Below are 55,508 nucleotides of genomic sequence, written 5' to 3' on the forward strand. Positions count from 1 at the left end.
AACTATGGCGGTGACTATGCGCTGTTCCAGGCCCAACGCGAGGCCCAACACACTGCCGCCCAAGCGGCCCTGGAACACGCCCGCGACGAACGCAGCCGCGAGCGCAAGCGTCAGCAACGGGAGCACGACACCATCCAGCGCCGCGCCGCCGCCTCGCGTAAAAACGCCGACACCGCCAATATCTCGCGCCCGGAGCGGGCCGGGATGAAAGGCGCGGCCAAGGACATCATGGGCCATGTGCGCCACGCTCATCAGGCCCGCCAAAGCGACCTCGACGCCCAGGTACGTCAGGCCTACAGCCAGGTCATCGAACGCCCCAGCACTCTGTTCACCCTGCCTGGTAGCGCCGTGCCAGCAGCGCGGCAGGTCTTCACCCTGGTGGACGCCCAATTGCCCTGGCTGGCGCCCAACGAGCCCGGCAGCCGCCTCACCTGCACGGTCCACGGCCCGGTGCGCATCGCCGTCAACGGCCCCAATGGCTGTGGCAAATCCACCTTGTTGAAGATGCTGGCCGGTGTCCTGGCGCCCATTGGCGGCCGCTGCACCACCCACGTGCCTCACGCCTATCTCGACCAAGCGCTGACCCTGCTGGACGACCAACGTTCGGTCCTCGAGCAGCTCGGCCCCCAGACCACGCTTGACGAAGGCGAGTTGCGCACGCGCCTGGCGCTGTTGCAACTCGACGCCGCCCGCGTGGTGCAACCCTGCGCGCACCTGAGCGGCGGTGAACGCCTCAAGGCAGCGCTGGCGCTAGCCCTTTGGCGGCGCACGCCGGCGCAATTACTGCTGCTGGACGAACCGACCAATCACCTGGACCTGGAGTCGCTGGAGGCCATCGAGCAAGCTTTGGCAACCTGCCCGGCGGCGATGGTGGTGGTGTCCCACGATGAGGATTTCATCGCCGCCCTCGCGCCCACCCACCACTTGACATGGCAAACCAGTGGCTGGCATTTGCGTGCGGCCGATCACGGGGGCTGACGCCGATCATTGCAGCTTCGCGGCCCGCTTCTATAGTGAGGGGGGCCAGAAGTAGAGAGGTGTCGCCATGGAAGACATTTTCATCGTCAAGCGCTGCAACAAGTTCCGCATCCGCGGCCGTCGCGCGGGCGAAGCGGATCAAAACGCGGTGCCGCAGGACTGGTACCGGGTGCTCGATACCCGCACCCAGGGCTTCATCGGCGACGGCTATGACGAACTGGCCGATGCAAAGAAGGAATGCTTGCGCTTGAACCTCGCCAGCCAGCACGTCGTGCCCCGCTAGGCGTGGTGAACGCTGGCCTTTTGCCCGTCTATACTCAACGCAGCTGAAGGAACAGCCCCATCGACGCAGGCCCGCAAATCCGGGCCTTGCGCCCAATCCGCCGCGCGACACATTGGATGGAGGTGCTGCACATGTCCGAGAAAGAGTCCATCACCACGGTATTGACCCTGCTGGAGCAACGTCAGTTGCGCCTGGCGGCCGCTTGCAAGGAAATCGCCGACTGGGTTGACCGCCAGGGCGGCCATCCCACTGCACTGCGCGTGCGCGACCGGCTGCGCGAAATCGAGCGCGAAACACCGCAGGTGACCCGCGCGCTCACGTCCCTCAAGCCTCAGGAACCGCGCCTGCCCCGCTTTCGGTGAAACCTAGAGGCAAGTGGCCAGGGCCGCCAGCCGGCGCTTGGCCGGCCAATCATCGGTGCCCGCGTAGTAATTGACGCGGGTGGCGCCCGCTTCGCCGTGCACATCGACAAAATACTTGGCGGCCACCGTATACACCGTGTAGCCCCCGGCCTGGCCGGGCTCGAGGAAACCGCTGGCGTCCACGCCGAACACCGCTTCGTCCTGCCAGGCAAATTGCACGCATTGCGCAACCACCTGTGCCTCTTTGCTCGATGCCAGGGTTTTGTAAGGCTTTTTGCTACGGGCCTCGTTCATCGCCGGCGCCGCGCACCCAGCCAACATCACCAGGGCCAACGCTCCCATCACTAACCGCATGTGCCACCTCCCCGAAGAAAAGGGCGTGACTGTAGCACCCGCACGCCGTGCTCGCATCGTGGGCGGCGGGTTGATGGCTAACGCGAGCAGGCTTGCTGCCACAACTGGGCATAGGTGCCCGCCAACTAGCAGACCAACGGCCCTACCCGCGCCGCCCCAGGGGCTAAGGTTTTAGAGCGCGCCCGGCCGGCAGGGTTGGCCAACCTTGCCCAAGAGGATGAGGCCGGGCCCACAGCAAACCTGGAGGAGATCACCATGCGACTCAATACCCCGGAACAGAACCTGCGGCGCGACCTGCACGAAGTCGCCTCGGACTTGCGCTGGTCAGCCGTCGAACTGTCGCAGATCGCCCAGCGCCTGGACCTGGCGGGCAACAGCGCCGATGCCCAGGCCCTGGCGCGGCTGCGGCAGATCCTGCAACAGCACGAAGCGCAATTGACGGGCTACGCCTATGAGGTCAAGGCCCGCGTCATTCACCGTTCGGTGGAGGGCCTGGAGCAATAAGGCCCGCAGGCGCCAGGCCAGCCTGGCGCCTGCACGGCGCTACAGCACAAGAGTGTTCATGGGATAAAACAACGTATTCAACACTAACAACAGTAACCAGAAACCGATCTCGATAGTTTCTGTAATAGGCTGGATCTTACGCAGCGCACCATAGATATGTACCAGTGCCATTAAAGTAAACACCACAAACAACACATCAAAGGCATAACTGAAATGGGTGCCGGTCGTAGCCGAACGCAACATCGTGGCCTCCACCACCAGAATGAACGCCCCCAGGCAGCGGCCAAAGTAGATGGCCAGGTGTTTTTCCTCAGGCACCACCCAGCGCATCAGCCGCGCCCAGCGCAGCGGCGCGATAAAAATCGGCAGTGCGAAGAAGCACGTCGTGAGCACCATAAGTATCGTTATATATTCCTTACTGTAGTGCGACCAATATCCCAACATCTGCTCTCTCCTTGTTTTTATTGTGTGCGCTGGCCAGCCCCTGAATAGTTGCAGATATTCAGGGCTTTGACCCGGGGACAACTAAAAAACAGTACTAAAGAGAGCGCGACCGACAACAAAGGCTTAGTTGCCTACTTGCCAATAAACCCCTGTGGGAGCAACTGGCTTACCTCTACCATTCGTCACCGCAACTCAGTGCCGCCATCGCGAGCAGGCTCGCTCCCCCAGAGGAAAATGAAAATCCAGCCCACACCACAATTCACTTGTGGGAGCGGGCCTTGCCCGCGATGACGGCGGTACAGACAACCTCTGTGTACCGCCGTCAGCGTGAGGTTCAGTGCGGCGAGCGGAAGATCACGTCATCCGGATTGAAGTGGCCCACCACTTGCTGCACGCCGCTGCCCGGCAGTGGCAGGTCGAGGATGTGGCCCTTGATCTTGCCCATCACGTGCATTTCGCAGGGTTTGCAGTCGAACTTCAGGGTCAGCACTTCATCGCCGTGCACCAACTGCATCGGCGCCACTTTGGTGCGCACCCCGGTGACACCCTTGGCCTGTTTAGGGCACAGGTTGAAGGAGAAACGCAGGCAGTGTTTGGTAATCATCACCGGCACTTCGCCGGTTTCCTCATGGGCCTCGAACGCCGCGTCGATCAACTTGACCCCGTGGCGGTGGTAGAACTCACGGGCCTTGTGGTTGTAGACGTTGGCCAGGAACGACAGGTGCGATTCCGGGTACACCGGCGCCGGCGTGCTCTCGGCCTTGCGGCCACCGCGCGGGTGGGCCTGGACGCGTGCGGCACTCAGGGCCTCGATCGCTTCGCGGCGCAAGGCCTTGAGCTGGGAGTTGGGGATGAAGAACGCCTGTGGCGCGTCGAGGCGGATGGCGGTGGCGTGGTATTCGGTGGTGCCCAGTTGGCCCAGCAGGTCATGGAGTTGCTCCAGGGCCTGTTCCGGCTTGTTGGCCACGCCGAAGGGGCCTTGCAGGGCGGCGCTGGCGCTGATGCCCTCCTCGCTGGTGGCAATCAGTTGCAGGCTGTCCTCGCGTAAACGGGCACTCCAGGCTATACCGATGCGGCGCTCGGCGGAGGTCTTGAGCAAGGCCTGCTGCCAGTTGTGGTCCAGGTTGCGGTTAAGCGGGTGGCTGGGCCGCAAGCGGTGCAGGCCCTCGGGCATTTCGTTGGGCTCGACGCGGTAGCGATAGCGCTTCTGGCCTTCTTCCTCGAACTCGCCTTTAGGTTCGGCGATATTGGCGCGAAAACCCACGACTTCACGCTTGACCAGCACATTGAGGCCGTCGCCGTTGGACAGCGGCTCAGAGGTCACCACCTGCATATCACGCTTGCCGACCTTCTCCACCACACCCACCGGCAGCCCTGTGAACGTGGGCGAATCGAAGGCGCCAATGTCGATCTTGCGCTCGCTGACGAAGTAATCGGTGCTGCCACGGTGGAAGGTCTTTTCCGGGTCCGGCAGGAAAAAGTGTACGGTGCGGCCGCTGGACGCCCGCGCCAGGTCCGGGCGGTCTTCGAGAATGCCGTCCAGGCGTTGGCGGTAGTAGGCGGTGATGTTTTTCACATAGCCCATGTCCTTGTAGCGCCCCTCGATCTTGAACGAGCGCACGCCAGCCTCCACCAACTCGCGCAGGTTGGCGCTCTGGTTGTTGTCTTTCATCGACAACAGGTGCTTTTCAAACGCCACCACCCGGCCCTGGTCGTCCTTGAGGGTGTAGGGCAAGCGGCAGGCCTGGGAGCAGTCGCCACGGTTGGCGCTGCGGCCATTCTGTGCGTGGGAAATATTGCACTGCCCGGAAAACGCCACGCACAGCGCGCCGTGGATGAAGAACTCGATCGCCGCGTCAGTCTCTTCGGCGATGGCGCGGATCTCTTGCAAATTGAGCTCGCGGGCCAGCACCAATTGGGAGAAGCCGGCCTGATCGAGGAACTTCGCCCGCTCCAGGGTGCGGATGTCGGTCTGGGTGCTGGCATGCAGCTCGATGGGCGGGATATCCAGCTCCATCACCCCCAGGTCCTGAACGATCAACGCATCCACCCCCGCGTCGTACAACTGGTGGATCAGCTTGCGCGCTGGTTCCAATTCGTTGTCATGCAGGATGGTGTTGAGGGTGGTGAACACCCGGGCGTGGTAGCGCCGGGCGAACTCCACCAGGGCAGCGATATCGCTCACCTCGTTGCAGGCGTTGTGGCGGGCGCCAAAACTGGGGCCCCCAAGGTACACCGCGTCGGCGCCATGGAGGATGGCTTCGCGGGCGATCGCCACGTCACGGGCGGGGCTGAGCAGTTCCAGATGATGTTTGGGCAGGGACATATTTTTTTAGTCAGGCTTGTCACGGTCGAGGCGCGCATTGTAGCGGCGAAACGCCAGGGCGGCACGGTCTACCCATAGGGCAACACAATCAACCTTGGACGGCCTCGAAAAACGACGACGTCAGGCGACTGGCACGACGCTCGGCCAGGCAATAGAGGTAAGTCTCGGTGTACACCGGGTCGCCCTCGAGGCGGACCATGCGGATGCGCGGGTCGGCGATAAACTCCGCCTCCGACACCGTGCCCAGGCCCATGCCTCGCACCACCGCTTCACGCAGGGCCTCACGGCTGCCGATTTCCATAGCCACCCGCGGCACCACCCCGGCAGCGGCCAAGGCCTGCTCCATCACCGCACGGGTGGTTGAACCGCCCTCGCGTTGCAGCAGGGGCTGGCCTTCCAGTTCCTGCAACGACACCTGGCCGCGCCGGGCCAGAGGGTGTTCGTGATGGACAAACAGCACCACAGCGTGGCGCGCGTAGAGCACCGAACTCAGCGCCGGATCATCATGGCGGCCGGCCAGCACCGCGATGTCGGTGGCGTAGTTTTTGAGATCCGCCAACACCTGGGCCGAGTTACCCACCCGGATCGACACCTCGATACGCGGGTAGCGCTGGCGGTAGCCATCGACCATCTCGATCACATGGAACGGCCCCACGGCCCCCAACTTGAGCTGGCCACTGTCCAGGCGCCCCGAGTCGCGCAGCAGGTGCTGGGCCTCCAGGTCCAGCGCTTCCAGGGCCTGGGCAATGGGTAGCAACTGGCGCCCCACATCAGACAACTCGATACGCCGCCCACGACGGTGGAACAACTCCACGCCGTGCTGGTGCTCCAGGTGTTGCACCTGAGTGGTCAGCGTCGGCTGGCTCAGGCCCAGGGCACGCGCCCCGGCACTGAAACTGCCGTGACGCGCCACAGCGAGGAAGGCACGCAGCTTGGCGTTCGACATCCATAGACTCCATCAATAGTTAACCCAGCAAACCCATATTGAATTGATCCTATGACTGTCACGTGACACTCCTAGCCTGTGGTCACTGCCCACAACCTCCTGGAATGCCATGAAACCTGTCTCCCGTTTTTTGCGTGTCGCCAGCCTCGCCCTGTTGTCCCTGGGTGCGGCCAGCGTGGCGACTGCCAAGGATCAACTGACCATCGGCCTGATTCCCTCCGAGGATTCCCAGGCGATGATCGAATCCAGCAAGCAAGTGCTCAGTAGCCTGGAACAGCAACTGGGCATGCCGGTGGTGCCCTTTGTCGCCACGGACTACAACGGCATTATCGAAGCCTTACGCGCCGGCAAGCTCGACGTCGCCTACCTGGGCCCTTTCTCCTACGTGCTGGCGACCTCAGTGGCCGAGGTCGAGGCGTTCGCCGTGGCCGTGACCAAGAAAACCGGGCAAAGCGCCTACAAGAGCGTGATCCTGGCGCGCAAGGACAGTGGCATCCGTGAACTGGCCGACCTCAAGGGCCGAACCTTTGCCTTTGTGGACCCTAGCTCCGCGTCCGGGCACCTGTTTCCCAAGGCCGGGTTGGAGCAGGCCGGTTTTGTCCCTGCCGAACTGTTTTCCCGGGTGATTTTCTCTGGCTCCCATGACGCCAGCATCCTCGCCGTGGAGAACCGCAAGGTGGATGCCGCCGCCGTGGCCGACCGGATTTTCGCCAGCGCCGTGGCCAAAGGCGTGGTCAAGCAGGACGACTTCCAACAGGTGTGGAGTTCGCGGGCAATTCCCGAGTCGCCCATGGTCTGGCGCAAGGACCTGGACCCGGCCCTCAAACTCAAGGTCGCTGCTGCACTGGCAGCGATCAAGGACGTGCCGTGGGGCGACCAGGGTGTGCTCGACGGTTTCCAGCCCACCCACGATGGTGCCTATGACGTGGTTCGCGACACCGCCAAGGTGCTCGATCTCGATTTGCGGAGGATGAAATGATCCGCATCGGCCAACTGACCAAGCACTTCGGCAGCAACCCGGTGTTGCGCGGCATCGACCTGCAGGTGGATGCCGGCGAATTCGTGGTGGTGCTGGGCCAGTCCGGCGCCGGTAAGTCCACCTTGCTGCGCTGTATCAATCGCCTGGCCCGGGCCGACTCCGGCACCTTGCAGGTGGCGGGCATCGATGCGTTGGCCTGCGCCGACCCGCGCCTGCTGCGCCAACAGGTGGCAATGATCTTCCAGCACCACAACGTGGTGCCGCGCCTGAGCGTGTTGAAAAACGTACTGACCGGGCGCCTTGGCGCAGTCTCGACCCTGGCCTCGGTGCTGCATCTGTTTCGCCGCGAGGATATCGAGCTGGCCATGCAATGCCTGGCCCGGGTCGAACTGGACCACAAGGCCCACCAACGCACCGATGCGCTGTCCGGCGGGCAGATGCAGCGCGTGGGCATCGCCCGCGCCCTGGCCCAACGACCGAAGGTGATCCTCGCCGACGAACCGGTGGCCAGCCTGGACCCCAAGACGGCGCGCCTGGTGTTGCAGTACCTGCGCGATGCCAGTCGCGAACTGGGCATCACCGTGGTGTGTAACCTGCACCAGGTCGAATACGCCCGGGAGTTCGGCGACCGGATTGTCGGCCTGGCCCACGGCAGCCTGGTGTACGACGGCAGCCCCCAAGGCCTGGGCGAAGCCGATTTGCAACGCATCTATCCAGGCCAGCCTGTGCAGCCTGCGGCGCCACTGCCTGCCATGACCTACTGCGCGAACTGAGGGGCTGAATATGAAACCGCACAACTATCTCTGGACCGTCGCGCTGCCCCAGGGCGCACGTGGCTGGCTGGGCACCGGCGCACTGGTGCTCGCGGTGGTGATGATCCTGCACTGGAGTGCCCGGGGCGCGCAGCTCAGCGTCGGGGAACTGGCTTCGGGCCTGCCGCAGATCGGTGATTTTCTCGCGCGCACCGTGCCACCGGACCTGAGCATCCTGCCCAGGTTGCTGGCCCCGGCGGTGGAAACCCTGCAAATCGCGATCTGGGGCACCTTGCTCGGCGTGTTGCTGGCCATTCCGCTGTCGTTCCTGGCGGCACGCAACCTGAGCCGTAATCGCCTGGTGTTCCATGCCACGCGGCAGTTTCTCAACTTCACCCGCAGCATCAACGAGTTGATCCTGGCGCTGATTTTCGTCTCCGCCGTCGGTCTTGGGCCTTTTCCCGGCGTATTGGCCCTGGCGTTGCACGGCCTGGGTATGCTCGGCAAATTTTTTGCCGAGAGCATCGAGGAAATCGACCAGGGCCCCATCGAGGCGCTCCAGGCCACCGGCGCGCGGCCCCTGCAAGTGATCGTGTTCGGCGTCTTGCCGCAAGTCACCACGGCGTGGATCGCCGTGGTGCTCTACCGTTTCGAGGTCAACCTGCGGTCGGCCACCGTGCTGGGCATGGTCGGTGCCGGCGGGCTGGGGTTTGAGCTGGTCAGCAGCCTCAAGTTGTTCAAATACCAGGAGACCGCCACCTGCATCCTCGTCATAACCGTAATGGTGATCCTCGCCGACGCGCTCTCTAGCCGGCTGCGTAACGCCATCCAGCGCGGTGCCAGCCATTGAACCGGCGTGCGCCGTTTCGGCCGGGCCGATTCAAGACTGCCAATGATCGATGTGAGCTGTTGTCGTCGGCCCCCGGCGATGGGGCCACTTGCACCAACAACAATAAAGGACCCGCCATGACCGCTCGATTCCACAACCCGGTTGATACCCGTTTCGGCTGGGGTAGCCTGCTGGAACTGGCCGACATCACCGCCCATCAACGCGTGGCCCTGGTGACCTTCCCCGAAGCCCGGGCCCTGGGCCTGGTGCAGCGCCTTGCGCAGCTGCTGGGCGAACGCCTGGTGTACGTGATCGAGGATGTGCAACCCAACCCGGACGTGGCGCAGTTGAGCGCCACCTATGAACGGTTCTGGCAGCAGGCGGGCGACTGCGACGTGGTGGTCGCCGTGGGCGGTGGCAGCGCCATCGATACCGCCAAAGCGCTGATTGTGGGTACCGAATCCGGTCATTTCGATGAACTGCTGGCCCTGTTGGCCAGCGGCCAGCCTTTTGTGCCGGCCCGTTGCAAAACCCTGATCGCGGTGCCCACCACCGCCGGCACCGGTAGCGAAGTAACACCCTGGGCGACCATTTGGGACGCCCTGAGCCAGAAAAAATACTCGCTGCACCTAGAGTGCACCTGGCCCCGCATCGCCATCATCGACCCGCAGTTGATGCTCACGGTGCCGGCCTCGGTCACAGTCTCCACCGGGCTCGACGCACTGTCCCACGCCCTGGAGTCGATCTGGAACGTCAACGCCAACCCAATCTCCGACACTTTTGCCGTGGCGGCCATCGAGGACATCCTCCAATGCCTGCCGTTACTACGCCATGACCTAGCCAACCAGGAACTGCGTTCGCGCATGGCCCTGGCGGCGCTCAAGGCCGGGCTGGCGTTCTCCAACACCAAAACCGCCCTGGCCCATTCCATTTCCTATGAAATGACCCTGCGCCATGGCCTGCCCCATGGCATCGCCTGTTCGTTCACCCTACCGCTGGTGCTCGGCCTGGCCTGGGGCCATGACGCGACCCGGGACCGCACCCTGCAACGGGTGTTCGGCCCGGACCTGGACCAGGCCCAGCGCCAGTTGCGTGAGTTTCTCCATGAACTGGGGGTCAAGACCGAATTCGCCGACTACGGCGTGACGGCCGCCGATTCCCAAGCCATGGTCACGTTCGCCCTACAAGGCGCGCGCGGCAAAAACTTCATCGGGCGCCTGGCCCGCAGCGAAACACCCCGGGGTGCGTGAGTTTGCGCTAGTTCGACACGGGTTCAAGGAAGATCAGTTGCAGCGGCGCAGCCAGCAAGTCCTCGGCCAGGGCGGCAAAACGCTGGAAGTGGGGCATCGTAAAGTGCGCATCAAGGGCTGCCTGATCTTCGAACGCCTCACGCATATAGAAGGTGCCACGCTCATCGCGCAGCTCGAACAACACGTAGTCAAGGTTGCCCGGTTCAGCCCGTGTTGGCTCAACCAGTGCCAACAACGCCTCTCTAAGCGCCTCCTGCCGACCGGCCCTGGCCTTGAGCACGGCCAGGGATACCAGCGATTTATTGGATGAACTCATGAACACACCTCCCGCGAATCAACATTATTTGAACGATCACACGGGCATCATCCTCGTCTTCTTGCCAGGCAATAAAAACCCGCAGAATGCACCAACACTTTCAATCAAAAAATGAAAATGCTTCAGCCCATCCCAAACCGACGCTTTTAGGGCCACACAAAGATTTCGCCGCCTTGGAGCGACGTAAAGCTGGAGGAGGGAATTGCAGGGCAACGCCTGTTGCGGGAGGGAAAACCAAAAGGGCTTGCACGAGGTTTCTCATGCAAGCCCTTGATATTCATGGTGCCCGAAGCCGGAATCGAACCGGCACGCCCTTACGAGCGGGGGATTTTAAGTCCCATGCGTCTACCAGTTTCGCCATTCGGGCGGTAGCGCGAGTTGAGTAAAAAGCCCACTGGATATAACCACCAGCTCGCTCGTTTACCCATGCAGCAGGGGGAGAAATATATACATCCAGCCCCTACGAAGCAAGCTGGGCGACAGCGTTTTCAAAACAAAATCCCACTTGCCGAAGCAAATAAAAAGCTCCGTAAATCATAGATCTACGGAGCTTATTTAGAGTGGAGGCCGAGGTCGGAATCGAACCGGCGTAGGCGGATTTGCAATCCACTATAAATATGCTTAATTTCAATAGCTTAGCACCGAAAAGGTTCCGCAAGCCAGCGTTTCATGCCGAGCTCGGGGCCACGCGGGCCACGCGGGCCGGGCGGGTGGTTTGGAGTTGCGGAAGTTTTCCGCCCCCAGACCAGACATCCCGAGAATGAGCCTCTGTCATCAATTCCCTACCATCTCAACTCCCTCACATACGCCTGGCAAGCCCGCAGCGCGATCAATCCTTGGTCGCCGGCATCGGTGATGCTGATAATTCGTTGAGCATGCGCTGGGTCAAGTCGGGCGCGCGCTCCTCCATGAACCACGCCGCCGGCGCCGGGATCGGCTGACACTGCGCAGCCACTGGCTGAATCCGCGGTGTCGAGTAGGACTGACAGCCGCAGATCAGCAGTAGCAAGACGGTCACGCAGGCGAGTCTGGTTTTTCTGGGCATCGGATAATTCCCGGTAGTGGAGTTGGTCGCTGTCGGCCAGGCGCTGCTCCAGGGCCAGGCGTTTGTCCTGCTCGGCGCGGGCTTGGGTTGCTGCGGCATTGCTGAGGGTGCCCAGGATGCTTTCGTGGGCCAGTGCCTGATCCGATAGCCGCTTGCCGTAGCGCCAGTCCTGCACCTGCCAGACGCCCGCCCCGCTGCCAGCCATCAGCAGCAGGATCAGCGCCGCCCAGCCAGCAAGGCGCCAGGTGGCGGGATTCATGTCAGCACCGTCAGCGCTTTCGCGTACAGCGCCCGGCGATTCGCCGCGCCGTTCTGGCCGCCGTTGATCTTGCTGGTGATCTTGTCGAAGCTGCCAGCATCCGCCAGGGTGTTCAGCCCCGCCCGATGCCAGAACCACGCCGCCGACATGGCTGCGTGCTGGGGCTCCTCCAGCAACTCGGGGCACTTGAGCAGGCCCAGGCCCAGGGCTTCACCGCACGCCGCGTAGTTGGCCCGGCCGGTAACCTGGATCAGGCCCCGCCCGCGGAACTTGGAGCCGTCACCTTGGACGGTGTTGCCCAGATCCTTGCGGCCCTCATAGCCGGCCTGCTGCTTGGTTGGCCCCCAGATCTCGCGCACGTAGCGCAGTTGGCCAGACTCATGGCCGATCTGGGCAATGAACGCTGCCACGCGCGCGGGCGTGACAATGCCGAACTTGCCCATGGCGGTGTTGAGGACAGGTGCAAAAACGCCGGCTTTAGCGCCGGCGTTGGGGAGGATCAGCAGCAGTTGCTGCGCGGTGATGGGCATTGCTTTTCTCCAGGTGAAAAAAACCCAGCCAAGGCTGGGTTCGGTTGAATTATGACGCTAAAAATTCGACAGCTAAATTGGGTCAGGACTTGTTTGCTCTCTGACCTTATCTAAAAGCTCAGGAGGAAGGTTAAGGGCCCGGGCTCGCTCCGACCTGAGCTCAACCCATTGAACGCCACCAGATGAAACCCTAATGCAAAGCTCACAGCGCTCCCGCATCAGAAACTTCAGGTCTCCCTTGTCGTACAGCTCATTGCCAAAAAGTATCGTCATGAATCCATCGCGCACACCTGGCGTCGGCGGCTCCTTTGCCAAGTAGGCAATACGAACCTTGTTGCGGTCTATGCCCTGAGCGGAAAGAAACTCTTCAATTCTTCTGATATGAACAGCTGCATAGTTGGTTTCTCGGTGTGCCTGCGCCCACTTCCACTCTGTAGCTGAACCGCCCCAGATCGCCTGGAGCTCAGCCCGAGAATGTCTTTCGCCAGCTGCCAAGTTGAAACCACCCTGGGTTCTCCAGAGAAGATCTCCCTGTACGGCATTTATAATGCCTGCGGCACATAGCATGGCAAACACTACAGCCGGGGCAATTCTCTTTGATTCAGTAAAAAGGCACCCAATCATCACGGAGACTGGTAGCGCCATTACCGCTCCATAGTAGTGAGACGATAGAAGATAGTGCTGATTCAAAAGAGTCAGCCCTGCACCTGCCAGCAAAAAGCACGCTACGGACTCAAAAAATACAATCCGGAGCCGCCCTTTAATTTTGAGTGCCATCAGCGCCAGAGATAAAAAAACTATAGCGCCGAACATCAAAATAGCTAGAATCAAATACCCTGTATTGAACCGGGCTGGTATCGGCCATGACGCGCCACCATTCATCACCTGATCCATCCAAGGCATATACGCACTAGGAGGTCCAAGCATCTTGGTCAGGTATAAATGCCCCGGTAGAATCGCATCACCAAGAAACACACCATAGTTCCAAAACAACATCCCCGGGGAATACAAAAAACCAGCGAACTGAGGAGCGCCCGCCTTTAAGCGCGTTGAGGCGGCGACTACGTCAAATGGCCCGTACCCAGCTGCATCAACTACCATCGGTGCAATCAAAAAGCTCCAGAGCGCAAACGCGACAACTGAAGCGCCCCCTAACAAGTAGATAATAGCCCCGCGCTTGCTGCGGGCAATATGAAGTGCGAAGCAAGACACTCCAGCCGCAATGACAATACCTGACTCATCAGAGCTAAATAGAGCTAGAAGCACGATAAAGGCAAGAGCATAGAGACCAGTATCTTTCCTAGCTAGCAACTCTTCTTCCTGCTGACGCTTAACCAGAACACTCAAAAGAAAGAGCAATACAACGCCAAAGAATAGCGACAATGGCTTTCCCATATGAAACAACATGAGCACGCCCGAAAGCAAACCAGACGAACACACTATAAGCGTGGCAGCTATAAACCCTGAAACCCTAGACTCCGTGAGATTGTTTACCGCCCTATACAAAAAAATCGGAGTCGCGACAAGCAGTAACGGCCAAATAATGGACGCACTTGGATGAAGAACAGCATACTGCGACATCAACAGTCGAAGCTTGACATTTAGAGCATTCGAAAAACTTGAAAGAAAGCGAGTCCTTTCATAACCATCAAGCACTACCCAGTCAAATGACTGAAATGGGAATAGAGACCCAATCGAAGCCCCTGGAACTAAAGCCCCTGGCTCTACGAACGCATATATCTCCCAATGTGTCCAGTTCAGGGTGAAGCTGCAAAGTAGTGCTATCACTATGCAAGCTGTTGCCCCTGCCACTAGAGCCGTTGCAAGGTTGCTCGAAACAAAATTCCTTTTCATCGCCGTTCCGCCAAATAACTAGGCTGGCAAAATAACACACCGCCAATCATTTTCACGGCGCGGCGGCAGCACTTTAGCGCTTGCCACCTTCTTCGGGGCGAAACGGCCAGTCGATACCCCTTAGTCATAATTGATTCGAACGATGGTGTGGGCCGGCGCGGCGCGGCGTATCACGCACTCCAGCGGGTTGCCGGGGTTGGTGCCGAAGCGCTCGCCCTAGTAGCTGACGCCGAAGCGCCGCCCGGCCCGCTGACGGCCGCCGGCGTTGAGGGACCACATGAACTGCGCATTCCAAGTGCCGAGATGAGCCAACAGATGCTGCGCAACCGCTGGGATGAAGCTCGCGAGAAAGCCGCTATCAAAGCCGGCGCCAACGGCGACTCGGCCTTGGTCATATTGATCCGCCAGTTCCAGTTCAAGGACATTCGCCCGAAAGCCGCCAGCGAGATCGAGCTGACACACGCGAGCCGATTGCTCGGCCACAGCACCGAAGAGATGACCAAAAAGGTTTATCGACGCGTTGGCGAGATCGTAAAACCAACCAAATAACTTGAATTTATTCTTTGATACCAGCTCGCGTCTCTACGACGTAGTACAGATACGCGGATAACGCACCGATCAGAACTCCCAAATACACATGAAACGGAATTTCCGCATCTCTATATGCAGGCTCGCCCTCAAGTTGAGGTTTTACCAACTTCATCAGGTTTTCTTTTTTTTCTTGAATTTTCGAAGGATCCGGATCGAACTCATGCGCATAGCTGTTTCTAAGCTCATTCAAAAGAGTAACAGCCCCCCAAATCCAACCCATATCTTGCCCTTTTGGTTCAACCAATAGGGCCTTTGTGAGATTCAGCACCTGAGCGAACTGAAATCTTTTGAGATGCGAAGGATTAGGAACACTCGCGTCGCAAAAATCCCTAAGATTCCGCTCCACGGACAAATGGCACTTAAGGAGTGCTGACAGCTCATCAACATTACCGTTGAAATGATCCTCAAGGATTTTCGTGTTTCTTTCAAACGGCTCAGAAAATAAAAGCCCTAAAATCTTACTTTTCTCCATTCGCCCCACCCCCCTAAAACTCACGGAAAAACTCGAAGATACCGGGTGAACGTACTCTTAGTCACGCACGATAAGCAGGCTCTGATGCTAGCCCTCAGACGCTGACACCGGGTGCCGCAAAGCTAATGGAACGGAGCTAAATCCGATAGGGGTTGCGGAAGGCATCCCAAAAGTTGCGGAAGGGATCATAAATCGCAGTCATTAAAAAACCCCGTAGACCATTGATCTACGGGGTTTTTAAGAGTGGAGGCCGAGGTCGGAATCGAACCGGCGTAGGCGGATTTGCAATCCGCTGCATAACCATTTTGCTACTCGGCCTCAAACGTTCGGTGCTCAAAAACCACACCAACCGTATACAAACTGGAGCGGGATACAGAAGCCAAGCTAAGGATCCGAACTCTTATCCTGTGGCCGCCTAGAATCAAGCGCCGCAGCGATGGGCGGCATTATGGAGAAGAACATATGACTTGGCAACCCCCTGAATTCTAAAAGATTTAACTCCTTGCCCAAGGCGCTGTCACGGCTATTGCATCAGGATCTGCCGCGAGCGCGCGTGCTAACGCCTTGACCTTGCACAGGAAGCTCACGCGGCGTTAGCCGTGGCCACCCAATGCCGGGCGTGTAAGTTCGCCGATTTTTTCCAGCCGCGCCCGCACAATATTTCGGCTGATGTTGAGCAAGCGCCCGGTCTGCAACTGGTTGCCGTGGCAATAGCGGTAGGCCGTGCGAAAAATGGTTTCTTCGATGCACTCGTACAAATCCGGGATGTTTTGCTCGAAGAGTGCATTGAGCGCCGCCTCCAGGTCTGCTGGTGCGGTACTGGTGGTGTGCAGCGCAGTAGATTGTTCCTGGCGAATGCCCGAGGAGCGCATGTCCACCAGATGCAGGTCCGCCGGTTGCACCACTTGGTGGCGGCACACCAACAAGGCATGGTGAATGGCGTTTTCCAGCTCGCGGATGTTGCCGGGCCAACTGTGGGCCAGCAGTTTGCGCTCGCTTTCGGGGCTCATGGTGGCGCGGTTGTAGCCCAGGCGCTGGCAGTGTTCCTCAAGGAAAAATTCGGCCAGGGGCAGGATATCGCCGGGGCGTTCGCGCAGCGGTGGCAGGCGAATGGTAGCGACGTGCAAACGGTAGAACAGGTCTTCGCGAAAGTGCCCCGCCACCACCGCGTCCGCCAGGTTGACGTTGGTGGCCGCCACCAAGCGCACGTTGATGGGGATCGGCGTGCGCGAGCCCAGGCGCACCACTTCGCGCTCTTGCAGCACCCGTAGCAGCTTGACCTGCATGTTCAGCGGCAGGTCGCCGATTTCATCGAGGAACAGCGTGCCGCCATTGGCCGCCTCGAACCACCCGGCCTTGTTGCTTGTCGCGCCGGTGAACGCACCTTTTTCGTGGCCGAACAGTTCGCTTTCCACCAGGGTTTCGGCGAACGCGCCACAGTTCACCGCCACAAAGGGCTCGCTGCCACGGCGGCTGAGCTTATGAATGTGCCGCGCCACCAACTCCTTGCCCGTACCGGTCTCGCCAATAATCAATGTATTGGCTTCGCTGGGCGCCAGGCGCTCGATGCGGCTCAGCAACTCCTGGGACCGCGGGTCTTTGAACACCAGCACGGTGGCCCGTACCGACTTGGTCAGTTCGCGGGCATGGGGATGGGTGATGAGGGACATGGTGCATTCCTGGCAGTAAAAGCGCGGAATCCATAGTGCATGAAGATCATTAGACTAAATAATTATTAATTAGTATTTACATATTCTATTTGGAGATATACGGATTTCAAGCATCCACGGTGTTGCTAGAGCAACACGTCGCCAGCACCCACCTGCCTACTGAGCAACATTCAGGGCTGGAGCGACCGCCCCGAAAAAACCATAAAAACCGATTAAAAACAGCCACTTAATCGCATAAAAAAGACGCTGGCATGCAATCTGCTCTGCCTCCTTCAAACGCCGGATCACCCGGCCCGTTATTGAAGGGGATGTCCCATGAAGAATATTTGTCGCAACAGCCTGGCCGCTCTTGCCGCCCTCTGGCTGGGCCAGGGAGTCGCTGCCCCGGCGCCCGAGTCGGTGAAGATCGCCATCGTCGCCTTCACCCAGGGCGGCAAACCGGTGTTCGGCGGGATTGCTGGGCGGGTCATTGAGGAAGGTTGGCTGCAACAGCAACTGAGCGAGCGTGGCGTCAAGCTGGACTGGATCGCCCTGCCCCACGCCGGCGCCGGGCCGCAGATCAACGAAGGTTTCAGCAACAACAGCATCGACTTCGCCGTACGCGGCGACCTGCCGTCGGTGATCGCCGGCGCGGGTGGCGTGCCGGGCAAGCTGATCGTGCCCGGCGGCAATGGCAACAACATCTACCTGGTGGTACCCGCCCACTCCACGGCCAAGAACATCGCCGACCTCAAGGGCAAACGCCTGGCCCTGCACCGTGGCCGCCCGTGGGAGTTCGCCTTCAGCAACTTCTTGGGTAGCCAGGGCTTGAGGCTCGATGACTTCAAGATCGCCAACCTTAACCCCCAGGTCGGCGCCGCAGCGGTGGCCGCTGGCAAGGTCGATGCCGCCGTGCTGCTCAATGAGGCCTACGCCCTGGAAGACAAAGGCGTGGGCCGCATCCTCTGGTCAAGCAAACAGGGGGCCAACGATTGGCGGCTGATCTCCGACCTATGGGGCACCGACCGCTTCATCGCACAGCACCCGGACATCACTCAGTTGCTGGCCACCGCGTGGGTGAAGGCCGCGTGGTGGATCTCCCAGGAGCAGAACCAGGACGCCTACTACCAGCTCTCCTCCCGCGCCGGCACTGCCGAAAGTGTGCTGCGCCGCGACGACCAGGACGACCCGGTGGCCTGGAAGGAACGCTGGGCACCCAAGAACGACCAGCAACTCAAGGCCCATTACCAGGCCCTCAGCGCCTACGCCCTGGCCAATCGCCTGATCCGCGCGCCCTACGACATCAGCCAGGCCCTGGCCACCGGCTACACCCATCAGGCGCTGATCGACCTCGCACTCACCGACTACTGGCCCGCCCTACGCGGCCAACTCACTACCACACCTTGATAGGGCCATCCCGATGAAACGCCCCCACTTCCTGGCCTCTGGCCTCAGCGCCTTGACGCTGTCCATGGCCGCCCAGGCGGCCGGCCGTCCCCGGCAAACTGACGCCTGCAAGACCGGTTCGGTGGTCGAAGGCCACTTGCACAAAGGCCTGGGCCATAGCGAAACGGTCAACGCGTCCCTCAAGGATTCCGTGCCCTTCGCCCGCAAAGTCATCAGCGACCACCCCATCACCCCACTCTGCAACCCCAGCGTGCAGTAAGCCGGAGACCCAACCATGAGCATCGAATTCTTCACCCGCCTGCCCCTGCACGGCGAAACCCAATTCCTCCCCGGCGACCCGCGCAACCGGGGCGACTGGCACCGTGGCGGGCCGAGCACCGGCGCTGTCTCGGGGTTCAGCGTGGGCGATCACTTCACCTACATCGACTACCTGGGGCAAATCGCCCGCGCCGCCGAGATCAACGGCTTCGGCGGCGCCCTGATGGTCAACGCGCCCACCGGCGAAGAGCCCTGGACCGTGTGCTCGTTGCTGGCCCGGGAAACCCGCACCCTCAAGTTCGTCACCGCATTCCAGCCCTACCACTACACCCCGTGGGTAGCGGTGCAGCAGGCCGCCACCTACCAGCGCGCCACCGGCAATCGCCTGGTGTGGAACATCATCAACGGCGGCTCCGACGCGCTCCAGCGCCAGGTCGGCGACTTCAGCGACCACGATGAACGCTACGCCCGCGCCACCGAATTTATGGACGTAGTGCGCGGCTATTGGCACAACGAGAACTTCCACTACGAGGGCCGTTTCTACCGCGCCGAAGGCGGCGGCCTGCGCGGCCCGCTGAAAAAGGCCGAGTTGCCGCTGATCTGCACCGCCGGCTCGTCCAACGCCGCGCGGGAATTTGCCGCCAAGCACGCCGACTTCTACCTGATGCGCGCCGAGCACCCGGATGAAGTACGCGGGCTGATCGCCGACGTGCGCGAGCGTGCGCTGAAGTTCGGCCGCACGCATATCCGCTTCGGCCTGTCCATCGACGTCATCACCCGCGAGACTGAAGAGCTGGCCCGCACCGAAGCCAAACGTTTCTTCGACGAAGGCATCGCCAAAGGCGCGGTCAAGGCCGTGGCCGCCCACGCCGGGCTGCGCACCGCGCGCAAGCTCAGCTACGAAGAAGAATTCGCCAGCAAAAGCGAAACCCAGGGCTTCGACGATTTCTTCATCCACCCCAACGTCTGGACCGGCTTGGGCTACATCGGCATTCCGCCGGGCTGCGCATTGGTGGGCAGCTACGAAAACGTGGTGGCGCGCATCCGCGAGTACAACGAACTGGGCATCGACCTGTTCTTCCTCGCTGGCTACCCGCACCTGGAAGAGGCCTATCGCCTGGGCGAGCACATCCTGCCGCACTTTCGCGGCGAACGCAGCGCCCTGAGCCGCCCCGCCACTGCACCACTGGCCCTGCATTCGGCCAACGGCCCGGCCGGCGCCTGAAGCCATGCCCCCAATGCAAGCCTATTTGCTCAGCCGGCGGCGGCTCCTCGGCCACAGCGCCGAGGCGCCCGTCGCAAACGTAGCCGACAACCAGCCGCGCTACGGCGGGCGCCTACGCCTGGGCATCCTCGACGGCAACTGGCTGTCGTTCGACATGAACCTGGAAAAACCGCCGTTCAACGACCCCAGGGTGCGCGAGGCCTTGCGCCTCTTAGCCGCTTCGAACGGCTGTGGCTCAAGAACACGGCCTGAGCCCTGAAACCCATTGCGGGCGCGAGCCACTCACCTCACTGGCGGATCAGCACCGGCAAAAACGGCGCGTCCGGCAGTTTGGCCACGTTCAGGTGCAGGTTGCCCTTGCCCTGTTCGATCACCACCGCCTCGGCCTCGATCGCCACTAGCCGCACACCCTGGGCCAGGCGTTCGCCGGCGAGGTAGCTGCGCGGTGGGCCGCCGTTGAGGCTGAGGATCGCCACCGCTCCGCGCGTGCCGGCCATCACCCCGCTGACTTTGATGTCCACCTGCGCGGCCTGCTGGGAGAACCACTGCACGGCCGGGCTCTCGACCTGCGCCACCGGTGCTGCGGCGGGCACCGGGCTGTGGGATTGGGCCGGAGTGAGCAGCAGCGTCGACCACAGGGCCACCCCTGCCACAGCCGCGAGCAGCGCCGCCACCTGTACCCCTTGGGGGGCATGAAACCGCTTGATCCATGACATGGGCGCAACCTCGTGCTTGTCCAGCCACCGAGCCTACAGGGCAATTCTCACGTTTTTATTTCACACGCCCATCATGTTCGCCGTGCAGGATAAAAACCGACGTCAAGGAGCGCGCGATGAAAGTCTGCAAGCAGCACGGCTTTACCCTGATCGAACTGATGGTGGTGCTGGTGATCGTCGGCATCGCCAGCGCCGCTATCAGCCTGAGCATCAAGCCCGACCCGCTGCACCTGCTGCGCAAGGATGCCGAGCAACTGGCGCAATTGCTGCAAGTGGCCCAGGCCGAAGCCCGCGCCGATGGCCGGGCGATTACCTGGCAGGCCGACGCCAAGGGCTTTCGCTTCAGCCGCCAGAACGACAACGGCAAGGGCACGGAATATTTCGACCACGACCCGCAACTGCGCCCCCGCGCCTGGCACAGCCTGCCCATGAACATCGAGGTGCAGCCGCGCCGCGCCGTGGTGCTGAACAGCGAATGGGTCACCCCGCCGCTGTCGGTGCAGCTATCGGACGGTCAGCAGCGCATCCGTGTGGAACGCAATGGCGCCGGGCGGGTGGCGGTGCAATGAAGGCCCGCCAGCGCGGCTTTACCCTGATCGAGGTGATGGTGGCGATCATGCTGATGGCGGTGGTCAGCCTGATCGCCTGGCGTGGCCTGGACAGCGTGACCCGCGCCGACAGCCATTTGCAGGCCAGCGCCGGGCAGACCGAAACCCTGCTGCGCGCACTGAACCAATTGCGCCTGGACCTGGACCTGCGCGCCACCACCGAACTGATCGAGCCGCTGCTGCAAGACGAAACGGTCAAGCCCTCTGACTCCCCGCCCGCCCTGACCTTGCGCGGCGCCGACGGCAAGGGCTTTACCCTGGATATCATCCGCGCCGACCCGCAACGCAACGGTGACCTGCAACGGGTGCGCTGGTGGCTCAAGGGCAACACCCTGTACCGCGCCGCCGCCCCAGGGCGCAGCCGCTTCCCGCTGCCGGCGCCCCAAGACGGCGTAGCCCTGCTGGAGCAAGTCAGCGAGTTGAGCGTGCGCACCTGGGAACCTGGCAAAGGCTGGAAACGCCCAGCCGGCAAACGCCTGGAAAACCCCCTGGGCCTGGAGATCAGCCTGGCTCGCCAGACACCCCAAGGGGTGGAGCGCTATCGGCAAGTGGTGGGGCCGTTGGAGTGAGGTTTTTGGGGTGGTTTTTCTGTGGGAGTGGGCTTGCCCGCTCCCCCTGAAAGTACAAGCCCACAGAAGAAGCTGATGAACCAGCGCCGGGTCACCCCAACAACACCACCCCACCCGGCAACTGGGTGATTTTCACGCCGTAGGCGTCGCGGATCAGCAGGGCTACGCCGGCGAGTTGGTCGAGGCTGAAGCGGGCCTGGACTTTACGCTGGCCGACCTGGGCGTTGAGCAGCAGCAACATGCCGGGGCGGTAGCGGTTGATTTCGTCGATGACGGTGGCCAGGGCCGCATCTTCAAACACCAGCACACGCTGGCGCCAGGCGCTGATGGCGCCGGGGTCCACGGATTGCGGCAGGCCTATTTCCTGGCTGCTGTAGGTCAGTTGCCGCCCGGCGTGCAAGCGCAGGCTGCGGCCCTGCACGTCAAGCAGCACCGTGCCTTCGATGCAGGTCACACACACGCTCTGCTCGGTGTGGCGCACGTTGACGCGAGCCTGGGCGGCGCTGACCCAGCCGGCCCCGGCTCGCACCTTGAGGGGTGCCGTGTTACACGCCAGCACTTCGACTTCGCCGCTGAGCAGTTCCAGGCCCTGGCCGCCGTCCGGCGCGGTGCGGTGGTTGAGGCGAGTCTGGGTGTTGAGCTCGATGCGATCCCCGCCCGCCAGATCGATGCCGCGCTGTTCCCCGACCTGGGTGCTGTAATCGGCGCCCAGCCCAGCAACGCCGCCGGGCAGGCTGGTTTGCAGCAACAGGGCACCGAGCGAGGCAGCAATCGCCCCACCCAGAAAGGCGCGCCGGCCAAAGCGCCGCGGCTGCGCTTGCTGTTGCAGGCGTTCAGCGGCCGGTTTCAGGCTTTGCCACAGGGCTTTGCTCTGCTCGAACGCCAAGGCGTGCTCGGGGCTTTGCGCGCACCATTGGCGCAGCGCCCGGGCATCGGCCGCGTTGGCGGTGCCGGAGGTCAGCAAAACCAGCCAATCCCGGGCTTCGCTCTGCAAGCGGGCGTCCGGTGGCGCCGGGGGTTTGGGGAAGGGAAGGATGTTCAAACGCTTACATACTCGAAAAATGTGCGGGGCTCTTCTTTCATGACGGTTTTCCCGCACCGGGACCGAACCGCTGAATGACTTTTCTTTCCAGGCGCGCGGCGCAATGGCCCAGGGCGGCCTTGAGTTCTTTTTCCACCATGCGCGTGGAAATACCGAAGCGCTGGGAGATTTCCAGGTGCGGGGCTTCCTCCAGGCGCGCCGCGATGAAGATCTGCCGTCGCCGCGCCGGCAGCTCGTAGAGGGCGCTGAGCAAGGACTGGACCTCCTTCTGCCCGCCCACCACCCGCGCCGGGTCGAGGGTTTCATCGCTGATGTGCAGCAGCTCTTCCACCTCGCTGCCCGTCAACAGGCGCGCATCGGATTCACGCCGGTCGGCGGCGATGTTCAGCGCCATGCGGTACAGGTAGGCGTTGGGTTGCAACAAGTTGGGCGGCTCGTCCATGCGGTCGACCCGCAGGTAAGTTTCGTGGAGCACGTCGTTGGCCAAGTCCTCCGACCCCAGGCGCCGGCGCAGGCGCTCGCGAAAGTCCTCGTAGGAGCTCAGGAACAACCTGACCATCGCGCTTTGCCCGTTGGTTTTCATGGCCCCCAGGTTCCTTCCTGTTCTTTGCATTCCATGCGTGCCCCTGTTTGGTCCGGCAGTAAAAGCAGGGTCACCGGTTGGCGCAATGAACTGGGCGCCGCCCGGTCGATCCTGAGGTTTCGCAAGCTTTCCAACAGCGCGCCATCGCGCTCCCCATCGCCGGTGGAGGCCAGCAGGCGACTATGCTGGACCCGCCCGTCACGCCCCACCCACACCTGCAACGCCGCGCGGAAGCTGCCCGGGCGCGTCAGCGGCGTGCGGCACAAGGCCCGCTCGATGCTGCGCTGAATGACCGTGGCATAGCTGCTGCCCGGCGCGACCGCGCCCGCGCCTTTGCCTGTAACCCGGGGCGCTTCGTCGCGCACCTGCGCCGTTTGCAAGGTGAAGGCGTCGGCACGGGCGTAGCGGGCCATCAGGCCACTGCCAGTGAGCAACCGCTCCAACCCCTCGCCAGCGCTGTAGCGGCCTTTGACCCGCAACGAACGACGACCCTGGGTCAACTCGCGATCCACCAGCACCGCCATGCCCGTGGCGTGGCTGAACTGCGCCAGGGCAGCGGCCAGGTCCTGGGCGGGAATGTCCAGCTCGACCGGCGCGGCCTGGGCGGGCGCGCAAACCCAAACCACGCACAATGCCAATAGCGTGTACACCATCCCTCGACGCCCGACCCTGGCTTTGCCTTGCTGCACGGCGGCCTGTCCCTGAAAACCGTCATCCTGAAGGCTGTTTATGAATCTGGTATGACGGCCACTGCAAAAAAACCATCATCACCTATCAAAACGCCATGACGTAGACTCAAGCCCTTAATGCCCCTCTCTCGGGGGCAGGCCAGGAGGCCCGATATGAAACGAATGCTCGTACTCACCTGCAGCCTACTGATGGCCGGTACCCTGCCCTGGGCCCAAGCGCAAGAGGGGCAACAAAACTGCGTCGAGGTACAGGTCAATGGTTACAAGGCCCCCGACTACAACTGCCTGAGCCAGCAGTTGAGCAACCCCGATGGCACTGCCGCCCAGCAGAAAAACCAGGAGGCAATGCAGGTGCCGGTGCACAAACGCCCACCCAACCAGGTCGGCCTCGCCACCCCGGCGGCTACCAGCGTGCGCATGGGCAACACCTTCGGCACCTCGGTCAAGCCCCAGCGCCCGACGCCTTGACTGGCCGCCGAGGTCGCCCTGGCGGCACGGGCCCACCGGCAAGCAGCCCAATCGCAGGCATGAAAAAGGCGACGCCCGTTGGGGAGTCGCCTTTTTTTGTCAGCTCTGTCTCAATGCCGTTCTAGGGCATTGACCAGGTCGTGGAAGGCTTCGCGATTGGACTCGTTCAGGCCCATGAGGATCTTGTGCGCCTCCAGCACCTTGATGCGCACCACCTCTTCGGACTGATCCTGCTCCGGCAGGTCGGTCAGGCACTCGGGGCATGGCACCGGGTGATCGACGATGTTGAACACTTGGTCAAACCCCATGGACTCCAGCAGCCGGGTGATGTCTTCGTGGGTGGTGACCACAGTGGGCAACAGGCCGACCTTCTGGCGCGAGAGGATCGACAGCTTGGCCAGCAGGCCCAGGGTGGTGCTGTCGATGCTGCGGGTTTCGGTCAGATCGATGACGATCGCCGAGAAGTTCAGCGCGGTGAAGATCCGCTCGATCGTCGTATCCAGCGCTGAACACAGGGTCAGGCGCACTTCGCCGACGAATTTCAGGACAAAGGTGCCGTCCTGCTCGGCGAATTGGATTCTACCGGTACTCATTGAAGATTCCTGCTCAACACCATCAGGGCGATATCATCCGGCATCTCCCCTAACGTGGCCAATCCAAAAACCTGCCGCAGGCCATCCAGGCTGCCGCCCGCTGCTCTCACCCGTTCGGGCAAGGCTGCTTCTTTTTCTTTGAGTGTCGGTTCGGGCAAAAGGTCCAGAATGCCATCAGACATCAGCGTCAAGCTGAACACTGGCGGCAGTTCCAGTACGTGGTCTTCGTAGGTGGCCTCGTTGAACAGGCCCACCGGAAGCCCACGCCCGTCGAGATAACGAACACTGTCAGGCGTGTACAACACCGGCAATGGCAAATGACCGCCAATGCTATAAGTCAACAAACCCGTCTCCTCGTCGATGACACCACCGACCATCGTGACATGTTTGCCCAGCTTACAGCTGATGAGGCCCCGGTTGATATGGCCGAGTACCTCGGAGGGCTTGAACTCAGGCAGCGTGCCGTTGCGCCGCGACTCGAACAGCAGGCGCGTGGTCATGAACTTGAGCAGTACGGTGACGAACGCGGACGACGCGCCATGCCCGGACACGTCGGCCAGGTAGAACGCCACGCGGCGCTCATCGACCCGGAAGTAATCGACGAAATCGCCGGACAGGTACAACGACGGAATGATTTGGTGCGCGAACTGGAATTCGTCGATGGCCCAAGGGCTGACCGGCAGCATGTTCATCTGCACCTGGCGCCCGGCGTTCTGGTCTTCCTGCAGCAGGTTGAGGCTGGCTTCGAGTTCGCGGTTAGCGGTCTCAAGCTTCTCGCGATAGCGCTGGTTCTCCAGCAGCAGGCGCGCCCGATCGAGCGCCCGGCGCACGGAGTGTTCCAGCACGGCGAGGTCTTCGAGGGGTTTTATCAGGTAATCGGCGGCGCCCAGACGCAAGGCTTCAACGGCATCGTTCATTACACCGGCACCGGAGACGACTATCACAGGGGTCTGCGGCGCAAGGTCGGTAACGTGGCGAATGAGTTCCAGGCCGCCCATCTGCGGCATGCGCAGGTCGCAGATCACCAGGTCGGGCTGGGCTTGCTCGAAGACCTTGAGACCCTGCTGGCCATTACCGGCCTGAAGGACGCTGAATCCACTGTCTTCCAAATAGGCGGCGAGGCTTTCGCGCACTACTTCGTCGTCATCGATTATCAGCAGCGTGGCACTGGTTTTCTGCATGTGGGCAAACGGCGCCAGAATGAGGTTGGCGTAGGCGCACCGGTCGGGGACCTGGGTTGCACTACTTAGATTCGCTTTCTAGCCTCTCTGGCTCGCGGCTGCGGGAGGTTTCCCGGTGGCCCGTGAGTCAGAGGTGCCCTTGTAAGGCGCAGACGGTACTCCCATCCGCCGGGGGTTTCAAGCTCATGCCGATGGTCACCAGGCGTCTTTACAGCACAAATCACCGGGAGTTATAAGAACAGGCAAATCCGTAACGGAATCGAAGGACAAAGCCCATGAGCCAAAACAATCGTGACTACAGTGAAAAGCGTGATTACATCCGCATGCGCGTCGATGCCGATGTCACCCTCCTTCACGAAGGCCAGGTCATTTCAGCAGTCTGCATCGACCTTTCCAGCAGCGGCATGCAGGTCCAGGCGCCGCGGGCCTTTAAGGTCGGTGACCAGCTCAGCGTAAAGATCGATTCCGAGTACCCGGCACTGGCGGGTTTGGAGGCCGAGACCGAGGTGGTGTGGGTCAAGCAGGCCGAGGATGAAAGCCAAAGGCTGGGGCTGACCATCCTGAAAATGAACTGACAGCCCACTGCAACGCAAGAAGGCGGCCCGAGGGCCGCCTTCTTTATAAGTATCGCCGGGTTTAAAAGTCGTCTTCGACCTGGCCATCCTTGACCTTGAACTCGCGGTTCTGCAGGTAGGCGTTGCGGATGAACACGTACTTGTCGCCGTTAATCAGCTTCTCGGCCGACAACAGGCTGGCACGAGTGTCGATAACGTCCATACCGATGGCCATGTTGCGGCTCGGTACGTGGTCCATGTAACGGTAGGGTTCGCCGTAGCTGTCGACGTACTTGGCCGGCGCGTCGCGCAAGGTGCTGGGGCCGAAAAACGGCAGCATCAGGTACGGGCCACTGGGCACGCCCCAATAGCCGAGGGTCTGGCCGAAGTCTTCGTCGTTGCGTTGCAGGCCCATTTGGGTGCCCACGTCGAAGAAGCCCAACAGGCCGAAGGTGGTGTTGAAGATCAACCGCGCCGTATCCACTCCCGCCGCTTGGGGCTTGAGCTGAAAAACATCGTTGGCCAGGTTGCCGACGTCACCGACGTTGCGGAACATGTTGTGGATGCCGTCTTCGAGAAACTGCGGGGTGATCGCTTGATAACCCTTGGCCAGAGGCTTGAGGCCGTAGGTGTCGAGCACATCGTTGAACTTGTAGATCGGGCGGTTGATGCTTTCCCAAGGGTCTTCCTGCGTGGCGGCCTGAACCGCAAACGGCGCCAGTAGCACACTGGAACAAACACATAGCTGAGCTAGACGATGGCTCCAGCGCATATAAGAAACTCCTTGGTAATGACTGTCTCGGGCGCTGGGCCCAGGCAATAAGCTCGCTAGTATAAGGCGGATCGGCCGATTAGGCAGCACTTGTAAACGGCCGTGCCACCGTCACCTGGGCGTCACCGGACTGTCATCGATCGGCCTTAGCCTATGAAACCATTTCAGAGGCACTGCCCATGCTCCACGCTGCCCCCCTGCCCGGCCCCGTTCCCACCCTCACCGCCGTGCTGTTTGGCCTCAGTGGCTGCCTGGTGGATTTCGGTGCCCGTACCCGCCACCAGGACGCTGGCGGCGAAACCATCCACACCACGCCCGGCGCGCTGGACATCCTGAATGCGTTACGCAGCCAAGGCATTCCCTGCGCCTGGCTCGATGAGCTAGCGGCCGATACCTGCACGCACCTGGCCCAATCACTGCCCGAAGGCATCGTCGCCGCCCCCAACCAACACCCGTGGCCGACGCCCCACGCCTGCTGGGCGGCGCTGATGGCCTTGAACGTCGAACGCCTGGACGGCTGCGTGCTGGTCAGCGGTGAACCACGCCTGCTGCAATCGGGCCTCAATGCCGGGCTGTGGACCATCGGCCTGGCGTCCTGTGGTTCGCTGTGTGGCCTGGCGCCCAGCCAATGGCAGGCCCTCAGTCAGCAGGAACGGGAGCAAAAACGCGGCAAGGCCACCCTGCAACTGTTCAACCTGGGAGTGCATTCGGTGATCGATCACCTGGGCGACCTGCCCACCTGCCTGGCGGACATCAGCCTGCGCCGCCTCAAAGGCGAAAAGCCCTGACCGATCAATGTTGATTGAGATCATGCACGCGGCCTGCCGGTGCATTACTCTGCAAGGCGTGGGCATGGACCTTTCGCCCCCCGGTGCGGTCCATGCCAGTGACTATCTATAAGGAGAACGCCATGCCTGCCCGCGACCTGCAAGAACAGCTCAATACACTGCGCGAGCAACTGGAGCAAAACCCGCCCCTTTCACAAGAAGAGCGCGGCCATTTGCACGAGCTGATGGCTCAGATCGAGGCGCAGATCGAACTCGAAACCCAGACCCAAAACACCAGCCTGGCCGACAATGTGAACCTGGCCGTGGAACGCTTTGAACTCGAACACCCCGCCCTGGCCGGCACCTTACGCAACATAGTGCAGACCCTGGGCAATATCGGCATCTGAAGCCTAGGCCAAGCGATCCCGCCCCCGCCCAGCGCACACAAAAAAGCCCCGTATCTCACGATACGGGGCTTTTCATTACCGGTTAATCAGCGGTTCACACCACCGATTGACCGCTCAACGCCAGGTCCAGCAACTCGCGGTTGGCCACCGCGTACATGGCGTAGTCGGTGCCGCTGGCGGCACGCAACTCCACCAGCATGGCGCGCCAGCGCTCGACCATGCCGTGGTGCTGCTCGATCCACAGCGCCAGGCGTGCTTCCACGTCCAACTCACCGTCGCCCATTTGCAGGACCGAGATGGTGATCGCCCGTTGCTGCCAGTCGATGTCATCACGGAACGCTTCACGGGCCAGGGCTTGCCAGTTGTTTTCCACCGCCAGCGCGCTGATCTGTTGCAGGTACCAGGTCAGGTCCAGCTCGCTGCCCACGGCAAAGTAGGCCTTGGCCACATCGGCCGCATTCTGGCCAGTGACGTCCGCCGCTTCGATGATCGGCAGCAAGGTGTACAGGTGCGTGGTCCCAGCCACCATCCGCGCCAGCAACTCGGGCACGCCAGCTTCGACGTAAGCCTGGTAGCGGGTCTGCCAGCCTTCACGGGTCGGGCCTTCGAGCAGTTCGTCGAGTTTCAGGCCCAGGGCGGCCAGGTGCGGGCCGAAGTGCGCGACGTCACGGGCAGCGTTCTGCTCGTTGCGCCGGCTGCGCAGGAACCAGCGCGTGGCGCGGCGGCCCAGGCGCATCAGTTCGTCCATCAGCTCCAGTTGCACGTCGGCCGAAACCTGGTGGTCCAGGGCTTCGATCTGACGGAACCAGTGCGGGAGATGGAAAATGTCACGCACGATCACATAGGCGCCGGCCACGTTCGCCGGGCTCATCCCGGTGGACTCCTTGAGGCGCTGGACGAAGGTGATGCCCATGTGGTTGACCAGGTCGTTGGCGATCTGGGTGCTGACGATTTCGCGCTTGAGGCGGTGACGGCGCATCGCTTCGGCGAACTTGCTCACCAGCATCGGCGGGAACGCGGTTTCCATGTCGCGGGTCAGGTAGTCGTCGTCCGGCACCTGGGAACCGAGCAGGGCTTCCTTGAGGTCGATCTTGCTGTAGGAGATCAGCACCGACAGCTCGGCACGGGTCAGGCCCTGGCCCGCCGCGACGCGCTCGACCAGTTGCTCTTCGGACGGCAGGAACTCGATGGCACGGTCTAGCTTGCCGCGACCTTCGAGGTCGTTCATCAAGCGCTTGTACTCAGCGATTCGCTCGTAGGCACGGCGGGCCGCCAGGGACAAGGCCTGAGTCTGCTTGTAGTTGTTGCCCAACACCAAGCCACCGACTTCGTCGGTCATGCTGGCCAGCAACTGGTTGCGTTGCTTGTCCGTCATGTCGCCGGCCTGCACCACTTCGTTGAGCAGGATCTTGATGTTCACTTCATGGTCGGAACAGTCCACGCCGCCGGCGTTGTCGATGAAGTCGGTGTTGGAACCACCGCCATTAAGGCCGAACTCGACGCGGCCCAACTGGGTCATGCCCAGGTTCCCACCCTCGCCCACCACTTTGCAGCGCAGTTCGTTGCCATTGACCCGCAGGGCGTCGTTGGCCTTGTCGCCGACATCAGCGTGGCTTTCAGTGCTGGCCTTGACGTAAGTACCGATGCCGCCATTCCACAACAAGTCCACCGGGGCCTTGAGCAAGGCGTTGAGCAGTTCGGTTGGGGTCAGCTTGTCGGCCTGGATGGCGAAGCGTTCTTTCATCTGTGGCGAGATGGCGATGCTTTTCGCGCTGCGCGAAAAGATACCGCCGCCCTCGGACATGATGCTGGTGTCGTAGTCGCTCCAGGCCGAACGCGGCAGCTCGAACAGGCGCTTGCGCTCAACGAAGCTGTTGGCGGGTTCAGGGTTGGGGTCGACGAAGATATGCAAGTGGTTGAAAGCGGCCACCAGTTGCAGCTTGTCAGACATCAGCAAACCGTTGCCGAACACGTCGCCAGCCATGTCGCCCACGCCGACCACAGTAATGCTGTCTTCCTGGACATTGATGCCGCGCTCGCGGAAGTGGCGCTGCACGCCCACCCATGCGCCCTTGGCGGTGATGCCCATTTTCTTGTGGTCGTAACCCGCCGAGCCGCCCGAGGCAAACGCATCGCCGAGCCAGAAGCCGTAATCGATGGCGATGCCATTGGCGATATCGGAGAAGGTCGCGGTGCCCTTGTCGGCCGCCACCACCAGGTACGGGTCGTCGTCGTCATGGCGCACGACGTTGACCGGTGGCACCAAGGTGCCGTCCTTGAGGTTATCGGTGATGTCCAACAGGCCCGAGATGAAGATGCGGTAGCAGGCGATGCCTTCGGCCGCAATCTCGTCCCGGCTACCGCCCAAGGGCAGGCGACGGGGCAGGAAACCGCCCTTGGCGCCCACCGGCACGATAACCGAGTTCTTCACTTGCTGAGCTTTAACCAGGCCCAGGACTTCGGTACGGAAGTCTTCTTCGCGGTCGGACCAGCGCAGGCCGCCACGGGCAACGTTACCAAAGCGCAGGTGCACGCCTTCGACCCGTGGCGAGTAGACGAAGATCTCGAACTTCGGCACAGGCTTGGGCAGCTCTGGAATGGCATGGGGGTTGAACTTGAAGCTGAAGTAAGACTTGTTCTGGCCCTTGGCGTCGGTCTGGTAGAAGTTGGTACGCAGCGTGGCCTTAATCAGGTCCAGGTAGCGGCGCAGGATACGGTCTTCGTTGAGTACCTGGACATCGTCCAGGGCGGTAAGGATCGCTTGCTCCAGACGCTGCTGCTTGTCATCCAGGTCATCGCCACTGAGCTTGCGCGCCAGGTAGAAACGGGTCTTGAACAACCGGGTCAACTCGCGGGCGATGTCGGTGTGGTTGTTCAGCGTGCTGGCGATGTAACCCAGGTCGAAGCCCAGGCGGATCTGCTTGAGGTAGCGAGCGTAGGCGCGCAGCAGCGCCACATCGCGCCATGGCAGGCCGGCCGTGAGCACAAGGCGGTTGAAGGCGTCGTTCTCCGCGTCGCCGCGCACGATGTGCACGAAGGCGTCTTGCAGGGTGTCATTGAGCTGCTGGATATCCAGGTTCAGGCCTTCAGCAGCAGTGAACGCGAAGTCATGGATCCAGAACTCGCGGCCGTTGCTGTGGCGCAGGCGATACGGGAACTCACCCAGCACACGCAGGCCGAGGTTTTCCAGGATCGGCAGCACGTCCGACAGCGCCAGTGGCGTGTCCGCGTGATACAGCTTGCAGTGCAGCTCCTGCTGGCCGGTGACATGGCCCAGGGGCTGGTAGAAGCTCATCACCAGCGGGTTTTCCTGGGTCAGGTTCAGCAAGTGCTGCATATCGACCACGGCCGAGTGCGCGGCAAAACGCTCGCGGTAGCCGGCCGGGAAGCCCTTGGGGAAGTCCGCCAGCACGTTGGTGCCGTGGGCCTCGCCGAAGCTCTCGACCACCAGGCTGGCATAGTCGTCCTGCCAACTGCGGCAGGCCTGCACCACTTCTTTTTCCAGCAGCACGGGGTCGATATCCAGGCGATTCTTCGGGTCTACCCGCAGGATCAACTGCACACGCGCCAACACCGACTCGGAGAAGAAGGTCCAGAACTCGCAATCGCTGGCCTTGAGGCGGTCCATCAGCACTTGCTGGATTTTCTGCCGCACTTCGGTGGAGTAGATGTCGCGCGGCACGTAGGCCAAGCAGTAGCAGAAACGGCCGTAGGGGTCTTTGCGCAGGAACACGCGGATCTTGTTGCGCTCCTGGATTTGCACGATGGACATCACGGTGCTGAACAGTTCATCCACCGGGGTCTGGAACAGGTCATCGCGGGGCAGCACTTCGACCACCTGGGCCAGTTCCTTGCCCAGGTGCGCCTTGGCCTGGAAGCCCGAGCGGCGCTCGATTTCCTCGACCTTGCGGCGGATGTAGGGAATGACCCGCACGCTCTCGCCGTACACCGAGGAGGTGTATAGGCCCATGAAGCGGCATTCCTTGATGACCTTGCCATCGGCGTCGATCTCGCGGATCGACACGTAGTCGGGGTAGGCCGGGCGGTGTACGCGGCTTGGGTGCGCAGCCTTGGCAAACGACAGCGGAGTCGGTTCGCGCAGGTAATTGACGGCGTAGTCTTCGATGCGCAGGTCATCGGCGGTGAGGCCGGCGCGCAACAGTTTGGTCAGGCCCAGGAACGACGACGGGTCGTATTCGATGTGGCCGCCATCGGCCTCATCGCGCACCACGAACTCTTCATAGCCCAGGAAGGTGAAGTGGTTGCCCACCAACCATTCCAGGAAGCTCTTGATCTCGGCTTTTTCATCGCCGTCGATGGCAAAACGGCTGTGGTCCAGACCGGTCAGCAGTTCCTGGACCTTGGCTTTCATCGGCTCGAAATCGGCCACCGCGACCCGCACTTCGCCCAACACCTGCTCCAGCTCCTTGCTCAACACATTGAGCTCGGCGGCGTTGGCGCAGCGGTCGATTTCCAGGTACATCAGCGACTCTTGCAGCACGTCGTCGCCCTGGGTGCCCTTGGGCAGGATTTCCAGCAACTCGCCCTTGGCGCCGCGGCGCACGCTCAACACGGTGGTTTGCAGGGTGTGGATGCTGTAGCCCCGGCGGTTGAGCTCGGTACGCACCGAGTCCACCAGGAACGGCAGGTCGTGGTGCAGCACCTCGACCGCGGTGTGGGTCGATTGCCAGCCATGGCGCTCGTAATCGGGGTTGTACACGCGCACCTGGGGCTGGGCGTGGTCAAAACGCTCCAGCAGGCGCCAGGCAGACAGGGTGCAACCGGCCAGGTCGGACATCCGACGCTGGGTCAGTTCATCCAGGGAAATGATGCCGAAAAATTGCTCGGCGAACAGCGCCACTTGTGGCAGTGCCTGTTCACTGATGTGCTGGGCCAGTGCTGCTTGCAGTTGGTGCTGGAAGTCGGCTTTGCTGGCTGCGGTGAAAAACGCCATCTGTGGTACTCCGCTTGGGCTTGTTATTGATGGAAGCGTCGCGTGCAACCCCTTGCGGGGTGAGTCGCCATCCTGGTCCTGATGCTCGGGTAGAGCGTTGCAGGACGGCAGGAGGATGAAGCCGGACATGACCGCCAGGTCACATCCCCCTTCACGGCAGATGGGCATCTGCAAAAGCGACTGGCGGCGTGCCGCCAATGCCTTTACAGGTGTCCATCCGTTGCGCAGCTTAACGAGTGCGGCAACGCGCCTGCTTGCGGTGCTGCGACATATTCGGTCACAGGCACGCTGCTCGCCGGGCAGCCCCTGGAACAACCCTAGCAGTCACGTAGGAAAACACTGGTTTTAACGAATGAATCGCACCCAGCAAGCGCATGAAATGACCGACACCCAGCCTGCCGCCCATAAAGCGTCCCGCCAACACAAGCCAGCAGAAATTCCCCGAGGCTGGCAGAATCGCACCCTGCCCGCTCACACGCCGCTCTTGGAGCCAGGAATCCCTCTATGCAAATGACCACCGCCCACCTGATCGCCAACCCGTGCGACGACGAAGAAGACAACATGGCCATGCTGTGCTGCCACAGCAACCAGGGCGACATGTTCCTGATGACCCGCTACCCCGACGAAGACGAACTGGAAATCACCCTAGACGGCGAACCTTCAACCCTTGAAGGCGTCAAGGTCACCCTCAGCCCCACTCACCTGCTGATCGAAATCGCCGCAGGCGACAACGACGCCCTCAATGGCGACGATCATCTGGAAATTCACCACAGCACCGCCGCCGGCGACTTGGCAGAAGTGGAACTGACTTTGCAAAACATCCTCAAGGGCACAGGGACCTACATTAGCCAACTGGCGTAAACCCGAATGCGGAGATTGCCATGGCTTCGCCGATTTTCGATGCTCATTGCCACATTATCGACCCCAACTACCCACTGATCGCCAACCAGGGCTTTTTGCCTGACGCCTTCACGGTGGACGACTACCGAGCACAGGCCGGGCCCCTCGGGATGGTGGGCGGTGCCGTGGTGTCCGGCTCCTTCCAGGGCTTCGACCAACGCTACCTGCTCGCCGCCCTGCAACGCCTGGGGCCCGGGTTTGTCGGCGTCACCCAGTTGCCCGAGGACGTCAGCGATGCGCAACTGCTGGCGCTCGATGCCGCAGGCGTGCGCGCCTTGCGCTTTAACCTCAAACGCGGCGGTTCGGCGCCACTGGAGCAATTGGAGGCCATGGCCTTGCGGGTGCATGCCAACCTGGGCTGGCATGTGGAGCTGTATGTCGATGCGCGGGAGCTGCCCGACCTGGAAACGCGCCTGCTGCGCCTACCGGCCGTGAGTATCGACCACCTGGGCCTGAGCCACGCGGGCTTGCCCAGTGTGCTGCGCCTGGCCGAGCAAGGTGTGCGCATCAAGGCCTGCGGCTTTGGCCGGGTGGATTTCGCCGTGGCACCGGTGCTGCAACACATCCACCGCGCCAACCCCCATGCCTTGATGTTCGGCAGCGACCTGCCCTCCACCCGCGCGCCACGCGCCTTTGAAGCCGGGGACATTGCCCTGCTGGCCGACGCCCTGGGCGAAGACGGCGCCCGCATGGCGCTGTGGGACAATGCGCGGCGTTTTTACCGCTTGGGCTGACTGAGAAAACTATCGCGAGCCGGCTCGCACAGTTGAACGGTGGTGCGGATGGGATGTTCGTTTTTCCTCTGTGTGCGAGCCTGCTCGCGATGGCGGCACGCAGTGGCGATGACGAATAGTCGGGGTAAGACTGTTGCTGCCACAGAGGCAGGCCCCCAACCATCAACGATATTGATAGCCGCCTAACGAACCCCCCGTCCCAGAGGGCTATGGCGCGGCTTATATCATTGCGGATGATAGTTACCTTCGCCTCATTCGATTCGTGACTTGCACCCGCGCCACGCATCATCCGCCCATCTCACTACATTGGCGGATGCATCCATGGAACAGTCACTCAAACATTTGCGCTATCCCCTCGCCGCGTTGGCGGTGCTGGTGATGAGCGCATGCGGCAAGGCCCCGGAGACGGCCGCCAATATGCCTGCCACCAAAGTCAGCGTGGCCAAGGTGCTGGAACAACCGGTCAACGAGTGGGACGAGTTCACCGGCCGCCTCGAAGCCCCAGAAACCGTAGAGATCCGCCCGCGCGTGTCGGGCCAGATCGACCAGGTGGCGTTCACCGAAGGCGCCCTGGTGAAAAAGGGCGACGTGTTGTTCCAGATCGACCCCCGGCCATTCCAGGCCCAGGTGCGGCGCCTCGAAGCCCAGCTGCAACAGGCCCGCGCCAGCGCCAACCGCAGCGAAAACGAAGCCCAGCGCGGCGAGCGCCTGCGCACCAACAACGCGATTTCCGCTGAACTGGCCGACTCGCGCACCAGCGCCGCCCAGGAAGCCCGGGCCGGTGTGGCAGCCATCCAGGCCGAACTGGACCTGGCCAAGCTCAACCTGAGTTTCACCCGCGTCACCTCGCCCATCAGTGGCCGCGTCAGCCGTGCCCAGATTACCGCCGGCAACCTGGTCAGCGCCGACACCACGGCCCTGACCAGCGTGGTGTCCACCGACAAGGTCTACGCCTACTTCGACGCCGACGAGCGCGTGTACCTCAAGTACACCGAGCTGGCGCGCCAGGGCCAACGCGGCCAGACCACCCCGGTGTACCTGGGCCTGTCCAACGAAGACGGCCACCCGCACCTGGGCCAGATGAACTTCGTCGACAACCAGGTCAACCCCAAAACCGGCACCATCCGTGGCCGCGCGGTGTTCGACAACCGTGACAGCAGCTACACCCCAGGCCTGTATGCGCGCCTGAAACTGGTGGGCAGCGGCACCTATTCGGCGGTGCTCATCAGCGACGAAGCCGTGGGTACTGACCTGGGCAAGAAGTTCGTGCTGGTGATGGACGGCGACAAGTCCACTTACCGCGCCGTGGAACTGGGGCCCAAGATCGAAGGCCTGCGCATCGTGCGCAGCGGCCTGAGCAAGGACGACACCATCATCGTCAAGGGCCTGCAACGGGTACGCCCCGGTGCGCCGGTGGCGCCCGAGGTCATTCCCATGGCCGACCAGGCCACCCTCGCCGCTCTGGCACAACAACGACAAGCGCTTGAAGCCAGCAACCTGCCGCAGGTCACCCCTGCCAAGGCTGCGCCAGGCTCGGCGGTAAAACTGGCCGCTGCCACGCCACGCGGTTAAGGGACGACACTTGCGATGAATTTTTCCCAGTTCTTTATTTCCCGGCCGATCTTTGCCGCAGTGCTATCGCTGCTGATCCTGATCGCCGGTGCAATCTCGCTGTTCCAACTGCCCATCAGCGAATACCCGGAAGTCGTGCCGCCCACCGTGGTAGTGCGCGCCAACTTCCCCGGCGCCAACCCCAAGGTCATCGGCGAAACCGTGGCCGCGCCTCTGGAACAGGCGATCACCGGGGTGGAGAACATGCTGTACATGTCCTCCCAGTCCACCGCTGACGGCAAGATCACCCTGACCATCACCTTCGCCCTGGGCACCGACCTGGACAACGCCCAGGTGCAGGTGCAAAACCGCGTGACCCGCACCCAGCCCAAGCTACCCGAAGAGGTGACGCGCATCGGGATCACGGTGGACAAGGCCTCACCCGACCTGACCATGGTCGTGCACTTGACCTCGCCGGATAAACGCTACGACATGCTCTACCTGTCCAACTACGCCTTGCTCAACATCAAGGACGAGTTGGCGCGCCTCGATGGTATCGGTGACGTGCAGTTGTTCGGCATGGGCGACTACTCCCTGCGGGTGTGGCTCGATCCGAACAAAACCGCCTCGCGCAACCTCACCGCCACCGACGTGGTCAACGCCATCCGCGAGCAGAACCGCCAGGTTGCCGCCGGCGCCCTGGGCGCGCCACCCGCGCCGAGCGCCAGCAGTTTCCAACTGTCGGTCAACACCCAGGGGCGCCTGGTCACCGAGGAAGAGTTCGAGAACATCATCATTCGCGCCGGCGACGACGGTGAAATCACTCGCCTCAAAGACATCGCCCGCATCGAACTGGGCTCCAGCCAATACGCCCTGCGCTCGCTGCTCAACAACCAACCGGCGGTGGCGATCCCGATCTTCCAGCGCCCGGGCTCCAACGCCATCGAGATCTCCAACGACGTTCGGGCAAAAATGGCCGAACTCAAAAAAGATTTCCCCGAAGGCATGGACTTCAGCATCGTCTATGACCCGACGATCTTCGTGCGCGGCTCCATCGAAGCAGTGGTGCACACCCTGTTCGAGGCCCTGATTCTGGTGGTGCTGGTCGTCATTTTGTTCCTGCAAACCTGGCGCGCCTCGATCATCCCCCTGGCCGCCGTGCCAGTGTCGTTGATCGGTACCTTTGCCGTGATGCACATGTTCGGCTTCTCCCTCAACGCCCTGTCGCTGTTCGGCCTGGTGCTGGCCATCGGCATCGTGGTCGATGACGCCATCGTGGTGGTGGAGAACGTCGAACGTAACATCGGCCTGGGGCTCAGCCCGGTAGACGCCACCAAGCGGGCGATGCGCGAAGTGACCGGGCCGATCATCGCCACGGCGCTGGTGCTGTGTGCGGTGTTCATTCCAGCGGCCTTCATCAGTGGCCTGACCGGGCAGTTCTATAAACAGTTCGCCTTGACCATCGCCATTTCGACGGTGATCTCGGCCTTCAACTCCCTGACCCTGTCCCCGGCCCTGGCGGCGGTGTTGCTCAAACCCCATGACGCGCCCAAAGACCGTTTCTCCAAGGTTCTGGACCGTTTGTTCGGCGGCTGGTTGTTCCGCCCGTTCAACCGTTTCTTCGACCGCGCCAGCCATGGCTATGTCGGCACCGTGACCCGAGTCATCCGCAGCAGCGGCATTGCCCTGGTGCTGTACGCCGGGCTGATGGTGCTGACCTTCTTCGGTTTCTCCAGCACCCCCACCGGTTTCGTGCCGCCCCAGGACAAGCAATACCTGGTGGCCTTCGCCCAACTGCCGGATGCCGCGAGCCTGGACCGCACCGAAGACGTCATCAAGCGCATGTCCGAGCTGGCCCTCAAGCAGCCTGGCGTGGAAAGCTCGGTGGCCTTCCCCGGCCTGTCGATCAACGGTTTCACCAACAGCCCGAACAACGGCATCGTCTTCGTCATCTTGAAGCCATTCGATGAGCGCAAGGACCCGAGCATGTCGGCCGGTGCCATTGCCGGCGCCCTGAATGCCCAGTACGCGGACATCCAGGAAGCCTACATGGCGATCTTCCCACCGCCGCCGGTACAGGGCCTGGGCACCATCGGCGGGTTCCGCCTGCAAGTCGAAGACCGCGCGGGCCTGGGTTATGAGGAACTGTACAAAGAAGTGCAGAACGTCATCGCCAAGAGCCACAACGTGCCGGAGTTGGCCGGGTTGTTCACCAGCTACCAGGTCAACGTGCCCCAGGTCGATGCCGCCATCGACCGCGACAAGGCCAAGACCCACGGCGTGGCCATCACCGACATCTTCGACACCCTGCAGGTTTACCTCGGCTCGCTGTACGCCAACGACTTCAACCGTTTTGGCCGCACCTACCAGGTCAACGTCCAGGCCGAGCAGCAGTTCCGCCTCGAACCTGAGCAGATCGGCCAGTTGAAAGTGCGCAACAACAAAGGCGAGATGATCCCGCTGGCGACCTTCATCAAGGTCAGCGACACCGCAGGGCCGGACCGCGTGATGCACTACAACGGCTTTGTCACCGCCGAAATCAACGGCGCGGCAGCCCCCGGCTACAGCTCCGGCCAGGCCGAGGCGGCCATCGAAAAACTGCTCAAGGAAGAACTGCCCAACGGCATGACCTACGAATGGACCGAGCTGACTTACCAGCAGATCCTCTCGGGCAACACGGCGCTGTTCGTCTTCCCGCTCTGCGTGCTGCTGGCGTTCCTCGTGCTCGCGGCCCAGTACGAGAGCTGGAGCCTGCCGCTGGCGGTGATCCTGATCGTGCCCATGACCCTGTTGTCGGCCATCGCCGGGGTCATTGCCTGGGGCGGTGACAACAACATCTTCACCCAGATCGGCCTGATCGTACTGGTGGGCCTGGCGTGTAAGAACGCGATCCTGATCGTCGAGTTCGCCAAGGACAAGCAAGAGGAAGGCATGGACGCCTTGAGCGCGGTGCTCGAAGCCTGCCGCCTGCGGCTGCGGCCGATCCTGATGACCTCGTTCGCCTTCATCATGGGCGTGGTGCCCCTGGTCTTCTCCAGCGGCGCGGGGGCGGAAATGCGCCACGCCATGGGTGTAGCCGTGTTCTCCGGGATGCTCGGGGTGACCTTCTTCGGCCTGCTGCTGACCCCGGTGTTCTACGTACTGATCCGTAATTTCGTGGAGCGCAGCGAAGCACGCAAAGCGGCCAAGGCCCTGATACTGGAGGCACGCCCATGAGCCCCAAAGCCTTCCTGCCCAGCCTGTTGGCCCTGGCCCTGAGCGCGTGCGCCGTGGGCCCGGACTACTCGACACCGGCCACCGAAGCGGCCCACATCACGGCCGCCACCGACGGCGCGGCCGGCCAGAAGAACTTCGACCGTGCGCGGTTCGAGGGCATCTGGTGGCAGCAGTTCGACGACCCGACGTTGAACCAATTGGTCAGCCAGTCGCTGCAAGGCAACCGCCAGTTGCGCGTGGCGTTTGCCCGCCTGCGGGCGGCGCGGGCGATCCGCGATGACGTCAGCAATGACGCCATGCCCACCATCACCAGCCGCGCCAGCAGCGACCTGGGCAAAGGCCAGGTGCCGGGGCAAACCGAGCGCCGCGTTAACAGCGAACGCTACGACCTGGGCCTGGACATGGCTTGGGAACTGGACCTGTTCGGCCGCATCCAGCGCCAATTGGAAGCCAGCGACGCCGAGCAGCAAGTGGCCGAAGCCGACCTTTACCAGTTGCAAGTGACCCTGATTGCCGAACTGGTGGACGCCTACGGCCAACTGCGCGGCGCCCAACTGCGCGAGGGCATCGCCCTGGCCAACCTGAAGAACCAGCAGGACTCGCGCAAGATCACCGAAAGCCTGCGCGATGCCGGCGTCGGCGATCAGCTTGACGTGGTCCGTGCCGATGCGCGCCTGGCCTCGGTGGAAGCCAGCGTGCCGCAATTGCAGGCCGAGCAGGCGCGTCAGCGCAACCGCATCGCCACCCTGCTGGGCGAACGCCCGGACAAACTGAGCGTGGACCTGAGCCCGGCGACCCTACCCGCCATCGCCAAGGCCTTGCCCATTGGCGACCCGGGTGAACTGCTGCAACGCCGGCCCGACATCGCCAGCGCCGAACGCAAACTGGCCGCCGCCACCGCCCGCATAGGCGTGGCCAAGGCCGATTTGTTCCCACGGGTCAGCCTCAGCGGCTTCCTGGGCTTTACCGCCGGGCGCGGCTCGCAAATCGGCTCCTCGGCGGCCAACGCCTGGGCGCTGGGCCCGAGCATCACCTGGGCGGCGTTCGACCTGGGCAGCGTGCGCGCCCGTTTGCGCGGCGCCGATGCCGAAGCCGAGGGCGCCCTGGCCAGCTATGAACAGCAGGTGTTGCTGGCCCTGGAAGAATCGGAAAACGCCTTCAGCGACTACGGCAAGCGCCAGCAACGGCTGATCTCGCTGATCCGCCAAAGCGAATCGAGCCGCGCCGCCGCTGACCTGGCCCAAATCCGCTACCGCGAAGGCACCGAGGACTTCCTCGTGCTGCTCGACGCCCAGCGCGAACGCCTGGCCGCCGAAGACGCCCAAGCCCTGGCCGAGGTGGACCTGTATCGCGGCATCGTCGCCATCTACAAAGCCCTGGGCGGCGGCTGGCAACCCGAGACCCTGGCCCGTAATTAACCCCCGAGTTGCTCCTTTGGTTGGCCGCAACCAACCAAACCTTTGCCCCGCGAATCATTCGATCGCGGGGCTTTTTTTTGCGTCTCAAACCGCCATCGCGAGCCATCCAGCGCCCGCAGGGGATTGCTCGCGGCCTGTGCTCAAACCTTCTGCCACGGCAGGTCCGGGGCCGTCAGCCGTGGGCCGTCGAAGCCTTCTACCTCGCCAAAGCGTTGCAGGTCACCCTGGTTCCAGGCCTCCAGGGCCAGGACGATGTCCACCTTGCTGTGGCTGACGAAGTTCCAGAACATGTAGATCTCCTCCTCGAACGGCGCGCCGCCCAGCAGCAGGGCGCGGGCGCCGTCGCGGGTGTGCAGTTGCACCTCGTCCAGGCCCCGCCCCAGGTAGGCCAGTTCATTATTGGCGAACATCTGGCCGTTAACCTGAAGCGCCCCGTCCAGGGGCAGGATGCCGTACTCGAAGGTAGGGTCCAGGGCCAAGCGCGCCTGGGCCGCGCCTTCGGCCAGCAGGTCCAGGCCCACCAGCGGCGTATAGACCTTGCTCGGTGCCTGGCGCCCGGCGAAGTGCCCGGCCAGCAAGGTGATGTGCAGGCCACCTTCATCCCACTGGGGCAAATCCGGGTAATGATCGAACGCTGGCGCGCAGTCGGCGTGGCTGGCGGGCAAGGCGATCCACAACTGCGCGGCGTGCAGGCGCCGTTCTTCGGGCAGGGACTCTTCGGTGTGGACGATGCCGCGCCCGGCGGTCATCAGGTTGACCTGGCCAGGGCGCACCACTTGCTCGTTGCCCAGGCTGTCGCGGTGCAGCACTTGGCCTTCGATCATCCAGGTGAACGTCTGCAAGCCAATGTGCGGATGGGGCCCCACCCGCAAGCCGCCCAGGGGCTCGAACAGCGCCGGGCCAGCATGGTCGAGAAAACACCAGGCGCCGATCTTGCGCCGCTGGCGCGAAGGCATCAGGCGACTGACCGGGATACCGCCACCCACCTCGGCGGTGCGGGCGGTGATGCGCTGGATCTGCCGCTCGCCGTCCTCGCTGGGGCAGTCAGAGGAAAGGGACAGGGAAGGTTTGGGGTCTTGGTTGCTCATGGGAAATCCTTCTGTGAATGCGCCATGGACCGCTGCCTGTAGGTAGAAAGCGGGCTTGCCCGCGCCGGGTTGCCACGACAGCAGCATTGATTAAGGCGAAGCCATTAATAGATCATATCGATCAAGCCGTCAGCCAAAGCGATTGGACAAGCCCTAGGGGCGATCCTACTCTGGCGGGGCCACGAAAGCCTCCCACTGGGTAAATCCTGCACCGATGATCGTTCGCCCCAAGCCCAACCTGGTCAGCATCCTGTTCTCCCTCAAGGGCTCGATTGCCCGGCGTATCGCCTTGCGTAGCCTGCTGGTGACGTTGCTGGCGTCGGTGATCGTGTTGATCGAAACCCTGCACCCGGCCTATTTCGCCAAGGTCAGCGCCACGCCCTTCACCCTGCTGGGGCTGTCGCTGTCGATCTTCATGAGTTTTCGCAACAACGCCTGCTACGACCGCTGGTGGGAGGGCCGCAAGCAATTGGGGCAGTTGATTATCGAAGTGCGTTCGCTGATCCGCGAAAGCCAGGTGATCGCCGACCCGCAGGTGCGCGAAGCGCTGCTGCGTGAACTGTGCGGCTTCGCCCATGGCCTGATTGCGCGGCTGCGCGGCGAGGCCGAGCACGCGGCCATCGCGCCCTGGGTGCAACCGGCGGTGGACAACGCCCACCCCAACCTCACCGACAGCCTGCTGCAACGCATCGGCGCACGCTGCTCGCGCCTGGCCGAGCAAGGCCTTATCAGCGACTGGCGCTACACCCAGCTCGAATCGCGCCTGGTCAGCCTCAGCGGCGTGCAGGCCGGTTGCGAGCGGATCAAGAGCACGCCGCTGCCCTTCCCCTACACCCTGCTGCTGCACCGCACCATCTACCTGTTCTGCATCCTGCTGCCATTTGCCATGGCCGAGCCTCTGGGCTGGATGGCGCCGATCTTCACCGCCGTGGTCAGCTACACCTTTTTTGGCCTGGACGAAATCGGCGACGACCTCGAAGACCCCTTCGGCTTCGACGAAAACGACCTGCCGTGCGATGCCATCGTGCGCACCCTGGAACGGGAAATCCTCGCCGCACTGGGCCACACCGACCTGCCACCAGCCCTGGAACCCAAAGACTTCGTCCTCACTTGAACACCGGGGTTTGACTCGCGGCGCGCTCTGGCCGAAGCTTGGCCCCCTGCGCAAAACCCGCCCGCGCCCGGATACCTGCATGTTCAAGCCCCGCCGTCACCTGTTGATCTGCCTATCGCTGGTAGTGGCCGCGGGCGTTGCCTGGCTGCTGTTGCGCGATACCGCCCCCGACGTGGCCCCGGCGGTCAAGCACGGTTTCAACAAGGCCCTGGCGCAGGCGCGCAATGGCCAACCCGGCGCGGCGCGGGTGCTGTACCAGCAATTTGCCCGCAGCGACCTGCCCGACAGCCGCCGCGTGCGCCTGCATGCCGAACTGCCCAACTACCCCAGCCCCCAGGCCTTGAAACTGGCGGACAAAGACTTGCACCACCCCTCCCCAAAGGTGCGCCAAGCGGCGATCCAGAGCGTCGTAGCCTTGGTGCCCGGGGGGCCACGCAGCCTGTTGCTCGGGCCGCTGTTGGACGACCCCGAGCAAAGCGTGCGGTTTGCCGCCGCCAGCGCCTTGCTGGGGTTGTCGCCGGATGACCTGGGGTTGTACTTCGGCCCCTTGCAGCAGGTGCTGGAGCAGTACCAAGCCGTACTCAAGGCCCGGCCCGACGACGTCGACAGCCAATACCTACTGGCGCGCCTGTACCTGCACAACGCCGACCTCAAGGCCGCGCAACAGGCCCTGGAACGGGCCTTGCGCCTGGAGCCGGATAACTTGCGCGCCGTGGTGCTGCAAGTGGAAGTGCTCGACAAACAAGGCCAGGGCGACGCCGCCCGCCAGTTACTGGCGCGGCAACTGCAAGCCCATTCCGACTCGGCCTACCTGCAACACGCCCTGGGCATGTGGCTGCTGCAACACGGCCAGGGCGAATACGCCTTGCTCGGCCTGTCCCGGGCGGTGGAGCTGGAACCGGACAACCCCCATTACCGCTATGACCTGGCCACCACCCTGCACGACGAGGGCGAGTTGCAAGCGGCGCAAAAGCAGTTGCAAGAGATCGTCCAGCGCCAACCCGCCAACCGCAAGGCGCGGGTGCTGCTTATCAATTACTGGAAAGAATCGGGGCAGTTGCAGAACGTTCAGGTGCTACTGGCCTTGCTGGAGCAGCAAAACCCCGATGACCCGGCGTTGCAGCAGGGGTTGTAAAAGGGGCCGCCATCGCAAGCAGGCGCGCTCCCACAGAGGAAAAATCAAAATCCCACCCACACCAGCGTTCAACTGTGGGAGCGGGCCTTGCCCACGATGAGGCTGGCACAGCCGACACCGGTCTACCCGCAATCATGCCGCTATCGCGGGCAAGCCCCCACATACAGGGTGGGCGTGCACTCAGGCGAGCATGTCCTGCATGATTTCCTGCAGCACATCGAGGTCAAAGGGCTTGGCCAGGATCGGCGCCTTGAGGGCGATGGAGCTGCCGGATTCGCGGATTTCCTGAGGGTAGCCGCTGATGAAGATCACTTTCAGTTCCGGGCGCAGCTTGACCGCCGGTTCCGCGATCTGCACCCCGGAAATGCCGCCCGGCAGGCGGAAGTCGGTAATCATCATGTCCAGGTGCGGCTTGGTGGCGAGGATCTGGAACGCCTGTTCGCCGTTTTCCGCCTGAAGCACCCGGTAGCCTTCCCCGGACAGGTAAGCCGCCAGCACCATCAGGATCGAGGGGTCATCTTCGACGATCAGTACAACGTCTTGCGCATCTTCACTCATGGGACGCCTTTGTTCGGTCAATTGCTGCCGGATACGACCACCCGGTCACGCAGAGGTTGCGTCGCCCGGCGCTGTTTTTCACAGCGGCAGGCTCACGCGAAATAAAGCACCTTCGTGGATCCGGCTCTCCACGTCGATGGTGCCGCCATGGGCCGCGACAATCTGCTCGGAAATGAACAGCCCCAACCCCAGGCCCGCCACCACCGTCTTGTCCGAAACCCGCTCGAACTGGGCGAAGATGCGCCGCTGGTTCTCTTCGCTGATGCCGATGCCGTTGTCCTGCACTTCCACCCGCGCCTCGCGGCCGGCGCAGTATACGCGCACTTGGATCAGGCTTTTACCGCCATAGCGCAAGGCATTGGTCAGCAGGTTGGACACCACTTGTTCGATGCGGAACTCGTCCCAGTCGCCCTCCACCGGCTCCGGCGCGTCAAGGCTGACCGAGCATTCGGCGGCCTCGATCTGCGCGGCAAAGCCTTGCAGCAGGTTGCGCACCAATTGCGCCAGGTCGAAGCGGCTGGGGCGGATGGACAATTTGCCGGTGCGGATGCGCGACACGTCGAGCATGTCTTCGATCAGGCGGATCAGGCTTTTGATCTGCCGTTCATCGCGGTCGACCATGGCGTGCATCTTGTCCAGGCTGAACGCCGCCGCATTGCCCCGGGCCAGGTGCATCTTGCGCAACTGGGTTTCCAGGATCAGCCCGTTCAACGGCGTGCGTACCTCATGGGCGACGATGGACATGAAGTCATCGCGCATGCGCACCGCTTGCTCCAGTTCGTTCTGGGTGGCCTGCAAGCGCTCCAGCAGGGCCTGTTGCTCGCGACGGCTCTGCTCCAGGGCTTCGACCTGCTGCTTCATGGCCTTGCTCTGGCGGTACAGGTCGACGAACACGTTGACCTTGCTCTTCACCGCGTGGATATCCAGGGGCTTGTGCAAAAAGTCCACGGCGCCGCTTTCATAGCCCTTGAAGGCGTAGTTGAGCTCACGCCCGGCGGCGCTGACGAACACGATGGGGATGTTCTTGGTTTTTTCCGTGCCGCGCATCAGCTCGGCCAGCTCGAAGCCGTTCATGCCCGGCATCTGCACGTCGAGGATGGCCAGGGCAAATTCGTGCTGCAACAGCAGCGACAGGGCCTCGTCCGCCGACAGCGCCTTGTACACCGTGCGGTCCTCGCGCTTTATCAGGGCGTCGAGGGCCAGCAGGTTCTCCGGCAGATCGTCGACGATCAACAATTTGGCTTGGATCGGGCTCAGCATGCGATGTGTTCCAGTTCGGCCAGCAGACGGCTGATGCCGCGCAGCGGGAGGACATAATCCGGTTGGTGCAGCGCCAGCGCCGCCGCGGGCATGGTGGCAACTTGTGCCTCTAGGGGGTCTTGCACCACGGTCAGGCCCCCGTATTGCTTGACTCGCGCCAGGCCCCGGGCGCCGTCGTGGTTGGCGCCGGTCAACAACACGGCGGCCAGGCCCGGGCCGTAGGCGTCGGCGGCGGACTCAAAGAGGAAGTCGATGCTGGGCCGCGCGTAATGCTCGCGCGCCTCCAGGCTCAACGACAGGCTGTGGTCCTGCTCCACCGACAGGTGATAGCCGGGCGTGGCCACGTACAGCGTGCCCGCCTCGATGGGCGCCTTGTCGTCGGCCTCACGCACCGGGATCGGCAGGCGCCGGGCGAAGACGTCCACCAATTGGCTGCGCGCCTGGTCGGGCAAATGCAGCACGATGATGATCGGCAGTTTAAAACCCGCCTGCAACTCGCTGAAAACGCTCAATAAGGCCTCGACCCCACCGGCCGAAGCACCGATCACGATAGCCTCGATCCGAGGCAGGGCACTGCCCTTGACGACGTCGTCCTTCATAGTTTGCGGTAGATCCGTTGTTGTTTGACCAAAGGCTCGAAACGCTTGCCGTAGGCCGAAAATTCCAGGGTTTCCTTGCTGCCCAGCACCAAAAAACCACGGTGGCAGAGGGATTCGTGGAACAGCCCAAAGGCGCGATCCTGAAGTTTTTTATTGAAGTAAATCAACACATTGCGGCAAGAAATTAACTGAGTTTCTGAGAATACGCTGTCGGTCGCCAGGCTGTGGTCGGCGAAGGTCACGTTCTCCATCAGGCTCTTGTCGAAAATCGCGTAATCATAGGCCGCGGTGTAGTAGTCGGCGAACGAACGTTCCCCACCCGCCTGCTGGTAGTTATGGGTGTAGGCGCGAACGTTCTCCAGGGAAAAGATCCCCTGCTTGGCCTTCTCCAGCGAGTGCGGGTTGATGTCGGTGGCATAGATGATGGTGCGTTCGAGCAAGCCTTCCTCACGCAGCAGGATGGCCATGGAGTACACCTCCTCCCCGGTGCTGCACCCGGCGATCCAAATCTTGATCGAGGGGTAGGTTTTGAGCAGCGGCACCACTTCCTGGCGGATCGCCAGAAAGTGCGCCGGGTCGCGGAACATCTCGCTGACCGGGATCGTCAGCAGTTGCAGCAACTGCATGAACATCGCCGGGTCGTGCAGCACCCGCTCCTGCAATGCGGAGATGGTCTTGCACTCGAACTGCTTCAAGGCGTGGTTGACCCGGCGCTTGATGGATGCGCCGGAGTAATCGCGAAAGTCATAGCTGTACTTGAGGTAGATCGCTTCAATCAGCAACCGCAGTTCAATTTCGGTATTTCGCTCCACTTAGATACGTTCCATCTTCGGTAACCACACGCGAATCAGCGAGAACAGGCGATCCAGGTCGATGGGCTTGGCCAGGTAATCGTTGGCGCCGGCCTGCAGGCAGCGCTCTTGATCGTCCTTCATGGCCTTGGCCGTGACCGCGATGATCGGCAGCTTGCGCCAGCGCGGGTCCTTGCGGATCTCGATGGTGGCTTCAAAACCGTCCATCTCCGGCATCATCACGTCCATCAACACCAGGTCGATGTCTTCCACTTCCTCCAGTTTTTCAATCGCCTCACGGCCGTTACGGCCGATCACGACAATTGCCCCTTTGTGCTCCAGGGCGCTGGTGAGGGCGAAGATATTGCGTACATCGTCGTCCACCAACAGCACTTTGCGCCCCTCGAAGACCTTGTCGCGGCTGCGGGCGGTCTTGAGCATCGTTTGCCGTTCATGGGACAACCGCGATTCGACTTTGTGCAGAAATAACGTCACTTCATCGAGCAAACGCTCGGGCGAGCGCGCGCCCTTGATGATGATCGAGCGCGAATACTTGCGCAGTTCGCTCTCTTCATCGCGGGTCAGGTTACGCCCGGTGTAGACGATCACCGGCGGGAACGAGCGGATGTCCTCGGTGGACATGCGCTTGAGCAGGTCATTACCCAGCATATCCGGCAGCTTGAGGTCGATAATCATGCAGTCGTAGACGTTGCTGCGCAGCAGGTCCAGGGCTTCTTGGGCCAGGCCAACGGCAGTGATCTCGATGTCATCGTCGCCGATCAGGCGGGCAATGCTATCGCGTTGCAGGTCGTCGTCCTCCACCAGCAGCACGCGCTTGACCTTCTGCGTCAGCTTGGCCTCCAGGCGCGCGAACACGTCCTTGAGCTCTTCGCGGGTGGTGGGTTTGACCGCGTAGCCGATGGCGCCCATGTGCATGGCGGCCTCGACCCGGTCTTCCACGGAGATCACGTGTACCGGGATGTGGCGGGTCTGGGCGTGCTCCTTGAGGCGTTGCAGCACCGTCAGCCCGGAGTGATCGGGCAGGCGCATGTCCAACAGGATCGCGTCGGGGATGAACTGCTCGGCCAGGTTGTAACCCTCGTCCGCGCCGTGGGCGACCAGGCAGTGGTAACCCAGCTCATGTGCAAGATCGAAGAGGATGCGCGCAAAGTTCGGCTCATCCTCCACCACCAGGATGCAGCGGGTGGCGAACGGCGCTTTGTCGCGATCGTCGGCGAACCGGGCGATTTCCACATCGTGTACCACCGGCAGCGGCGAGACCCGCACCGTCGCCGGCATTACCGCGGCGCTGCTGATTTTCGTCGGCTCGCTGGGCTGCTCGCCCTGCTCGATGTACTGCAACGGCAGCACCAGGGTGAAAATGCTGCCCTTGCCCGGCTCGCTGGTGACCGCAATGGAGCCGCCCAGCATGGCCGCCAGGTCGCGGGAGATGGACAAGCCCAGGCCGGTGCCGCCGTAACGGCGGTTGGTGGTGCCGTCGGCCTGGCGGAACGCCTCGAAAATGCTTTCTTGCTGGTCGGCGGCAATGCCAATGCCCGAATCGCACACGGCAAAGGCAATGGCGCCGTCGTCCTGGGCCGTGACCGTGAGGCTGACCGCGCCGCGTTCGGTGAACTTGACCGCGTTGGACAGCAGGTTCTTGAGGATCTGCTCCAGGCGCTGACGATCAGTGAACAGCAGTGTCGGGGCACTGGCGGCCAGATTGATCTCAAACTCCAAGCCCTTGTCACCGGCCAGTGGCTCGAACATGCCGCGCAGGCCATCCACCAGGCGCGCCACGTGGGTGTTTTCCGGGCGCACGTCCAGCTTGCCGGCCTCGACCTTGGAGATGTCGAGGATGTCGTTGATAAGGTTGAGCAAATCGTTGCCCGCCGAGTAAATCGACTCGGCAAACTTGACCTGCTCGGCGCTGAGGTTTTCCTGGGGGTTCTCCGCCAGCAGCTTGGCCAGGATCAGCGAACTGTTGAGGGGCGTGCGCAGTTCGTGGGACATGTTGGCCAGGAACTCGGACTTGTACTTGCTTGAACGCTGCAACTCCAGGGCGCGCTCTTCGAGCTGCACTTGGACCAGGCTCAACTCGCCGTTTTTCACGTCCATGGCATCGCGCTGCTCCGCCAGGGCCAGGGCCTGCTCGGCCAATTGTTCGTTGGTTTGCTCCAGCTCCACTTGCTGGGTTTCCAGGTGAGCCTGGGATTCCTTGAGGATGCGTGATTGTTCTTCCAACTCTTCGTTGGCGGTCTTGAGTTCTTCCTGCTGCACTTGTAGCTCTTCGTTGAGCTGCTGGGTCTCGGCCAGCACCTCCTGCAAGCGCTGGCGGTAACGGGCAGCTTCGATGGAGGTGCCGATGTTGTCGGCGATCAGCTCCAGCAGCTCCACATCGCGGTCGGTGAGCGGGCGCAAGAAGCCCAGCTCCAGCGCGCCGTTGATCTGCTCGTCGTTGCTCAGGGGCACCACCAGCACACTGCGCGGGGTGCCTTCGCCCAGGCCGGAACTGACCTTGAAGTAGTCCTCGGGTACGTCATCGAGGCGGATCAAACGGTCCTGGGCCACGGCTTGGCCGAGCACGCCTTCACCGACGAACACCGTCTCACCGTGCGCTTCCTGCTCGCGGGAGAAGCCATAGGACGCCACCCGGCGCAGGCCGCCGTGCTCTTCGCGTACGTACATGGCCGCCACGGCGCTGCCCAGGTACTGGGCGCAGAACTGCAAAATATTGCGCCCCAGAATATTGAGCGTCAGTTGCCCCAGCACCTGCTCGGCCAATTCGGTCTGGCCATTGCGCAGCCAGGCCTGCTGTTCCAGGCGTCGCGCACTCTTTTGTTGGGACGCCAGGTTTGCGCTGTAACTGGTTGAAAGATTGACCAAATCGCGGCGGCCGATAAACGCCAGCAACCCGCTGATGCCCAACACGAACAGCAAATACAGGCTGATGGTCAGAATCGTGGTGTGGCGCACGTCTTCGTTGCGGTTGACGCGCAACTGCTGCTCCATGGCCACGAAAGTGTCGAACTCACTGCGCACCTCATCGGTCAGACGCTTGCCACGCCCGGCCTGCACCGCGCCGCGGTAATCACCATTGGCACGGCGCAGGTTAATCATCTCTTGGGCGAAGTTGTCCCACTCGGCCTGCAAGGCTGCCAGGCGCGTGAGGCGGTCAACCTGGGGCGGGTTGTCGGCCACCAGTTCCTGCAAACCCTTAAGGTCGGCCATGATCCGCGGCCGCGCCACTTCATAGGGGTCAAGGAAGTGCTCGTCGCCGGTAATCAGGAAGCCGCGCATGCCGGTTTCCTGATCGATCATCAGCTTCACCGTCTCATTGGCGTTGTTGATGACCCGGTCGGTGTGCTCCACCCACTGGATCACCGACAACAAATAGGTAATCAGGGAGACGAAAAACACCGCGCTCAGCACGCCAACGCCCAGGGGCAGGCTGACGTTGCGGCTCAGGAGTTTGCGAAAACTCTGTTCATCGACCGACGGCGAAAGGGTCATGTGCAGGCCTTGGTGAAGGGTTAAAAACCAGGGAGTTTGCCCCATGCACGGGCAAAGCAGCTATTTTTCTGACAATGTTAGGCGCATTTTCCTATGCGTCACTGCCAGAAATCACGCGCAGCGGTTATTCTGAGCCTGCCTGTACGGTCGGATTTTTTTGTACAACTTCAGGAACTTGTGACAATTGGCGGCTTACTTAAGCAAGAAGCCGATCCATCGCAGCGCCGGCACACCTTTTTCCTTTATCGAGAGCCCGACCATGTCCACCACTGCCTCCACCATCCTCGTCGTCGAAGACGATCAAATCGTGCGCATGCTGATTGTTGATGTCTTGGAAGAACTGGCATTCAAGGTGCTGGAAGCGAAAAACGGCCAAGCGGCGCTCGAGCTGGTGCAGGACCGGGGCCAGACCATTGACCTGCTGATGACCGACGTCGGCCTGCCGGACATCGACGGCAAGGAACTGGCCACCCAGGCCCGAGGGTTTCGCCCGCAATTGCAGGTGCTGTTCGCCAGCGGCTACGCCGAAAACCTGGCCGTGCCCGACGGCATGCACCTGATTGCCAAACCCTTCTCCATCGACCAGTTGCGCGACAAAGTCAGTGCCATCCTCGCCCTCCGATCCCAGGCGCCGTGCGCGCGGTAAGGCTTATGTAGCAAGCGGGCTCGCCCGCGCTCGGCTGCGCAGCGGCCGTAAAAAACCGGCGAGGCGCCGTACCGCTGAAGGGGCGCCATGTACCCCGGCGCGGGCAAGCGCGCCTGCTACAAAAAAGAGTTCGTGTGGTTTAATTGCGACCTTTTCGCGTCCTGCGCCCTGCCCGTTCCTAGGAATTCCCTGATGATCCCGTCTGCCACCACCCAAGTGCTGGTCATTGGCTATGTGTGGCCCGAGCCGCGTTCTTCGGCCGCCAGCGGCCATGTCATGCAAATCCTCGAAGCTTTTTTGCAGCAAGGCTGGGCGGTCACCTTCGCCAGCCCCGCAGGGCCCGGAGAGCATAAGGCCGACCTAACCGCCCTGGGCATCCGCGAATGCCCGATCGAGCTCAATAACAGCAGTTTCGACGACTTTGTCCGCGAACTAGCCCCCGATATCGTGCTGTTTGACCAATTCATGATGGAAGAGCAGTTCGGCTGGCGCGTCGAGCAGCAGTGCCCCGACGCCTTGCGCGTGCTGGAGACATCTGACCTGCAAAGCCTGCGCCACGCCCGCCACCAGCGCCTCAAGGAGCGCCTCAAGGCCAGCGATGACGGTGACGATTTCAGCCAGTTGTTCGCCCTGGCCCCGCAGGACGAGTTCCGCCTGATGGCCGATACCGACCTGGCCAAGCGGGAAATCGCCGCGCTGTACCGCTGCGACCTGAACCTGATGATTTCCGAGGTGGAAATCGAGTTGCTGGTAAATCAGTTCAAGTTACCGCGCACCTTGCTGCACTGCTGCCCGCTGATGCCCGACAGCCCACCCCACCACTTCGTGCCGTTCGAGGAGCGGGCGCACTTTTTGACCATCGGCAACTTCCGCCACGCGCCCAACTGGGACGCAGTGCTGTGGATGAAGACCAGTCTGTGGCCATTGATCCGCCAGCAACTACCCGGCGCCCAGTTGCACATCTACGGCGCCTACACCCCGCCCAAGGCCACCGCCCTGCACAACCCGGCCCAGGGCTTTCACGTGATGAACTGGGCCGAAGACGCCTTGCAGGTCATGAGCGCGGCACGCATCTGCCTGGCGCCGCTGCGTTTTGGCGCCGGGATCAAGGGCAAGATCGTCGATGCCATGCTCTGCGGCACGCCCAACGTCACCACCCCCATCGGCGCCGAAGCCATGGCCGGCGACCTGCCCTGGCCCGGGGCCATTGCCGACAGCGCCAGCACCCTGGCCGCCGCCGCCGTGCAGTTGTACCAGGACCGCGCCCTGTGGACCGAGGCGCAACAGCGCGGGCGGGATCTGCTGGCGGCGCGCTACAGCAAGCAGGCCCATGGCGCGGCCCTGATCGAACGCTTGCAAGCCTGCCGCCAGGACCTGGCGCAACGTCGGCGCGATAACTTCACCGGCAGCATGCTGCGCCACCATCACCACAAAAGCACCCAGTACATGGCGCAGTGGATCGAGGCGAAGAACCGCGCCGGCCAGTGATCCAGAGGCGATTTTCACGGGCGCTTTACTTCATTTTCACGGGGCGCACAAGCTGTCAACTCTGACAGTTGCGGCCCCGGGCCAGTACCGCGTAGGTTCAGGTCACCCACTCCGGGCTCAACCCAAGGAATGACCATGAACAGCCAATGGAAGGCTCGCGACTTAACACGCCCGTTGTTTTTCAGCCTCTGCGTTGTCTTGCCCCTGTCCGCCGCCCACGCCATCAGCCTGCAAGACGTCGGCCCCACCGGCCCAGGGCAAACCGAAGCGTTGAGCGTCAATTTAAACGGCGACATCGTCGGCTCACAGCTCTCCACCGCCGCCAACAGCCAGGTGTGGGTGGCGACGCTGCCCAACCCGGCCGTGTTCCTCAAGCCGTTGATCGCCAACACCCAATGCGACACCACTTTTCTGCGGGTAGCCAACAACCGCACCATCGTCGGCGTTTGCCCCGGTTTGCTGGGCGGTAAGCAAGGGGTGATCTGGAATGCCAGCAACCCAGCAGCCAACCCGACGCGGCTGATGCCTTTGCTGCTGCCAGAGGTCGGCTTGCGTAGCAACCCCACCGCGATCAACCGCAATGGCGAAGTGGCTGGCGTGAGCATCGGCGCCCTGGGCACCAAGGCCGCGGGTTGGCCGGCGGGCAGTGGCACCGCGTTCGCGATCTCCAATATTTTCGATGGCTGCATGCCCGTTGACCTCTCGGAGGTCTACAGCAGCGGCAAACCGGTGGTAGCCCTCAACTGCCCCAACGCCTCTGGTGCGATGCGCGGCCACGCGGCCGTCGCCGGCGCCGGTGGCTACACCCACACCCTGCTGCCGGTGCCCGCCGGCGCCAGCCGTTGCGTGGCGGTAGGGGTCAATAACAACTTCCAGTACACCGGCACCTGCTACTTCCCGGGCAATGTCACCAAAGCCACGTTTTGGAACAACGCCACCGCCACCCCCAGCACCTTTGCCCTGGTGCCCGGCGTGACCAGCACCACCGCGTTCGCCCTCAACGAGACCGCCAAGGTCTATGTCAGCTACCAGGACACCTCGGGCAACCCGGCCGCCGCCTATTGGGACCCGGTGGGCAGTTTTGTCACCGTGATCCCCCCGCCGCCCACCTACAACAACGTGTACCTGGCCGATATCGCCCAGGACACGATCAAAGTCGCCTTCAACAGCTACGCCGCAGGGTTCTACCGCTGCGCCATCTGGAGCCCCTCGGCCGGCACACAGATCATCGATAACCTGCTGGCGGGTAACGCATGCCGCCTCTACGCCATGTCCACCAATGGCCAATACGTGGCGGGCGGGGCCACGGATAACACCGGGGTGAGAAAAGGCGTGATTGCCATCACCCCGTGAACGTTCATCAGCCCGGTGCCGAGTGCCACGGGCAGGCCTGGCATTAAAACCCCAGGCCTGCCCGCAACCTTCCTACAACAGCGAAAAGTTGTAGCTGACGATCACCCGGGTTTCATCCATATCCCGGGCAAACTTCTCGTAGTTACTGCGGTAAGTGGCGTTGCGTAAGCGCAGGCTGACGTCCTTGAACGTGCCGCTTTGCACGATGTACTTGAGTTCGCTGTCGCGTTCCCATTCCTTGCCTGGCTGGTCGCTGCCGGGGACTTTGATATGGTCGCCGCTGACGTAGCGGGTCAAAAAGCTCAGGCCGGCGAGGCCGATGGCCTTGAAGTCGTAGTCGTAACGCAGTTGCCAGGAACGCTCCTGGGCGGCGGCAAAATCGTTGACCTGCACGTAGTTGACCAGGTTGGGGTTGCTGCCATCGAGGTACGGCATTGAATTGTCGCCGTTCATGCGCTGCCAGCCGACGCTGACTTTATGGCCGTTGAGGCCGTAGCCCAGCATCGTGCTGAGGGCGCGGTTATCGATGCGCCCGGCGTTGGCGGCGCCGCTGTCGGCGCTTTTGAGCAAGCGCACATCGGCGCTCAGGCTGCCGGCGCCCAACGGTTGGTTAGCGAGCAGGCCGATG

53 protein-coding genes, 2 tRNA genes and 2 pseudogenes (2 of these 57 running past the window's edge) are annotated in these 55,508 nt (G+C 62.3%); 29 read left to right on the forward strand and 28 right to left on the reverse strand.

The window, feature by feature from the left end; all coding sequences use genetic code 11:
- The 3 genes from CKW13_RS10230 to CKW13_RS10240 all read left to right on the forward strand — a co-directional run.
- On the forward strand, positions 1 to 978 hold the 3' portion of the coding sequence (locus tag CKW13_RS10230) for an ABC-F family ATP-binding cassette domain-containing protein (RefSeq protein ID WP_095108471.1). 666 nt of this gene lie to the left of the window's left edge; 978 of the gene's 1,644 nt are visible here — the last part of the coding sequence; its start codon lies beyond the left edge, outside the window; the stop codon is at positions 976 to 978.
- Between the two features lie 67 nt (positions 979 to 1,045).
- Entirely contained in the window at positions 1,046 to 1,261 is a 216-nt protein-coding gene (locus tag CKW13_RS10235) for a hypothetical protein (protein WP_095108472.1), read from the forward strand.
- Positions 1,262 to 1,392: 131 nt separating this feature from the next.
- Entirely contained in the window at positions 1,393 to 1,623 is a 231-nt protein-coding gene (locus tag CKW13_RS10240; RefSeq protein ID WP_095108473.1) for a hypothetical protein, read from the forward strand.
- Between the two features lie 3 nt (positions 1,624 to 1,626).
- On the opposite strand, the gene CKW13_RS10245 is transcribed toward CKW13_RS10240, so the two are convergent.
- The gene (locus CKW13_RS10245) at positions 1,627 to 1,977 is read right to left on the reverse strand and encodes a hypothetical protein (RefSeq protein ID WP_095108474.1); all 351 of its coding nucleotides are present in this window, start codon (positions 1,975 to 1,977) and stop codon (positions 1,627 to 1,629) included.
- A 255-nt stretch (positions 1,978 to 2,232) separates the two neighbouring features.
- On the opposite strand from CKW13_RS10245, the gene CKW13_RS10250 reads away from it, so the two are divergent.
- Positions 2,233 to 2,481, forward strand: a complete 249-nt coding sequence (locus CKW13_RS10250) for a hypothetical protein (protein WP_095108475.1) — start codon at positions 2,233 to 2,235, stop codon at positions 2,479 to 2,481.
- 39 nt (positions 2,482 to 2,520) lie between these two features.
- On the opposite strand, the gene CKW13_RS10255 is transcribed toward CKW13_RS10250, so the two are convergent.
- The 3 genes from CKW13_RS10255 to CKW13_RS10265 form a co-directional block, all read right to left on the reverse strand.
- Entirely contained in the window at positions 2,521 to 2,925 is a 405-nt protein-coding gene (locus CKW13_RS10255; RefSeq protein ID WP_095108476.1) for a hypothetical protein, read from the reverse strand.
- 334 nt (positions 2,926 to 3,259) lie between these two features.
- The gene (locus CKW13_RS10260; RefSeq protein WP_095108477.1) at positions 3,260 to 5,251 is read right to left on the reverse strand and encodes a U32 family peptidase; all 1,992 of its coding nucleotides are present in this window, start codon (positions 5,249 to 5,251) and stop codon (positions 3,260 to 3,262) included.
- An 88-nt stretch (positions 5,252 to 5,339) separates the two neighbouring features.
- Positions 5,340 to 6,197, reverse strand: coding sequence for a LysR substrate-binding domain-containing protein (locus CKW13_RS10265; protein ID WP_095108478.1), 858 nt, complete (start codon positions 6,195 to 6,197; stop codon positions 5,340 to 5,342).
- 109 nt (positions 6,198 to 6,306) lie between these two features.
- Between CKW13_RS10265 and CKW13_RS10270 the strand changes: the two genes are divergently transcribed.
- The 4 genes from CKW13_RS10270 to psrA all read left to right on the forward strand — a co-directional run bounded on the left by CKW13_RS10270 (position 6,307) and on the right by psrA (position 10,007).
- Positions 6,307 to 7,176, forward strand: coding sequence for a phosphate/phosphite/phosphonate ABC transporter substrate-binding protein (locus CKW13_RS10270; RefSeq protein ID WP_095108479.1), 870 nt, complete (start codon positions 6,307 to 6,309; stop codon positions 7,174 to 7,176).
- Positions 7,173 to 7,949 (forward strand): phosphonate ABC transporter ATP-binding protein, encoded by a 777-nt coding sequence (gene phnC / locus CKW13_RS10275; protein ID WP_095108480.1) that lies wholly within the window; start codon positions 7,173 to 7,175, stop codon positions 7,947 to 7,949. The genes CKW13_RS10270 and phnC overlap by 4 nt, the downstream gene beginning before the upstream one ends.
- Before the next feature lie 10 nt (positions 7,950 to 7,959).
- Positions 7,960 to 8,778 carry a phosphonate ABC transporter, permease protein PhnE gene (gene phnE / locus CKW13_RS10280; protein ID WP_095108481.1) on the forward strand — a complete coding sequence of 273 codons (819 nt, stop codon included), beginning with the start codon at positions 7,960 to 7,962 and terminating at the stop codon, positions 8,776 to 8,778.
- 116 nt (positions 8,779 to 8,894) lie between these two features.
- Positions 8,895 to 10,007, forward strand: a complete 1,113-nt coding sequence (gene psrA, locus CKW13_RS10285; protein ID WP_095108482.1) for an iron-containing alcohol dehydrogenase PsrA — start codon at positions 8,895 to 8,897, stop codon at positions 10,005 to 10,007.
- Positions 10,008 to 10,014: 7 nt separating this feature from the next.
- On the opposite strand, the gene CKW13_RS10290 is transcribed toward psrA, so the two are convergent.
- The 6 genes and pseudogenes from CKW13_RS10290 to CKW13_RS10315 all read right to left on the reverse strand — a co-directional run.
- On the reverse strand, positions 10,015 to 10,323 hold the full coding sequence (locus CKW13_RS10290; RefSeq protein ID WP_095108483.1) for a putative quinol monooxygenase: 309 nt from the start codon (positions 10,321 to 10,323) through the stop codon (positions 10,015 to 10,017).
- A 280-nt stretch (positions 10,324 to 10,603) separates the two neighbouring features.
- Positions 10,604 to 10,690 (reverse strand) — tRNA-Leu (locus CKW13_RS10295).
- Positions 10,691 to 11,105: 415 nt separating this feature from the next.
- Positions 11,106 to 11,627, reverse strand: a complete 522-nt coding sequence (locus tag CKW13_RS10300; protein WP_095108484.1) for a lysis system i-spanin subunit Rz — start codon at positions 11,625 to 11,627, stop codon at positions 11,106 to 11,108.
- Positions 11,624 to 12,157: a glycoside hydrolase family 19 protein gene (locus CKW13_RS10305; protein WP_095108485.1), complete on the reverse strand. Its 534-nt coding sequence runs from the start codon at positions 12,155 to 12,157 to the stop codon at positions 11,624 to 11,626. The genes CKW13_RS10300 and CKW13_RS10305 overlap by 4 nt, the downstream gene beginning before the upstream one ends.
- 72 nt (positions 12,158 to 12,229) lie before the next feature.
- Positions 12,230 to 14,011, reverse strand: a complete 1,782-nt coding sequence (locus CKW13_RS10310) for a hypothetical protein (RefSeq protein WP_141233969.1) — start codon at positions 14,009 to 14,011, stop codon at positions 12,230 to 12,232.
- A 120-nt stretch (positions 14,012 to 14,131) separates the two neighbouring features.
- Positions 14,132 to 14,320 (reverse strand): annotated as a pseudogene (locus tag CKW13_RS10315) (phage tail protein); the annotation flags it as partial.
- Here CKW13_RS10315 and CKW13_RS10320 point away from each other — a divergent pair.
- A complete protein-coding gene (locus tag CKW13_RS10320; RefSeq protein ID WP_095108487.1) occupies positions 14,315 to 14,560 on the forward strand; it encodes an integrase in 246 nt (81 codons plus the stop codon). The pseudogene CKW13_RS10315 and the gene CKW13_RS10320 sit on opposite strands and share 6 nt — an antisense overlap.
- 7 nt (positions 14,561 to 14,567) lie before the next feature.
- Here the strand turns inward: CKW13_RS10320 and CKW13_RS10325 are convergent, their stop codons facing one another.
- The 3 genes from CKW13_RS10325 to CKW13_RS10335 all read right to left on the reverse strand — a co-directional run bounded on the left by CKW13_RS10325 (position 14,568) and on the right by CKW13_RS10335 (position 16,744).
- Positions 14,568 to 15,074, reverse strand: a complete 507-nt coding sequence (locus tag CKW13_RS10325; RefSeq protein ID WP_095108488.1) for a hypothetical protein — start codon at positions 15,072 to 15,074, stop codon at positions 14,568 to 14,570.
- Between the two features lie 244 nt (positions 15,075 to 15,318).
- Positions 15,319 to 15,392 (reverse strand) — tRNA-Cys (locus CKW13_RS10330).
- A 275-nt stretch (positions 15,393 to 15,667) separates the two neighbouring features.
- Positions 15,668 to 16,744: a sigma-54-dependent Fis family transcriptional regulator gene (locus tag CKW13_RS10335; protein WP_095108489.1), complete on the reverse strand. Its 1,077-nt coding sequence runs from the start codon at positions 16,742 to 16,744 to the stop codon at positions 15,668 to 15,670.
- 315 nt (positions 16,745 to 17,059) lie between these two features.
- On the opposite strand from CKW13_RS10335, the gene CKW13_RS10340 reads away from it, so the two are divergent.
- The 4 genes and pseudogenes from CKW13_RS10340 (at position 17,060) to CKW13_RS10355 (ending at position 19,872) form a co-directional block, all read left to right on the forward strand.
- Positions 17,060 to 18,130 carry an ABC transporter substrate-binding protein gene (locus tag CKW13_RS10340; protein ID WP_095108490.1) on the forward strand — a complete coding sequence of 357 codons (1,071 nt, stop codon included), beginning with the start codon at positions 17,060 to 17,062 and terminating at the stop codon, positions 18,128 to 18,130.
- Between the two features lie 97 nt (positions 18,131 to 18,227).
- Positions 18,228 to 18,389 (forward strand): annotated as a pseudogene (locus tag CKW13_RS24780) (alpha/beta hydrolase); the annotation flags it as partial.
- A 15-nt stretch (positions 18,390 to 18,404) separates the two neighbouring features.
- Positions 18,405 to 19,613 carry an LLM class flavin-dependent oxidoreductase gene (locus tag CKW13_RS10350; RefSeq protein WP_095108491.1) on the forward strand — a complete coding sequence of 403 codons (1,209 nt, stop codon included), beginning with the start codon at positions 18,405 to 18,407 and terminating at the stop codon, positions 19,611 to 19,613.
- A 4-nt stretch (positions 19,614 to 19,617) separates the two neighbouring features.
- Positions 19,618 to 19,872 carry a hypothetical protein gene (locus tag CKW13_RS10355; protein ID WP_141233970.1) on the forward strand — a complete coding sequence of 85 codons (255 nt, stop codon included), beginning with the start codon at positions 19,618 to 19,620 and terminating at the stop codon, positions 19,870 to 19,872.
- Positions 19,873 to 19,900: 28 nt separating this feature from the next.
- On the opposite strand, the gene CKW13_RS10360 is transcribed toward CKW13_RS10355, so the two are convergent.
- Positions 19,901 to 20,329 carry a type II secretion system protein N gene (locus tag CKW13_RS10360; protein WP_095108493.1) on the reverse strand — a complete coding sequence of 143 codons (429 nt, stop codon included), beginning with the start codon at positions 20,327 to 20,329 and terminating at the stop codon, positions 19,901 to 19,903.
- A 116-nt stretch (positions 20,330 to 20,445) separates the two neighbouring features.
- Here CKW13_RS10360 and gspH point away from each other — a divergent pair, with 116 nt between their 5' ends.
- Positions 20,446 to 20,898: a type II secretion system minor pseudopilin GspH gene (gspH, locus tag CKW13_RS10365; RefSeq protein ID WP_095108494.1), complete on the forward strand. Its 453-nt coding sequence runs from the start codon at positions 20,446 to 20,448 to the stop codon at positions 20,896 to 20,898.
- Entirely contained in the window at positions 20,895 to 21,506 is a 612-nt protein-coding gene (locus CKW13_RS10370; RefSeq protein WP_095108495.1) for a prepilin-type N-terminal cleavage/methylation domain-containing protein, read from the forward strand. The genes gspH and CKW13_RS10370 overlap by 4 nt, the downstream gene beginning before the upstream one ends.
- 91 nt (positions 21,507 to 21,597) lie before the next feature.
- On the opposite strand, the gene CKW13_RS10375 is transcribed toward CKW13_RS10370, so the two are convergent.
- Genes CKW13_RS10375 through CKW13_RS10385 form a run of 3 tightly spaced genes read right to left on the reverse strand, consistent with a single transcriptional unit; the run spans position 21,598 to position 23,784 of the window.
- A complete protein-coding gene (locus CKW13_RS10375) occupies positions 21,598 to 22,548 on the reverse strand; it encodes a FecR family protein (RefSeq protein ID WP_256576564.1) in 951 nt (316 codons plus the stop codon).
- Between the two features lie 37 nt (positions 22,549 to 22,585).
- On the reverse strand, positions 22,586 to 23,131 hold the full coding sequence (locus CKW13_RS10380; RefSeq protein ID WP_095108496.1) for an RNA polymerase sigma factor: 546 nt from the start codon (positions 23,129 to 23,131) through the stop codon (positions 22,586 to 22,588).
- Entirely contained in the window at positions 23,128 to 23,784 is a 657-nt protein-coding gene (locus tag CKW13_RS10385; protein ID WP_095108497.1) for an STN domain-containing protein, read from the reverse strand. Before CKW13_RS10385 ends, CKW13_RS10380 begins: the two co-directional genes overlap by 4 nt.
- Before the next feature lie 189 nt (positions 23,785 to 23,973).
- Here CKW13_RS10385 and CKW13_RS10390 point away from each other — a divergent pair, with 189 nt between their 5' ends.
- Positions 23,974 to 24,288 carry a hypothetical protein gene (locus CKW13_RS10390; RefSeq protein ID WP_095108498.1) on the forward strand — a complete coding sequence of 105 codons (315 nt, stop codon included), beginning with the start codon at positions 23,974 to 23,976 and terminating at the stop codon, positions 24,286 to 24,288.
- 110 nt (positions 24,289 to 24,398) lie between these two features.
- Here the strand turns inward: CKW13_RS10390 and rssC are convergent, their stop codons facing one another.
- Together rssC and rssB are read right to left on the reverse strand one after the other, a co-directional pair.
- A complete protein-coding gene (gene rssC / locus CKW13_RS10395; RefSeq protein WP_095108499.1) occupies positions 24,399 to 24,881 on the reverse strand; it encodes an anti-sigma factor antagonist RssC in 483 nt (160 codons plus the stop codon).
- On the reverse strand, positions 24,878 to 26,062 hold the full coding sequence (gene rssB / locus CKW13_RS10400) for a two-component system response regulator RssB (protein WP_095108500.1): 1,185 nt from the start codon (positions 26,060 to 26,062) through the stop codon (positions 24,878 to 24,880). Before rssB ends, rssC begins: the two co-directional genes overlap by 4 nt.
- A gap of 275 nt (positions 26,063 to 26,337) precedes the next feature.
- Here rssB and CKW13_RS10410 point away from each other — a divergent pair, with 275 nt between their 5' ends.
- Positions 26,338 to 26,637, forward strand: coding sequence for a PilZ domain-containing protein (locus tag CKW13_RS10410; protein ID WP_095108502.1), 300 nt, complete (start codon positions 26,338 to 26,340; stop codon positions 26,635 to 26,637).
- A 61-nt stretch (positions 26,638 to 26,698) separates the two neighbouring features.
- Here the strand turns inward: CKW13_RS10410 and CKW13_RS10415 are convergent, their stop codons facing one another.
- Positions 26,699 to 27,388 (reverse strand): VacJ family lipoprotein, encoded by a 690-nt coding sequence (locus tag CKW13_RS10415; protein WP_095108503.1) that lies wholly within the window; start codon positions 27,386 to 27,388, stop codon positions 26,699 to 26,701.
- Between the two features lie 179 nt (positions 27,389 to 27,567).
- Here CKW13_RS10415 and CKW13_RS10420 point away from each other — a divergent pair, with 179 nt between their 5' ends.
- Complete coding sequence (locus CKW13_RS10420; protein WP_095108504.1) at positions 27,568 to 28,176, forward strand: phosphatase; 609 nt, start codon at positions 27,568 to 27,570, stop codon at positions 28,174 to 28,176.
- A gap of 122 nt (positions 28,177 to 28,298) precedes the next feature.
- On the forward strand, positions 28,299 to 28,562 hold the full coding sequence (locus tag CKW13_RS10425) for a DUF4404 family protein (RefSeq protein WP_095108505.1): 264 nt from the start codon (positions 28,299 to 28,301) through the stop codon (positions 28,560 to 28,562).
- Between the two features lie 94 nt (positions 28,563 to 28,656).
- Here CKW13_RS10425 and CKW13_RS10430 read toward each other — a convergent pair whose 3' ends face one another.
- Complete coding sequence (locus CKW13_RS10430; protein ID WP_095108506.1) at positions 28,657 to 33,516, reverse strand: NAD-glutamate dehydrogenase; 4,860 nt, start codon at positions 33,514 to 33,516, stop codon at positions 28,657 to 28,659.
- Between the two features lie 504 nt (positions 33,517 to 34,020).
- Between CKW13_RS10430 and CKW13_RS10435 the strand changes: the two genes are divergently transcribed.
- From CKW13_RS10435 to CKW13_RS10455, 5 genes are all read left to right on the forward strand, one after another.
- The gene (locus CKW13_RS10435) at positions 34,021 to 34,377 is read left to right on the forward strand and encodes a hypothetical protein (RefSeq protein ID WP_095108507.1); all 357 of its coding nucleotides are present in this window, start codon (positions 34,021 to 34,023) and stop codon (positions 34,375 to 34,377) included.
- Positions 34,378 to 34,397: 20 nt separating this feature from the next.
- A complete protein-coding gene (locus CKW13_RS10440) occupies positions 34,398 to 35,150 on the forward strand; it encodes an amidohydrolase (RefSeq protein ID WP_095108508.1) in 753 nt (250 codons plus the stop codon).
- A 321-nt stretch (positions 35,151 to 35,471) separates the two neighbouring features.
- A complete protein-coding gene (gene mexE, locus CKW13_RS10445; protein WP_095108509.1) occupies positions 35,472 to 36,722 on the forward strand; it encodes a multidrug efflux RND transporter periplasmic adaptor subunit MexE in 1,251 nt (416 codons plus the stop codon).
- A gap of 15 nt (positions 36,723 to 36,737) precedes the next feature.
- The gene (locus CKW13_RS10450) at positions 36,738 to 39,917 is read left to right on the forward strand and encodes an efflux RND transporter permease subunit (protein ID WP_095108510.1); all 3,180 of its coding nucleotides are present in this window, start codon (positions 36,738 to 36,740) and stop codon (positions 39,915 to 39,917) included.
- Positions 39,914 to 41,335, forward strand: a complete 1,422-nt coding sequence (locus CKW13_RS10455) for an efflux transporter outer membrane subunit (RefSeq protein WP_095108511.1) — start codon at positions 39,914 to 39,916, stop codon at positions 41,333 to 41,335. Before CKW13_RS10450 ends, CKW13_RS10455 begins: the two co-directional genes overlap by 4 nt.
- 140 nt (positions 41,336 to 41,475) lie before the next feature.
- On the opposite strand, the gene CKW13_RS10460 is transcribed toward CKW13_RS10455, so the two are convergent.
- Entirely contained in the window at positions 41,476 to 42,423 is a 948-nt protein-coding gene (locus tag CKW13_RS10460; protein ID WP_095108512.1) for a pirin family protein, read from the reverse strand.
- A gap of 214 nt (positions 42,424 to 42,637) precedes the next feature.
- On the opposite strand from CKW13_RS10460, the gene CKW13_RS10465 reads away from it, so the two are divergent.
- The gene (locus tag CKW13_RS10465) at positions 42,638 to 43,537 is read left to right on the forward strand and encodes a bestrophin family protein (protein ID WP_095108513.1); all 900 of its coding nucleotides are present in this window, start codon (positions 42,638 to 42,640) and stop codon (positions 43,535 to 43,537) included.
- A gap of 79 nt (positions 43,538 to 43,616) precedes the next feature.
- Positions 43,617 to 44,672, forward strand: a complete 1,056-nt coding sequence (locus CKW13_RS10470) for a lipopolysaccharide assembly protein LapB (RefSeq protein WP_095108609.1) — start codon at positions 43,617 to 43,619, stop codon at positions 44,670 to 44,672.
- Between the two features lie 180 nt (positions 44,673 to 44,852).
- On the opposite strand, the gene CKW13_RS10475 is transcribed toward CKW13_RS10470, so the two are convergent.
- The 5 genes from CKW13_RS10475 to CKW13_RS10495 all read right to left on the reverse strand — a co-directional run bounded on the left by CKW13_RS10475 (position 44,853) and on the right by CKW13_RS10495 (position 51,393).
- Positions 44,853 to 45,230, reverse strand: a complete 378-nt coding sequence (locus CKW13_RS10475) for a response regulator (protein WP_095108514.1) — start codon at positions 45,228 to 45,230, stop codon at positions 44,853 to 44,855.
- 78 nt (positions 45,231 to 45,308) lie between these two features.
- Positions 45,309 to 46,490, reverse strand: coding sequence for a hybrid sensor histidine kinase/response regulator (locus tag CKW13_RS10480; protein WP_095108515.1), 1,182 nt, complete (start codon positions 46,488 to 46,490; stop codon positions 45,309 to 45,311).
- Positions 46,484 to 47,089, reverse strand: coding sequence for a chemotaxis protein CheB (locus CKW13_RS10485; protein ID WP_095108516.1), 606 nt, complete (start codon positions 47,087 to 47,089; stop codon positions 46,484 to 46,486). Before CKW13_RS10485 ends, CKW13_RS10480 begins: the two co-directional genes overlap by 7 nt.
- Positions 47,086 to 47,901, reverse strand: a complete 816-nt coding sequence (locus CKW13_RS10490; protein ID WP_095108517.1) for a protein-glutamate O-methyltransferase CheR — start codon at positions 47,899 to 47,901, stop codon at positions 47,086 to 47,088. Before CKW13_RS10490 ends, CKW13_RS10485 begins: the two co-directional genes overlap by 4 nt.
- On the reverse strand, positions 47,902 to 51,393 hold the full coding sequence (locus CKW13_RS10495) for a response regulator (RefSeq protein ID WP_095108518.1): 3,492 nt from the start codon (positions 51,391 to 51,393) through the stop codon (positions 47,902 to 47,904). It lies immediately after the preceding gene.
- A 259-nt stretch (positions 51,394 to 51,652) separates the two neighbouring features.
- On the opposite strand from CKW13_RS10495, the gene CKW13_RS10500 reads away from it, so the two are divergent.
- The 3 genes from CKW13_RS10500 to CKW13_RS10510 all read left to right on the forward strand — a co-directional run bounded on the left by CKW13_RS10500 (position 51,653) and on the right by CKW13_RS10510 (position 54,880).
- A complete protein-coding gene (locus CKW13_RS10500; RefSeq protein WP_095108610.1) occupies positions 51,653 to 52,039 on the forward strand; it encodes a response regulator in 387 nt (128 codons plus the stop codon).
- A gap of 192 nt (positions 52,040 to 52,231) precedes the next feature.
- Complete coding sequence (locus CKW13_RS10505) at positions 52,232 to 53,527, forward strand: glycosyltransferase family 4 protein (RefSeq protein WP_095108519.1); 1,296 nt, start codon at positions 52,232 to 52,234, stop codon at positions 53,525 to 53,527.
- Positions 53,528 to 53,662: 135 nt separating this feature from the next.
- Positions 53,663 to 54,880, forward strand: coding sequence for a hypothetical protein (locus tag CKW13_RS10510; protein WP_095108520.1), 1,218 nt, complete (start codon positions 53,663 to 53,665; stop codon positions 54,878 to 54,880).
- A gap of 72 nt (positions 54,881 to 54,952) precedes the next feature.
- Here the strand turns inward: CKW13_RS10510 and CKW13_RS10515 are convergent, their stop codons facing one another.
- Positions 54,953 to 55,508, reverse strand: partial view of an OprD family porin gene (locus CKW13_RS10515; protein ID WP_095108521.1) — the final stretch only. Its footprint extends 746 nt past the window's final position; the window shows 556 of its 1,302 coding nt (coding positions 747-1,302); its start codon lies beyond the right edge, outside the window — the gene reads right to left on this strand; the stop codon is at positions 54,953 to 54,955.

The organism is Pseudomonas sp. Irchel 3E20, assembly GCF_900187645.1.
Classification (GTDB): domain Bacteria; phylum Pseudomonadota; class Gammaproteobacteria; order Pseudomonadales; family Pseudomonadaceae; genus Aquipseudomonas.

Coding starts and splice junctions, on each gene's coding strand:
- CKW13_RS10235 (WP_095108472.1), top strand. CDS start 1,046: ATGGAAGACATTTTCATCGTCAAGCGCTGCAACAAGTTCCGCATCCGC.
- CKW13_RS10240 (WP_095108473.1), top strand. CDS start 1,393: ATGTCCGAGAAAGAGTCCATCACCACGGTATTGACCCTGCTGGAGCAA.
- CKW13_RS10245 (WP_095108474.1), bottom strand. CDS start 1,977: ATGCGGTTAGTGATGGGAGCGTTGGCCCTGGTGATGTTGGCTGGGTGC.
- CKW13_RS10250 (WP_095108475.1), top strand. CDS start 2,233: ATGCGACTCAATACCCCGGAACAGAACCTGCGGCGCGACCTGCACGAA.
- CKW13_RS10255 (WP_095108476.1), bottom strand. CDS start 2,925: ATGTTGGGATATTGGTCGCACTACAGTAAGGAATATATAACGATACTT.
- CKW13_RS10260 (WP_095108477.1), bottom strand. CDS start 5,251: ATGTCCCTGCCCAAACATCATCTGGAACTGCTCAGCCCCGCCCGTGAC.
- CKW13_RS10265 (WP_095108478.1), bottom strand. CDS start 6,197: ATGTCGAACGCCAAGCTGCGTGCCTTCCTCGCTGTGGCGCGTCACGGC.
- CKW13_RS10270 (WP_095108479.1), top strand. CDS start 6,307: ATGAAACCTGTCTCCCGTTTTTTGCGTGTCGCCAGCCTCGCCCTGTTG.
- phnC (WP_095108480.1), top strand. CDS start 7,173: ATGATCCGCATCGGCCAACTGACCAAGCACTTCGGCAGCAACCCGGTG.
- phnE (WP_095108481.1), top strand. CDS start 7,960: ATGAAACCGCACAACTATCTCTGGACCGTCGCGCTGCCCCAGGGCGCA.
- psrA (WP_095108482.1), top strand. CDS start 8,895: ATGACCGCTCGATTCCACAACCCGGTTGATACCCGTTTCGGCTGGGGT.
- CKW13_RS10290 (WP_095108483.1), bottom strand. CDS start 10,323: ATGAGTTCATCCAATAAATCGCTGGTATCCCTGGCCGTGCTCAAGGCC.
- CKW13_RS10300 (WP_095108484.1), bottom strand. CDS start 11,627: ATGAATCCCGCCACCTGGCGCCTTGCTGGCTGGGCGGCGCTGATCCTG.
- CKW13_RS10305 (WP_095108485.1), bottom strand. CDS start 12,157: ATGCCCATCACCGCGCAGCAACTGCTGCTGATCCTCCCCAACGCCGGC.
- CKW13_RS10310 (WP_141233969.1), bottom strand. CDS start 14,011: ATGAAAAGGAATTTTGTTTCGAGCAACCTTGCAACGGCTCTAGTGGCA.
- CKW13_RS10320 (WP_095108487.1), top strand. CDS start 14,315: ATGAGCCAACAGATGCTGCGCAACCGCTGGGATGAAGCTCGCGAGAAA.
- CKW13_RS10325 (WP_095108488.1), bottom strand. CDS start 15,074: ATGGAGAAAAGTAAGATTTTAGGGCTTTTATTTTCTGAGCCGTTTGAA.
- CKW13_RS10335 (WP_095108489.1), bottom strand. CDS start 16,744: ATGTCCCTCATCACCCATCCCCATGCCCGCGAACTGACCAAGTCGGTA.
- CKW13_RS10340 (WP_095108490.1), top strand. CDS start 17,060: ATGAAGAATATTTGTCGCAACAGCCTGGCCGCTCTTGCCGCCCTCTGG.
- CKW13_RS10350 (WP_095108491.1), top strand. CDS start 18,405: ATGAGCATCGAATTCTTCACCCGCCTGCCCCTGCACGGCGAAACCCAA.
- CKW13_RS10355 (WP_141233970.1), top strand. CDS start 19,618: ATGCCCCCAATGCAAGCCTATTTGCTCAGCCGGCGGCGGCTCCTCGGC.
- CKW13_RS10360 (WP_095108493.1), bottom strand. CDS start 20,329: ATGTCATGGATCAAGCGGTTTCATGCCCCCCAAGGGGTACAGGTGGCG.
- gspH (WP_095108494.1), top strand. CDS start 20,446: ATGAAAGTCTGCAAGCAGCACGGCTTTACCCTGATCGAACTGATGGTG.
- CKW13_RS10370 (WP_095108495.1), top strand. CDS start 20,895: ATGAAGGCCCGCCAGCGCGGCTTTACCCTGATCGAGGTGATGGTGGCG.
- CKW13_RS10380 (WP_095108496.1), bottom strand. CDS start 23,131: ATGAAAACCAACGGGCAAAGCGCGATGGTCAGGTTGTTCCTGAGCTCC.
- CKW13_RS10385 (WP_095108497.1), bottom strand. CDS start 23,784: ATGGTGTACACGCTATTGGCATTGTGCGTGGTTTGGGTTTGCGCGCCC.
- CKW13_RS10390 (WP_095108498.1), top strand. CDS start 23,974: ATGAAACGAATGCTCGTACTCACCTGCAGCCTACTGATGGCCGGTACC.
- rssC (WP_095108499.1), bottom strand. CDS start 24,881: ATGAGTACCGGTAGAATCCAATTCGCCGAGCAGGACGGCACCTTTGTC.
- rssB (WP_095108500.1), bottom strand. CDS start 26,062: ATGCAGAAAACCAGTGCCACGCTGCTGATAATCGATGACGACGAAGTA.
- CKW13_RS10410 (WP_095108502.1), top strand. CDS start 26,338: ATGAGCCAAAACAATCGTGACTACAGTGAAAAGCGTGATTACATCCGC.
- CKW13_RS10415 (WP_095108503.1), bottom strand. CDS start 27,388: ATGCGCTGGAGCCATCGTCTAGCTCAGCTATGTGTTTGTTCCAGTGTG.
- CKW13_RS10420 (WP_095108504.1), top strand. CDS start 27,568: ATGCTCCACGCTGCCCCCCTGCCCGGCCCCGTTCCCACCCTCACCGCC.
- CKW13_RS10425 (WP_095108505.1), top strand. CDS start 28,299: ATGCCTGCCCGCGACCTGCAAGAACAGCTCAATACACTGCGCGAGCAA.
- CKW13_RS10430 (WP_095108506.1), bottom strand. CDS start 33,516: ATGGCGTTTTTCACCGCAGCCAGCAAAGCCGACTTCCAGCACCAACTG.
- CKW13_RS10435 (WP_095108507.1), top strand. CDS start 34,021: ATGCAAATGACCACCGCCCACCTGATCGCCAACCCGTGCGACGACGAA.
- CKW13_RS10440 (WP_095108508.1), top strand. CDS start 34,398: ATGGCTTCGCCGATTTTCGATGCTCATTGCCACATTATCGACCCCAAC.
- mexE (WP_095108509.1), top strand. CDS start 35,472: ATGGAACAGTCACTCAAACATTTGCGCTATCCCCTCGCCGCGTTGGCG.
- CKW13_RS10450 (WP_095108510.1), top strand. CDS start 36,738: ATGAATTTTTCCCAGTTCTTTATTTCCCGGCCGATCTTTGCCGCAGTG.
- CKW13_RS10455 (WP_095108511.1), top strand. CDS start 39,914: ATGAGCCCCAAAGCCTTCCTGCCCAGCCTGTTGGCCCTGGCCCTGAGC.
- CKW13_RS10460 (WP_095108512.1), bottom strand. CDS start 42,423: ATGAGCAACCAAGACCCCAAACCTTCCCTGTCCCTTTCCTCTGACTGC.
- CKW13_RS10465 (WP_095108513.1), top strand. CDS start 42,638: ATGATCGTTCGCCCCAAGCCCAACCTGGTCAGCATCCTGTTCTCCCTC.
- CKW13_RS10470 (WP_095108609.1), top strand. CDS start 43,617: ATGTTCAAGCCCCGCCGTCACCTGTTGATCTGCCTATCGCTGGTAGTG.
- CKW13_RS10475 (WP_095108514.1), bottom strand. CDS start 45,230: ATGAGTGAAGATGCGCAAGACGTTGTACTGATCGTCGAAGATGACCCC.
- CKW13_RS10480 (WP_095108515.1), bottom strand. CDS start 46,490: ATGCTGAGCCCGATCCAAGCCAAATTGTTGATCGTCGACGATCTGCCG.
- CKW13_RS10485 (WP_095108516.1), bottom strand. CDS start 47,089: ATGAAGGACGACGTCGTCAAGGGCAGTGCCCTGCCTCGGATCGAGGCT.
- CKW13_RS10495 (WP_095108518.1), bottom strand. CDS start 51,393: ATGACCCTTTCGCCGTCGGTCGATGAACAGAGTTTTCGCAAACTCCTG.
- CKW13_RS10500 (WP_095108610.1), top strand. CDS start 51,653: ATGTCCACCACTGCCTCCACCATCCTCGTCGTCGAAGACGATCAAATC.
- CKW13_RS10505 (WP_095108519.1), top strand. CDS start 52,232: ATGATCCCGTCTGCCACCACCCAAGTGCTGGTCATTGGCTATGTGTGG.
- CKW13_RS10510 (WP_095108520.1), top strand. CDS start 53,663: ATGAACAGCCAATGGAAGGCTCGCGACTTAACACGCCCGTTGTTTTTC.